The organism is Flavobacterium sp. (assembly GCF_050696275.1).
Taxonomy (GTDB): Bacteria; Bacteroidota; Bacteroidia; order Flavobacteriales; family Flavobacteriaceae; genus Flavobacterium.
The window spans coordinates 1-40,837 of the sequence record NZ_JBOGUT010000033.1; the positions used below are offsets into that span (position 1 = coordinate 1).

Here is a 40,837-nt window from a genome sequence, read left to right on the forward strand (position 1 = left end):
GGCGGATTTGCATTAAATAACTTAACTATTCCTGTGTTTTATAAACTGATTGATTTGAAAAATGAAATGGTGTTTTAAGATTTTCCTTTGTATTTGATAAAAAACTAAATTTATTCAAAGGAAAGCAGAGGTGAACTATTAAAATAACACTTTATGTTTTGTTTGAAGTGTCTTTTTTGTGTTTTTACCCATAACAATAAAAAAGCCCTTCCGGAATCCAGAAGGGCTTTTCACTTTATAATTAACCTGTTCAATTACTTCAGCAAATCCTGTAAGGGCTTCAGCTGTTCCATATTGATGTCTGATTTTTGGATTACATTCATCATTTCCATGATATAGGTCGGATTCATATCTTTCCCGATTACCCGCACGACTGCAAACCCGTTTTCTTCTTTGTTTCCGAAAATAACAAACTCTTCAATGTGCTCGTCTTCGCCAACAAAACTTATTTGAGCTCCGCCTTTTCCCGAGCCGAATTTCATCAATTGCTGGTACTTTTGATCTTTTAAAATCGCTGTCACCTTGTCTCTTTCGGTTTTGAATTCTGCTTTATTCTTATCGTTTACTTTAAAGCCTAAAATGTTTATCTTCTCGAAGGAGGCCAGCGCTTCTTTTTGGGACACACTTAGTTTCTCTTCTTTGATATTGAGCATTTTCGGGGTTAAATCGAGTGCAATAAAATCTTTGTTTTCGGTATTTTCCACAAAGTACTTCTGCAAACTTGGCTTTTGGTCGCAACTTGTTAAAAACAATGCCGCTGCCATTCCGATGTATAAGATGCGTTTCATGATTATTTGGACACTTTTTTAAGTTCATTGCCGCCTGGCAGTTTCATTTTCTCGGTCAAAGCCGAAATTTCATCCAAATCGAAGTTTCCTGTTAAGGACAACAATACGGTTTCATTGCCTTTTCCGTTTCCTTCGATAAACATCAGCAGTTCTTTTACCTGACTGCTTGTTGCGCCTGATTTCACGTATATTTTTACGTTTTTGCCTCCGTCATTGACTCTCATCAACTCTTCCAATGGATTGGATTTCAAATAATTGAGCACCGCAGCTTTCATCTCGGAAGCCGGTTTGGAATTACTCGTGGTAAATACTCTTAAGTTATCCAGTTTTTTAAGCAAGTTCATATAGGTTTGCGTGTCCTTATCGGTAGCATCCATTTTTACTTTACTCATTAATTCAAACATTTTCTTGTTTACAATTACAGTCGTTACATTCGGATCGCCATCAAACTTGTCAAATGTGGTTTGAGCCTGACTGAAAAATGGCAATAAGATAAATACAGCTAAAATGATTATTCGTTTCATGATTGTTGATTTTTAAAATTAAATTGATTTGTTTTTGACTTCTTTTATTGGAAGAAGTCCCGAAACCTCCTGTTCTTCTTTATTTTTTGAAGACTTTGCTTTTGGCGGCGTCGTATTCTTGGACATACATTACACTTTCCATGCCAATGTTTACATTTGCTGATAATAACGCCAATGCTTTCTGTGTTTCCTGCAATGCTTTTTCCGGGTCATCGTAGGTTCCCAAGTCTTCTTGGGTTACAGCCTGATTGGTATTTATTACAAAAAAAGTAACCATTCCAAACAAAACCACAACGGATGCAGCAACAGACAACCACCAAACTTTTCGTTTTTTAGTGTGATGTGGAATCTCCTGTGCAAATTCTTGTTTTTTTGCTTCGGTAAAGTAACCAAACATTGCTTTGTATTGCTCTAAATGTGGCGCCACATCCTGAGATGAAAAGTAGCTGCGCAACTCCTTTTCTTCAGCAATCGAGGTTTCTCCCTGAAAGTATTTTTCGATTAGTATTTCCATTTTATCTAATTCCATAATTATGGGTATTTGTCATTTTTTCTCGTATCGTTTTTCTGGCTCTGGAAAGGGCAACTCTTATAGCGGTTTCATTCATGTCTAGTATTTTGGCCATTTCTCCAAACTCATATTGTTCGATATCCCGCATCTGGATAATTAATTTTTGCTGTTCGGGCAAATCGTTGATCCATTTTTCTACCCAATACCAAGAATCACTATCTTCTATTTTTTGTTGCAATCCAGCTTCTTTTTCAGCATAATTATTATGCACAATTTGCAGGTTTGACGCTCTTTTTGACTTCAATTGATCCAAACAATAGTTCTTGGTTATGGTCATCGCATACGCTTCAAGACTTCCAAATTTTTCCAAAACATCATTTTTGTTCCAAAGCTTCACCAATACTTCCTGTGTAGCATCTTCCGCTTCTTCCGTACTTACCAATAACCTTTTGGCCAACCTGAATACTTTGTCCTTAAATGGTTTTATGCTATTTACAAATTCTAATTGGTTCATTGTAATGGTTGGTTATATAATCAAGACGAGCGACTTTATTTTTTGTTACAGTGCCAGTTCAAATTTAAATAAGATACCTATATATTTTTCACATTCAAGCATATAGATATCTTATTTTTTTATCCTAAAAACAGGCAAAGCAAAAAACAGTTGTATCGTATTGGAAAAACCAGCAGGGAACAACAAGGTTTTTAAAACATAAAATCCCGTCCTGACTTGCATCGGAACGGGATTCTAAAAATCAACTAAATTATGCTAGAACAAAAAATTAAATCCAATTTTGAAATTCCTGCCTCTGGTGCTGAAACCTCTAGTTTCCACAAAATCCTTATTCAAGATATTGTCTGCAGCAGCAAAAACATGCAATCTGTTTTTAATTAAATCATAACGGATATTGGCATTGACCAATTGATAATCCTTCAAAGTCTCACTCATTACTACTGGATCGAATGTTGGCGGAAGATATACTGTATATTCGAAAGGACGGTCAGAAACAAACTGGTAGGCTACATTGAATCCCAAACGTTCGGTTGCCTGAACATCAACAGAAGCATTTGCTTTGTGTTTAGGATTTAAAATTCTTGACTGTTTTGCAAGCTCTGTAAAAGTATAGTTTGCGTCAAACTTAATGCTTTTGCTTAATTGGTAAGAAAGCGCTGTTTCCAAACCTTTGGCATTATTAAGCCCGGTAACATTAAAATATTTATAGGTCATTAAATCAAAACCGATCGCTTCTTTTTCTTCTCTCTGGAAAGCAACGGCAGAAATTGTTAATTTTTCAGACAATAAATTAGTTTCGAAACCCGCTTCTATAGTAGCATCTTTTTCTGGAGTCAGTTCTAAATCGCCGTATGGAGAATACAATTGGTACAAACTTGGAGAAACAAAGGCCGTGCTGTAAGACGCTAATAATTTTAACGGAAGGTTCTCGAATTTATACGATGGATTTACGTTATAAACCAAATTGTTACCATATTTGCTGTGCATATTGTAACGAGCACCTACGTTAAGATTCAATCCAAAATCAGAATTATAGACTGCGGTCAAATACGGATCGATCATATTGAATTTAGCCAACTCTTTTTGAATAGTAGTGTATTGGCTTTCGTTTGACATTTCATGAAACTGGAATTGTGCCCCAGTTACGATAAATACTTCCGAAGTAATCTGGTATTTATTGAACACATCAGTGTTGATGCTTCTTGATTTGTAATTGGTTAGCGAACCATAGCTGAAAAAATCCCTGCTAATGACATTGGCCGATGAATTCATGACAAATTCGCCTTTGTTGTATTTGTATTTTGGGGAAAAGCCGACTCTGTATTGTTCTGAAAGCAAATAATTCTCCAAATCATCCGAGAAAGAACCGCCATCAAAATCATTTTTCATACGGTCATAATTCGCTGAAAAATCCAGTGAGAGTTTTTTGGTAGCTTTTACACCAAATTTCACCATGGCATTGACTCTTGAAAAATTGTCTGCCTCAAAATTATCTCCTTTTGCTTCTGAAATACCTGTAGATTCAGTGTTGTTTAAGGTGGCAAAATAATTAAATTTATTAATCGTACCGTTTACACCAAAGCCTTGGTTAAACTCTTGCGGCTCGTAATTATTGGTTTTTTCGGTAGTTTCCATACTACCAATATTCATGTAGGCATTCCCTGCAATATCTTTCTTTCCGGCTTTTTTCAATGTAATATTGATAACTCCTGTTGCGGCTCCTGTACCATATAAAGTACTGGAAGCGCCTTTCATAACCTCGATACTTTCGATTTGATCTACAGGCAATAAACGCAAATCATACGAAAGGTTGATACCAGAAGCATCAGTTACCGGAACTCCGTCAATCAGGATTAATACCTGATGGTTTCTACCGCCACGAAGATAAAGACCTAAATCTTTCCCGTTACGGCTTTGGTTTCCGTTGATTTCAACTCCCGCCACAGTACTTAAGACTGAAGCTACAGACTGTCCTTTTCTTTTTTGCAATTCTTCTGCAGAAATCTTAACAATCACCTTTCCTGATTTTTCCTTTGGCAAAGCAAATTTTGAATCGGAAATCACTACTTCATTTAATTTGTTGATGGAATCGTTTTCTTGCGCAAACACACCAATGGATGCCAATAGAAAAGCACCTACAACAGTAATTTTTTTGTTCATTTTTAATACAACATTTTTAATACTAAAAAGGGGAGAAAAGCATAGAATTTACCCATACCCAAACCTTTTTTCCCGAAAGTTTGATACTCTGATTGCGTTGGGCAGGTCTCCTGGCTTGCGTCTTGTTGTTTACCTTCCCATCCCGTTTTAAGCGGAACAGTGGTTTGTAGATAACAACAAGCTTCATAGCTTACAGTTGCGGGTACAGCTTAGGTTTTGAACCTAATTCCCTTTTAATGTGTTTTGCAAAAAAAGCAAAAATCACAACCTCAATGCGGGTGCAAATATACGTGCATAATTATAAATTATGCAAAATTTAGATTTAATTAGATTCTTTATTTAAGAAATAAACAGCAGTTCTTTTATTTAGCCACAAAAATCGTAAGTATTTTCCGTTGTTATATAGTGTTTTGCTTTTTCTGATTCGGATAAAAAGGAAATAGCGAATTACATCAGCACAGTTTTATAACTTGTCCGAATTCTACTTTATTGGTAAAAGCATCTTTTAAGGGAAGATTTGTCATTTGACACAGCATGCTCCTTATAACGCCTGCATGGGTGACAATGACAATGGGGCTGGTATTGTTAGCCTGAAGTTCTGTTTTCATAAAATCAAGGACTCTGTGGTGCAAGGCTATAAAGGATTCGCCGTTGGGTACAGCGACATTAACAAAGTCCTGCATCCAAGGGGTCAATACTTCTGGGGCAATGGCATCCCAAGGTTGAAGTTCCCAGTCTCCAAAATGCATTTCCATCAACCGGAGATCTGTTTTATAATTGGATTCCGATATATGATCTGCTAAAAGAGTGCAGCGTTGCAATGGGCTGGAATAGTATATCGCATGAGGCGGAAGCTGTGCTTTTACAGTATCAAACTGGGACAGGTAGTTTTCTTGCAGGCCAACATCAGACTGGCCGTAGCAAACTCCTTTTTCGCAGCTGGTTTCGGTATGGCGGACTAGATAAATTTCCATAACGCAATCACAGATAGATACCATACTACTTCGCAAACCTGCTGGGTCGCACCAAGACAATCGCCAGTATATCCGCCAATCCATTTTTGGAAATAACGGGCCAGAAAAAAACGGGTAATGAAAACCGGAATCAGAACGAACAGTAATTGCCATTGGAAATAAGACAAAACCACTAGCGGCAACAGACCGAAAAAAGCAGAACCCAAAACTTCCTTCCATGTGTAATTTTGAGCAATCGGTTTGCTTTTGCTGGTCGCATCTTCTCTGGCATATTCGTGCGTGAATACTATTGAAATGGCAGAGAGTCGGCTTACAGAATGAGCTGTGACCAACAATAAAAAATCTGTAAAATAGTTGTTCAGGTTTGGGATTTCGATACTTTTAAAAAGAAGATAAATCGCCAAAAGTTTTACTACTAAAAGTAATACCACGCCTATGGCTCCATAAGCTCCTATCGCGCTGTCTTTCATTATCATTAGGATTTTTTCCTTTGTCCAGCCTCCACCAAAACCATCACAGACATCAGCAAAGCCATCTTCATGAAAAGCCCCGGTGACCAATATAGAAACAATGACGGAAAACACAACTGCAATTTCGGGAGCTATTACATAATTAAAAATACAATAGGCAATAAATGCGGCACTGCCCACAATCCATCCGATGATAGGAAAATAACGGGAAGCTTTGTTTAGGTATTCAGGATCATGCCCAATGTTTGCAGGACAAGGAATCCGGGTGTAAAACATCAGTGCGGTAAAAAATATATGGAGTTCTCTTTTCATTTCGAATTTTATTTGTTGCTGACGCCGGCACTTTCAAAGCTTGCCATTTCATTTAAAAATACCAAAGCAGACTGGATAATAGGAAACACAATGGCACAGCCCGTTCCTTCGCCCAAACGCAGATCCAATTGCAGGATTGCCTTGGCTCCAAGATAATCGAGCAGTTTTTGATGTGCTTGTTCTGCAGAACAATGACTAAAAACGGCATTGTTTTTTAGGGCAGGATTTTTCATAAAAGCAATCAGATAGGCCACAGTTCCTATGAATCCATCGACGAGAATAAGCATGTTGTTATGATACCCTTCCAGCATTCCGGCAGCCATCTGGATAATTTCGAATCCTCCAAAATAGGCTAATTTGCTATCTAGATCTTCTTCTCCATTATAATCAGCAATCGCTTTTTGTAAAATTTCTTTTTTGAACTGCAATTTTTCATCATTGACTCCTGTTCCTTTTCCAACACAATCTTCAATAGGAAATCCGCACAAAACACTCATCAAAACAGAAGCTGTCGATGTATTGCCAATTCCCATTTCGCCGAAGCCTACGCAATTGCTTCCTGTTTTGGCTATGGCCGCTACGACTTCAGTTCCTTTGGAAAAACAAAGCTCGAGCTGGCTTTTGCTCATGGCCGGCCCTGTTAGAAACGATTGAGTTCCTTTGGCTGCTTTTGCAGAAATTAAATGGGCATTGGGCGGAAAATCATAATTGACACCCGCATCTACAATGGAAAGCCGGATATTATTTTGTTTGCAGAATACATTGATGGCTGCACCACCTTCAAGAAAATTAGTAACCATTTGCCGGGTTACATCTTGCGGATAAGCACTTACCCCGTGTTGTGCAATTCCATGGTCGGCGGCAAAAACAATAATATTAGGTTGTATAATTCTGGGGTGTAACGTTTGGAACAGCATCCCGATTTGTTTTGCCAAAGGTTCCAGGACTCCCAAAGCACCTGTTGGTTTTGTTTTGTGATCTATTTTATATTGTAATGCTTCACTGATTTTTTCTTCTTTGGAAATAAAATTACGGGTCGTAAAGTCATATTCTGAAATCGCTTCCGCAGAAAAACCATCGATTGTAGCAACCCATGGATTACTGGCTTTCTGTTTCCAATTCAGTTGCTGCAGCATGGGCTGGTTATCATAATCAGAGGCCGGTTTTCCGATACAGAAATAGCCCAAAGGCTCTATATTTTCGGGAAAACCTAATAATTTTTTAAAATCAAAATAATTCAAAATTGAAACCCATCCCATGGAATATCCTTGTTCCGTAAGGGACAGCCAGATATTTTGCGCAGCACAGACGGCACTGAATTTAATCGATTCGTTACTTCCCACCGTTCCAATGGTAAAATTATTGAGTACGGAACGGTCGTAGCAAATGACCAGTCCGAGCGGTGCATCTTCAATGGCTTCCAATTTCAAGCTTAAGTATTTTTCCTTTTGATCAGGATTGTCTGTTTGCCCTGCAGCTTTTCTGTCGTAATCGACAAATAACTGCTTGACTGCTTTTTTGATTTCATCCGATTGGATTAGGTAATACCGTGTGGCATCTGTTAAACCTACAGAGGGAGCCATATGCCCTGCTTGCAGTGCTTTTTCGATAACAGCATCCGGAACAGCATCCTTTGTGAAATGGCGCGTATCCCGGCGGGATCGTAATATATCATCTAAATAACTCATATAATTATTGCATCCTAATAAAGGTTATTGGGCATCTTCCCAAACTATAAAACAGTACTCATTATATGTTTTGGCTGTAAACTTAGGCAATTCGAGCGCAGAAGAAAATAACGGGCAATTGATGACCAAAGTATGGAATTCTCCATTTTCGCCACAAGGATCAATCCCTTTTTCTTCCAATTCTAAAGCCAATGTTTTTGTCATTATTTTCCCTAAATACGATTCTCCCATTTGAGTATTACAAGAAACAATCATAGTTTCTATCCCGTTTTCCATCATTTGGTTGACCAAAACAATCCGGTCCTGTTGCCATAAAGGTAAAATAGACTGCAGAGAAGCAGCGGCACAAACTTTATCTTCCCAATCTTTGTGTGGTTGTAAATCAATATCACCAAAGACTGCTGCATCCAAACTAAACTTAATTTTCAGGTTTTTTAAGGTCTGAATGAAATGCGCTTCGTAATCATTCCATGTGGCAGGAACGGCTTCTAGGGGCAATTGCATTTTTTGGGCTTGCTGCTGCAAAAGGGTTAATGGCAAACCATGCGATCGTGATATTTTGCCATTTTCATTCATCATATTGAGCAAAACTTTTGGGACAAAGCCTTCTTCGACAGCCTTCATCATCGCATAGCAGGAATCTTTTCCGCCACTCCAAGAAGTTACAAAATCCATGTTTAGCCTTTAATTGTTACTGGAATACCCGAAACCATCAGTACAACCTTATTGGCTTTTTTAGCCAAGTATTGATTCATCCATCCTTGCAATTCGGTAAACTTTCGGCCCATATGTGTTTCCGCATGAACACCCATCCCTATTTCGTTTGTAATGATGATAATGGTGGCGTCATCTTGGCTGGCAACTGCTTCAAATTCTGTTTTAGCCTGTTCTAGACATAATGCAACATCATATTCAGTATCTACAAAAAAATTTGTCAGCCAAAGCGTCACGCAATCTATGATAGCCACTTTTCCTGAAAAATTAATTTCGCTTACCTGCTTTTCTTTTTCAATATTGATCCATCTTGCGTCTCTTTCTTTTTGATGGCGGTCAATTCTTTTTTGGAAATCTCCATCCCATTTCCGTGCTGTTGCCACATACATCGGGTTTTCGGAAAGTTCCATGGCTAAATCCTGAGCATAACTGCTTTTCCCGGAGCGCTCACCTCCTGTAATTAAATAAATCATTATTTTACTTTATTAATACGGGCAATGCCTGCACCCATTTTTACAACAAAATCCTCTTTTTAGATGATACCAGGACTTGAAAACATAGTTCCCGTTCTCGATATAATAATCAATTCCTTCTACAAGATTGGTGGTCTTTGGAAGGTCTTTGGCTTTATTCTTCAGCGCTGTTTCCGGCGAAATAGTGGTTACATATTCATCAATTTTTACTTCACAGGCATTTTTAAAACACTTTGGGCAAAGGCAATCGATGACATCTGTCGGGGCGAAAATAGGCGGAAAATCATTGCACCAGCATTTTTTACCTTCCAAAGTATCACCGCAATCAAATGCACTCCCACAAGTAGAACAGCTTTTAACTTTTATGACATTCATTGCGTAAAGATAGTAGTATTTCCCATTTTTAGGAAGCAATAAAAGAAGTAAGAAATTTTCTAAAATTCTGCTACCTTTGCTCCTGTTGAAAATTTACACCGATGAAAACCTTCTTTTATAAAACCATTCTTTATACTCTTCTTATTGTATTTGCAGGCTGCAGAAAAAATGAAACAGCTGTATCTAAAACGATTGCAAAACAAAATGCTATTGAATATGCGAGCGGTTTATCCTTATACGCTTATGATGGTTATACCGTTGTCAAAGTAAGTAATGCCTGGCCCAATGCTGAAAAAGATTTCACCTATATTTTAAAAGAAAAAAACAGCTCGGTTCCAGATAGTTTGTCAAAATACACTGCTATTTCGGTTCCTTTACAATCTGTTGTGGTTACTTCAACAACAAATATCCCTTTTTTGGAAATGCTCGGAGTGGAGAATAAATTAACAGGATTCCCGCATACTGATTATATTTCTTCTGAAAAAACACGAAAGCTGATCGACAAGGGATTGGTTAAGAATGTTGGCCAAAATGAAAAGCTAAATATGGAGCAATTAATTGATATTGCACCGGAACTTATCGTAACTTTTGGTGTAGACAACAACAACCCGATGATTGACAATTTGCAGAAAAGCGGATTAAAAGTGATGATTCAGGGAGATTGGATGGAGCAATCACCACTTGGAAAAGCAGAATGGATCAAACTCTACGGGGCACTTTTCGGCAAAGAGAAAGAAGCAAAAATGCTCTTTGACAACATTGTAAAAGATTACAAAAATACTTTGCTGTCTGTTAAAAACTGTAAAGCTGAAACGTCTGTCCTTTATGGATCTATGTATCAAGACCAGTGGTTTGTGGCAAAAGGAAACAGTTGGGTTGCCCAATTTCTTAGAGACGCCAAATCAGATTATCTTTGGAAAGAAGTACAAGGAACAGGTAGTTTAGGGCTTTCTTTTGAAGACATTCTGGACAAGGCCAAAAACGCCGGATGCTGGATAGCAGCTGGATCTTACCAATCACTAACCGAATTAGAGAAGAGCAATCCCCATTACAACCAATTTGATGCCTTTAAAAAGAAAAATGTCTATACTTTTGAATCAAAACTAGGAGCAACCGGTGGGACAGTATATTATGAATTGGGGCCAAGCCGTCCTGATTTGGTATTGAAAGACTACATTAAAATCTTTCATCCGGAACTTTTGCCTGATTACAAATTAACTTTTGCCCAAAAACTGAATTAAATTGCCAAACAGCAACCGAAATAAGGTCCTTTTCCTGACGCTCTTTTTAGGTGTTCTACTTTTGTTTTTCATCAACATTAGCCTAGGATCTGTGACCATTCCTTTTAAAGATGTTTTCCATAGCTTGACAGGTGGAGAAGTATCCAAACAAACTTGGGAATATATCATTGTCAATTATAGGTTACCTAAAGCAATCACTGCTGTTTTAGCCGGAATGGGACTATCTATCAGCGGACTATTAATGCAAACATTGTTCCGAAATCCATTAGCAGGCCCTTATGTTTTAGGCTTAAGTTCTGGGTCAAGTCTAGGTGTTGCCTTTGTAATTCTGGGATCTTCTTTTTTGCCGCCCTTTTTGAGCATTGTATTATTATCTTCTTATGGGATTGTAATTGCATCCACTTTAGGCGGTTTTTTTGTCCTGCTGATGGTTTTAATCGTTTCGCAACGGCTAAAAGATACGATGGCCATATTAATTGTAGGTCTAATGTTTGGAAGCTTTACCAGTGCCGTAGTAGGTGTTCTGACCTATTTCAGTTCGGCTGAACAATTGCAGAAATTCACCTTTTGGTCGTTAGGCAATTTAGGAAATCTGTCCTGGACGTCTATAGTAATATTAACGGTTGCTGTAGGACTAGGGTTGATAATGGGCGTATTCAGCATTAAACCTTTAAATGCTTTGCTTTTAGGGGAAAATTATGCAAAAAGCCTTGGTATAAACTTCAGGAAAGCACGTTTTATCATCATTTTTGCGACCAGTATTTTAGCAGGAAGTATCACGGCATTTGCCGGCCCAATTGCCTTTGTTGGTTTGGCAGTTCCGCATATGGCAAAATTATTATTCCAGACCAGTAACCACTTCATTTTATATTGGAGTACATTACTCATCGGGGCTTCTATCATGTTGCTTTGTGATGTTATTTCACAAATGCCGGGAACCAGTGTTACTTTGCCAATAAACGCAATTACTTCTATCATTGGTGCTCCGGTTGTCATCTGGCTTTTAATCCGAAAACGAAATTACAGGTAAGATGGGCGATTCCAAAAATATAATATCCACATACAACTTGACCATTGGCTACAAAACCAAAAAATCGGCGGTGACTGTTGCTGAAAACCTTGATTTTAATTTCCAGGAAGGCAAACTTATCACTTTAATCGGTGCCAATGGCATAGGAAAATCAACTCTTTTACGAACGTTGACAGGCTTGCAAAAACCCCTCCTGGGCGAAGTATTCCTGAATGATAAAAACATCCAAACCTATTCTGCATCAGATTTAGCTCAAAATTTGAGCATGGTTTTAACCGAAAAACTGCCGCCAAGCAATTTATCTGTTTTTGAATTGGTCGCTTTGGGAAGACAGCCTTATACGAACTGGATTGGAAAATTATCTCCTTTGGATATCGAAAAAGTGATTCATGCCATCCAGCTTACAGAAATTGAGCATCTTTCAGAAAAAAAACACCATGAAATAAGTGACGGACAATTACAGAAAGTTTTAATAGCAAGAGCTTTGGCACAAGACACTCCTCTTATTATTCTTGACGAACCGACCACACATCTGGATTTGCTACATAAAGTTTCTCTCTTCAAATTACTCAAGAAACTAACTGAAGGAACCGGCAAATGCATCCTGTTTTCGACGCATGATATTGATTTGGCCATTCAATTAAGTGATGAAATGGTAGTCATGACCAAAGATGAAGTTGTGCAGGACCAACCTTGCAATTTAATTGAAAAAGGTGTTTTTAATTCTTTATTTCAGGATGAAAATATTGTTTTTGACAACCAAAAAGGGAAGTTTCTTTTCAAATAATTATTGTTCATTTCCGTTTTTGTGGCATTAATGCATTAATTTTATAAATCAAAACCTAATTTTATGAAAATGCGCATCACAACAATTTTATTGGCAATAGGGTTTGTTGCCCAAGCACAATTAAAACCAATTTCATATTCAGACGGAAATCAGAAACTGGAAGGTTTATTAGCGAGTCCTTCCAAAATAAATACGCAAAAATCCGGAGTTTTAATTCTGCCGGCTTGGATGGGAATTGAAACCAATGCTCGGGAAAATGCTGTAAATCTTGCTAAACTCGGTTACATCACTTTTGTAGCTGACATCTATGGTGTGGATAAACGACCAGCCAATGCAAAAGAAGCAGGACAATTAGCCGGGTATTTTAAAACCAATTATGCAGATTACCAAAAGAGAATCCAATTAGCTCTTGACCAATTAATTAAAGCGGGTGCCAATCCTGATAAAATTGCTATTATTGGTTATTGTTTTGGAGGAAGCGGAGCCATTGAAGCTGCCAGAGCCAACTTTAAAGTAAACGGAGTTGTATCATTTCATGGCGGTTTAAGCAGAGAGGCTTCCCGTACAATTGAACCGATAAAACCAAAAGTCCTTGTATTGCATGGTGCTGATGATTTTTATATTTCAGAAGCAGAAATCAAAGCTTTTCAGGACGAAATGCGAACTGCAAAAGCCGATTGGCAAATGGTATATTATGCCGATGCTGTACACGCATTTACGCATAAGGATGCTGGAAGCGACAAAAGTAAAGGAACCGCTTATAATGAAAAAGCAGCCAAACGCTCCTGGCAGGCAATGCTGGATTTTTTTAAAGAAATCTTTGCCGAATAATTACAAAAACCAAGGGAATTTTCTGTTTATTTTTTCGATAATCCACCAGAAAAGCACAGCTAAGACACTTATTAAAAAGTATTTAAGCACAACAAATTCAAATGTTTTTTGAGGTAAAAACTCGTATACCAACCGAATACAATAGGGATGACAAAGATAAATTCCCAGGGATAAACCAGAATTGACTTTTACATTAAGTAGGGCTTCCGATTCATTAACGGTGTAAAATAAAATCATACAAAAAGGAATCAGCAATACTAAAAAGTCCAATGCTTTCACTTTAAAAATAAAATAGCAATACGTTTCTATAAGCAATCCGATAAAAAGAGGCAGCAACATCCAGCTTGTTTTTGCCGCTAGGATTTTCCATTGTTCGTACAAAACTCCAATAAGCATCGCCGGAAAGGCAAAAAACAAGAAGTTCCGTGTTGTTCCCATATAGAAGTAAACCGCTGTTAATGTCGTAAAGGATTTCAGTACATTCGATTGGATGAGAATCTGGAAACTATAACCCAGAAATAACAGACTGAAAATCAGCATCCATTTTACTTTTAAGCTCCAGTTTCGGGTACAATAAAGCAACCCAACGGCCAAAACTGTAGCCAATAAATACCATAAATGCCAATACCCGAAAACCATTTTCAGGATGGCGTCAGATAACGAGAACCGTCCTAAATGATATTGTCTGATTAAATCAGGTAAATAAAGCAACTGCCAAACCACGTACAATAACAAAATTCGCTTTGCATATTTGAGCAGATACATTTTGTCTTCCAGTTTATTCCGAAGAAAATAACCTGAAATAATAAAAAATGCAGGTACGGCGATTCGGGTAATGCCATTGGCAATTTCGTAGGAAATGATGCCTTGAATACCTTCTAATTTAGCAACGGGAAAAATATGCAATGCTATGACCAGAAAGGCCATAAGGATTTTTAAAACATCTATATTGCTGTTCCTGACAGACATAAATTACTTGTTTTTCGGAATTAAATCTCTATTTCGATACGTTACTTCTGTATTGAATTCTTTTGAAATTTTATAAATCCGAAAGTAGGAAATAAAACAACAAAAGAAAATAATGTGGCCTTATAAATTTTGGTTACTGTCTATTTGCCTTCTGGCCTCACCTACTACAAAAGCTACCGAATTAGCAATATTATAACTTCTGATGAGCGATGACATTGGAATCGTCAGATGGTTTTCAAATAAACCTAATACTTCTGCACTCAATCCCACACTTTCTTTTCCGAAGACCAGCCAGTCTCCGTCCTGAAATTGTGCATCGTAGTATGATGTTGTTGCATGGGAACTCATTAGAAACACCCTCGATTTGTCTGGAATTTGGGCTATCCATTCTTCCAGATTCTGGTATTGATGCCAATCGAGATGTACCCAATAATCAAGTCCAGAACGCTTAAGGTTCTTATCATTGATTTCGAATCCAAACGGATGGATTAAATGCAATCTGTTTCCGGTTCCTACACACAAACGGCCTATATTTCCGGTGTTATTTGGAATTTCTGGTTGTACTAAAACAATATTAAGCATAGTAATTGATTGATTATTCGTTTATTTCGAAGGAAGTAACTTCCAGCACCTCGCCTGCTTTCAGGTTATGCAAATGTATATCTCCTACCCGGATTCTCACTAATCGTAACGTTGGAAATCCTACAGCCGCGGTCATTTTTCGGACTTGACGGAATTTGCCTTCGGTTAGTGTAACAGCCAGCCAGCTTGTAGCGCCGTGACGTTCGTCCCTGATTCTTCTCCCTTCACCAATACATTCCGGCAGTTCCTTTATGATTTGGGATTCGCAAGGTTTCGTGGTGTAGCGGATACCTTTAAATCCAATCTCTACTCCTTTTTTTAATTGTTCGACGGCTTCTTGGGTAATTGTGCCATCCACTTGAGCCAGGTATTCTTTTTCGATGGTTTTGCTGCGGACTATTTCGCTCATCATACCGTCAGTGGTCAGTAACAGTAGTCCTTCTGAGTCTTCATCCAATCGTCCTATAGCCATTGTCCCTTCCGGGAAATCATACAGCTCTCCCAATTTCTTCTTTGGACGTTTTTTTTCGTAAATAAACTGGCTTAGGTAGCCGTGTGGCTTATGCAGAATAAAATGGCGGTGGGATTTCATTGAACAAAAATACGAATTGATTTTGCAATTACTATTCCCTTTTTTATTTAGGTTTAACTTATCATTCCGGCAAGACAACGCAAATGACAACAAACTGATACGATAGATCTTTGCAAAAGTTCTTCTTGTACTTTGTCTTGACACAAAGTACCAAAAGTCAAGCCTACATAGCACAATCTTGAAAACTACCTCAGCATTGCGCTCTGTGTCCCGAGCCGCTCGTCGTACCTCCTCGTCTATGCGGAACACTGCCACTTCATGCTTCGTTGTTTTCTACGGATTATGCTATGAGGGCGGTTGGTTCTTCGGATGAAACTTTCGTTTGAAGAAGGAAATAGACAATTACAGAGCAAAATATTCGGTTACAGAAGCAAAATTTACTTTCACAGAAGTGCAATAGGCAATTACAGAAGGAAATATTTGATTACAGAAGAGAAATAAATTTTCACAGAAGTGCAATAGACAATTACAGAAGGAAATATTCGGTTACAGAAGCGAAATGTATTTTCACAGAAGTGCAATAGGCAATTACAGAAAGAAAAATTCAATTACAGAAGCGAAATGTATTTTCACAGAAGTGAAATAGACAATTACAGAAAGAAAAATTCAATTACAGAAGCGAAATGAATTTTCACAGAAGTGCAATAGGCAATTACAGAAGGAAATATTTGATTACAGAAGGAAAATGAATTTTCACAGAAGTGCAATAGGTAATCACAGAAGGAAATATTCGGTTACAGAAGCGAAATGAATTTTCACAGAAGTGCAATAAATTATTACATCAAAGGCACAAAAAATATCGAAAAGTATGCTTCTTTACTTCTTTCTTCTCTTCTACATTATCATCTTATTGTATTTATTGCGGTATTCGATAGGGGTAAGTCCTGTAATTTTTTTGAATGTGGTCCGAAAAGCTTTTGTATCTGTATAACCTACATCAAACATCACTTCGTTGATATTTTTACGGCTGGATTCGAAACTGCGTTTGGCGGCTTCCACTTTGACACGCTGGATATATTCCAAAATAGAATTATTTGTAGCTAGTTTGAATCTTCGTTCGAAACTGCGTCGTCCTACTGCCGCTATATCGGCCAATTCTTCTACCGTTATTTTTTCTTCAATATTGTTTTCGATATATTCCTGAATTTTTTTAACCGCCTCATCCGAATGTTCTTTTTGTCCTTTGAACATGGAAAAAGCCGATTGACTGTTGCGATCAATGTCGATAGCGAAATACTTGGATGCCAGAATAGCCGTTTCGCGGTCTGTATATTTTTCTACCAGATGAAGTAATAAATTCCAATACGAATTGGCTCCGCCGCTTGAATAAATCCGGTTTTCTTCGGTAACTATACTGCCGTCCTGGACGTTGACTTCGGGGAACATTTCTCTAAATTCATTGGTAAAACCCCAATGGGTAGAACACTTCTTTCCGTTAAGCAAACCGGTTGAGGCCAGTAAAAAAGCACCTACGCAGAGTGAGGCAACTTCAGTTCCTTTGTGGTATTGGCTGACAATCCAGGGTACGAATCCTTTATTAACTTCTATGGCTTCGGTCATATCACCAAACAAAGCAGGAATGAAAATTAAATCGGTTTCTTCGGTTTCATCAAGTAACAAATCAGGACGAACTGAATATTTGCCTTCGTTGAGATGAACCTCTTTTTTTAACCCTGCCAATTGCACGTTAAACAAAGGCTTTCTCCCTGAAACAGCCAAAAACTGATTCACTGCACTAAAGCAATACTGAGGGTCTGCGATAGCCTGCATCACCGCATTTTCAGGAACAAGGATAACTACATTTTTCATATACTGTATTCTCTAAACGAATAGGTAAAGTTAACACAAAAGCATTTGAATGACGATATAAAATTGTATTTCAGAACATTCTAGCAGTTAAATTTATTATTATTTAGTCATTTTTCGTCAGAATGAAAATAAAAGTTTATAAAAAAATACTTACACTTTAAAAAAATACGTAATTTACATCATAAATTAATTCCTGACTAATTAGCAAAGCAGATGACGGAACAAAAGACTATTGAAAAGCTAAAACTCCCTAATGTTTTTATTCTTTTGTTAATAATAATGTTTTCTTGTGCCCTGCTAATTTTTATTAATTTTTTTACCATTAAAATCCTGTCAGCCAGCAGAGCTTATGTTAATGGAGAATCTTTGTACTCAAAAGGGCAAAAAGACGGAGTCCGGCATCTTATCACTTATCTCTACACACAAGACGAAAAACAATGGGATTCATTTGAAGAAGAATTAAAAGTTCCTCAAGGAGATGGAGCCGCAAGAATTGGTCTTTTAAGCAATGCTGATACCGCTGTCATTAAAAATGGATTCAGAGCCGGTCGTAATAATGAAAAGGATTTAGACGATCTTATCTGGTTGTTTAAGAATTTTAAATCGGTGCCATTTTTAGCAAAAGCCATTAACGAATGGAAAATGGGTGATGATTTGATTAACCAATTATCTGCTATTGGCAATGAAGTCCATAAAACGGTTTCAAGCTCAAACTTAGAACTTAAAGACCGTCTTAAACTTCATTTACAGATTAGTGACCTTAGTGAGAGACTGACTATTAATGAAAGAAATTTTTTAAGCACGCTTGGAGACGGTACCCGAAAGATTAAAGATTACCTTATATATACCAACATTTTTTTTATCCTGATTATCATTAGCAGTGTTTCTACTTATTATTCGATGATGGTATACAGGCTTGTGAATTCAAAAATTGAAGTCGAGGTTAAAAATGAAAACCTGCTCATTGCCAACAAGGAGCTTGACAAGTTCGTATATAGCGCGTCACATGATTTGAGGTCTCCAATCACTTCTTTAAAAGGATTGATTGAAATAGCACAGCTGGAAGACGATTTAGGCCAGATTAAAACCTATTTGAATTTGATGTACCAAAGTCTCAGTAAACAAGATCAGTTCATTAGTGATATTATAGATTATTCAAAAAACAAAAGAAAAGAAGTAATCATCGAACCTGTCAGTTTAAAAAACATTATTGACGAGGCTATTGCACAGCACCAGCATATTAAAAATGCTAATAAAATTAATATTGACAAAGAGATATTAGTAGATCATATCCAAAGTGATAATCTAAGGCTTAAAATTACAATCAATAATTTATTATCAAATGCGATAAAGTATGCCGATGAAAGTAAAGATGAAATGTGCATCTGGATTAAAACGTTTTCTTTGGGAGAATTTTATAGAATAGAAATCTCTGACAACGGTATTGGCATTAAAGACGAATTTCAGAGCCATGTATTCGAAATGTTTTTTGTAACCAATAACAATAAAGGTTCCGGATTAGGGCTATACATAGTGAAAGAAGCCATTGAAAATATCAACGGAACCATCTCGGTAAATTCGGAAAGCGCCGTAGGAAGTAAATTTACAGTAACAATACCAAAACGATATGAAGCCTGATTATATTTTTTTACTTATAGATGACAATGCAATTGATCAGCTCGTTACAAAACAACTACTTAAAAAAGTATTGGATGTACCGGAAGTAAATATTGCTAATAACGGAAGAGAAGGGATTCAATGGATTACTGATTACAAAAAAGATCCGGATCACCCTTTAATCATTCTGCTGGATATTCAAATGCCCGAAATGAATGGCATCGAGTTTCTTCAGAAATACGAATCCTTATCGGAAGAATTAAAAAGCGGAAACAAAATCTTTATGCTTACTTCTTCATTGGATGCCGATGAAATCAAACGGATTAAAAACAATAAATATGTTACCGGTTTTTTAAACAAACCTTTCCCTGTAAACGACTTTGGAAAAATAATATACACGGATTTTTAATCCAAATCAATACCATTTCCTTACAAGCCTTAACTTGTAAAGCCTGTTTTTAAACTATTGTCGCAAATCACCTCTCGTTTGTCGTTTTTATACATTCTCGGTTGTAGAAATCTGCTGTAATTTTACCATATCAATAACAACCTAAATAATAACAAGTAATTAAAACACAATGGAAACAACAGAAAAAACAAAAATTACGGTAGCTGTAACAGTAAATACAACTGCAGAAAAAGCATGGAATCTTTGGACCAAACCTGAACACATTACCAATTGGAACACTGCTTCAGAAGACTGGCATACAACCAAAGCTGAAAACGACGTGCGCAATGGCGGTCTCTTTACCGTTCGAATGGAATCTAAAGATGGTAGTTTCGGGTTCGACTTTAGTGGAATATACGACGATATCAAAATCAATAAAAGTATCGAATATACTCTTGGAGATGGCCGAAAAGTTCAAATCACGTTTGAAACTGTTAATGACACAACCATTATCACTGAAATTTTCGAAGCTGAAGATACCAATTCTTTAGAAACGCAACAAACAGGCTGGCAAGCTATTATGGATAATTTCAAAAAATACGCAGAAGCGAATTAAAACAATCTTTAAAAATACTATACTATGAAATCACAGATTTTCATCAACCTTCCGGTAAAAGATCTTACAAAAGCAATGGATTTTTATACTAAAATAGGATTTACAAACAATCCGCAATTTACTGACGAAACCGCAGCCTGCATGTTTATCAGTGACGAAATTTTTGTAATGCTGCTCACCCATCCGAAGTTTAAAGAATTTATTAAAAAAGAAATTTCGGATACTGCTAAAACTACCGAAGTAATCAATTCACTCTCTGTAGGAAGTATTGCTAAAATGAATGAAATGGCCGACGCTGCTATTAACGCCGGTGCTCAGGAACCAACCGAACCTAAAGATTATGGATTCATGGAACAAAGAAGTTTCTCAGACCTTGACGGACATCACTGGGAAGTTTTTTACATGGATATGAGTAAATTTCCTCAATAAAAAAATCATGAAAAAGCCAATATATCCTTGTCTTTGGTTTGATGGACAAGCCAATGAAGCCGCTGTTTTTTACTGCTCTGTATTTAAAGAAGCAAAAATCACTGCAGAAAACCCGATGGTAACTACTTTTGAAGTAAAAGGGCAAAAATTCATGTGCTTAAATGGTGGCCCAATGTTCAAATTTAATGAAGCTGTTTCTTTTGTAGTCGATTGTGAAACACAAGAAGAAATAGATTACTACTGGAACAGACTAACTGAAGGCGGAGAAGAAAGCCAATGTGGTTGGCTTAAAGACAAGTTTGGTGTTTCCTGGCAGATTGTCCCAACCGTTTTAGAGCAATTATTGAGCGATCCAGATAAATCACAACGTGTCGTCGAAGCCTTTATGAAAATGAAAAAATTTGATATTGAAACATTAGTGAATGCTTAAATTTTCTTAAAAAAGGTAACCAAATGTCAGCAATCCATGCTTATTTAACTTTTAATGGTAACTGTCGTGAAGCCATGTTATTTTACCAAAAATGTTTGGGAGGCAAACTTGTCTTCCAAACTATTGGTAAATCCCCGCTATCGGATGAACTGCCCAGAGAGATGAAAGACACTATTTTGCATGCCACACTCATTAAAGATCAATTAGTTATCATGGCGACCGACATGGTTAGTTCCAACGGATTGACAAAAGGCAATTCAATATCACTGCTGTTGCATTGCAGTAGTGAAAAAGAAATAAAAGACCGGTACGCCAAGCTTTCCCAAAACGGACTTCAAAACCATCCATTGGAAAAAACATTTTGGGGATCTTTGTTTGGTGATATTACGGATCAATTTGGAAATCAGTGGCTGTTGCAATATCCTTTACAGGAAAAGGAATAACATTTGGTTTCTATTTGAATTTCCTCCTAAAAATAAAAATCCGCAGTTAGCGGATTTTACTTTATCTTATTATTGCCCTCCATAAACAGGCTTATCTTTGTACTGCAAAACATATCCTTTCCATGCCATTAGTTTATAATCTCCCGCAGCCCAATTTCCTTCACTTGTTTTACTTAATATAATATTTTTGGTTTCATTTGGTAAAAAAAGTTCCGCTTTCGCAGTGTCATCTGAAAACAATACATAAGCCTTCGGTTCCGTTGTTGCCATTCCATTTTTTAAAGGATTCAAAACAACTGAAACAGTCTTCACATATATACATTCTTTTTTCAGTTCCGAATACAGAAAACCAAAATCTGCAGGACAATCGGCTGAACCTTTGCATTCAACTTCAGACAACGGCATTGCTTTACTGAACTGAATTGCTTTACTGTTTTTAAATCTTGTTCCGTCAGAAGTCATTTCTCCATGTCCTTCAAATAATTGATTTCCTTGGATTAAAAAAGCCACTTTACGGATATTTTCCACACCTTCGGATTGAAATGTATAATCTGCTATAAGTGTGTCTCCTTTTAAAATGCCTTCAAAAGTACCGTTATTACTGTCTTTCTCATACAAATCATATTTCAGATACCCTTTGACACCATTGGAAACATTTGTAATTCTTAGCATAACCTTGCTATAATCGCCATTATAAGCATAACAATCCAGACCTAAAACCGATGCTGACTTTTCCTTTTCAAGCAATCCAGTTTCATTGATTTCCTTCTTCTTACAGCTTAAAATAGTAAATAGTATAAAAACGAGTACTATGTATTTCTTCATAATTTTGATATTTAATTAATCAATTTTTTTAAATACTATCAATAATCCGGAAGGATTGGACAGCCACAACCGATTGTCTTTAATTTTATAAGATGAAACACTTTGAAGTGCTTTTAAAAACTCTCCTTCTTTGTTCATGGACCCGCAAGCCATACGAGTAGTTACAATATGATCAAATCCCAACAGGTTTTTTTCGGAAAACAAACGACCATTCATTTGATTGCATCCGGCAAAACCCATGAAAGTATTTGCTGCTGCGTTAATTTCAATTAAAGGCAATTCCTTATTGAAATCCGATAGCTCAACTTTACGTCCGTTTAGTTGCTCCAATACCCAGATATCATGCAAACGATAATCAGTAATATAAGATCCACAGCCTTTTAAGACTGTAAAATCAGATTCCGTATTTCGTTTCAGTTCTACTGTGACAGCATATGGAAGCCATTCGCCTGACATTGAATTCTGGCATTTCATTTGTTGGATCTGAATCTGGAAGTCTGCATTTTCTGTAGTCACTCTGTACATTTTCACATTGGCATCCATAGCCTTACTGGGTACAACATGAGGAACTATTACTTTTTCGAAACCCGGTATCAAAGATTCAAATTGAATAGCTGCTTCCGAAATTTGTATGTTCCAAAACGGCTCATTACCATTTCCTTTAAAGTAAGGAGAAGTACTGGCTTCAATTCCGGCATCCTCTTTGTCTTCAGCTTTGGATTGTTCCTGCGTCGTTTTACAGGCCGTAAAAACCAAAAGCAACATTCCGAATACAATTTGTTTTTTCATAAATCTATTTTTATAAGTACAAATCACATGCAAAACACATGCCATAACACCTCGTAGTTTCTATCGAACCCTAAATTTCCGGATTGATATAGTAATCGATGGGTTTTGGGTTTTTCAAAATCACTGGCGTAGGCACTGTCTTTAACATTGCAAACTGAAATCCGCATTATCTCAAGGTATTTCCTCTCTATCAAATCCAGGATGTAATTGAGCGTAATTTACAAAGGTACAAGTCAGAAATAGCGCCAGAAACAACTTTCTTACCATGCTTTTAATTTACTTTTTTAAAGCGCATCATTGGTACATTATCAATCATTAGGTTGAGTTTATGCTCATTGTCAATACTGAATTTGTTTATTTTTTCCATCGTTTGTAAAAAAACATTTTCGCCACCGCCTTCACAATAACGCATGGTCATTGCCCCAGGCTGTTCGATTTTTATGGTGTTTCCATCAATTGTAAATGAGGTTCCGTAACCGTTACAGCTGGTAGTCCCATTGATTTTTTTTTCATTTTCTGTGAAAGTAATTTGTGGTTTATTTTCAGGAAACAAGCCTTCAAAAGCAATTCTTGGCCCCGAAATATATTCGAGTTCCCAAGTTGCACCATACAAATTTTTAGCTGCAGCAGTTTTTGAAGCCGTACAGCTATTTAAAACCATAAATAAAAAAACTGACAATAATAAAACATACTTTTTCATAGAAACACATTTTAGGATGACACAAATAGAATCACAAGTATCTCAAAATTACTTAAATATAAAGTTAAAACATAACTATTATATGTTATTTTTCTGACAATACGGGTAAAGACCTGATTCACTTCAGACAGAACTTGCTCCGCAGGCGTTAAAACTTACTTTGCAGGTTGAAGAACTTACAAAGCAGGTGCTTCAACTTACTTTGCAGGTTGGAGAACTTACAAAGCAGGTGCTAAAACTTACTTTGCAGGTTGGAAAACTTACAAAGCGGGTGCTAAAACTTATTTTGCAGGTGGGAGAACTTACAAAGCAGATGCTAGAAATTACTTTGCGGATGGGAGAATTTTACTTTTTTCTTGATAAAAAAGTAACAAAAAATCAAGCCTGCAAATTAAAAGCTTAAAAACTACCTTGAAACGCCGCTCCGCATCCCGAACCGCTCGTCGTGCCTCCTCGTCTATGCGGAACGCTGCCGCGTTGTTTCGGCGTTGTTTTTTATGCTTTTGATTTAAGGGCGGGGTGGTGCTTCGGATGAATGTTTATTTTTTTTACTCGTAATTCTTCTTCATGATTTTGTTGTAGTGATGAAGGAAGTATCGCTATAAAGGTTTTCTTTTTATTTAGTAGAGGAAGTAGATTGTGGAGAGGTTTCTTGTACTTTGTCTTGATACAAAGTACCAAAAATCAAGTCTTAAATCCTCGGCGGTCAGATACGCCTCACTTCCTAAAAGAAATGAACTCGCTTCGCTCAAACAGCATTTCTTTTTACGGAAATTTCGGCTTTCTGACTCTCGCCTGCGGATTTTAGGACAATGGTGCTTCGGATAGATGTTTTTGCTGTTAGAGAATTTATGCTCTTATTATTGTGTATATTTTCTTTTTTCTTCATAATTCTTCTTCGTGATTTTGTTGTAGTGATGAAGGAAGTATCTCTTAGGGGTTTCTTGTACTTTGTCTTGATACAAAGTACCAAAAATCAAGTCTTAAATCCTCGGCGGTCAGATACGCCTCACTTCCTAAAAGAAATGAACTCGCTTCGCTCAAACAGCATTTCTTTTTACGGAAATTTTGGCTTTCTGACTCTCGCCTGCGGATTTTAGGACAATGGTGCTTCGGATAGATGTTTTTGCTGTTAGAGAATTTATGCTCTTATTATTGTGTATATTTTCTTTCTTCTTTCTTCTGATTCCTGTACATCAGGTTTTCTTTTTATATTAGCTCCAAAATAACATTGCCTTTATCGCATTGACAAAGTGCCTCTCCGCTGAATAACTAAAATGAACAAAAAAAGACGATTTTTAACTTTTTTGGAACAACCCTATCCCTTTTATTATGAAGGCAAAAAACTGCTTGAAATAACGGGGATCATTTTTTCTATTTGCTTGCTTTTCAACTACATGCTCCAGCCTTTTGATGTAAACACTTCGGAACATAAAATGCCTTATTTCTGGATATGCATGATACACTCCGCTACACCAGTATTGCTATTGCTGTGTATTTCTTTTGTCTGGGGCCTGTTTCCGAAAGTAACCGAAGACTGGAAGATTCGAAAAGAATGCCTCTTTATTTTATTTCTGATACTTCTGACAGGAATTTGCCAGTTCCTGATCAGGGATATCATTTATGACAATCCACGAAATTGGTCCTGGGGCTATTTTACAGAAGAGGTCCTGAATTCATTTATCGCCGGTTTTTTCCTTGCACCTATAATAATATCCATCAACCTGAACAGGCAACAGTTGAAAAACCAACAGAAAGCAAACCGTATTTTGGAGGCTATGGCCGAAGTAAAAGAAATACAGTCCGGTGCTGAAGTCTGGATTGAAACAGAAGTAAAGTCGGAGAAATTCTCTTTTGACAGTACGAACTTCATTTATGCTAAAGCCGAAGGTAATTATGCTGAGATATACATTAAAGGAGAACAAGGCATTCATAAATTTACCAAGCGCATTGCTCTTAAGAATTTAGAGGCGCAATTGTGTGACTTCCCGTTCATCATTAAAACCCACAGGTCTATTTTACTGAACCGAAACTTTATCGGAAATGTTTCAGGAAACGCTCAAGGCTATAAAGTAACATTGAAAGATTGTCCGGATACTGTTCCTGTTTCCAGAAATTACATTCAATCCTTCGAATCTGAAACAATAATGCGATAAGCCAGCCCTTGCTGTCTATCCCAAAATGTTGCTCACCGTCCCAAAACAATGTCATTCGTCCCAAAATAGCGTCATTCAAAACAAGTATTTGCAGGCTTCTTTTTTTGCCCACACATTTGCAGAAAAATTAGAACAATGCGTAGATATGATTTAGACTGGCTGAGAGTAATCGTTTTCGGATTACTTATTTTTTATCATGTGGGAATGTTTTTTGTTGCTCCGGATTGGGGGTGGCATATCAAAAACAATGAAACCTATGAATGGATTAAATATCCCATGAAACTTTTAAACCAATGGCGACTGCCCATCCTTTTTGTTATTTCGGGAATGGGGACTTCTTATGCACTTTCCAAAAGAAGCGGATTACAGTTTGCTGCTGAAAGAGCGAAGCGATTACTTCTTCCGCTGATTTTCGGGATGCTGGTAATTGTACCTCCTCAGGTTTATATTGAAAAATTAGCAAAGGGAATAATTAAAGGCGGTTATTTCGACTTTTGGCCTGCCCAGGCATTTATAGGAGAATACCCGGTTGGGAACTTAAGCTGGCATCATTTATGGTTTTTGCCTTACCTGTTTCTTTTCTGTATAGTACTTCTTCCTGTTTTTATGTATTTGAAGAAACATCCGAACCATGTGCTTTTGAGAGCAACGGCAAAAATGTGTCAAACGAAACTGGGGCTGTATTGGTTTGTCCTTCCTTTGTACCTGCTTGAGGCTTTTGTAGAACCTTTCTTCGATATAACACACGCATTAGTTGGCGACTGGTTTGCGATTTCCAATTACATGACTTTGTTTTTTATTGGATTCCTGCTCATCTCGGTTAAGGACGTTTTCTGGAAGGCGACAGAAAGAAACAGGAACCTTTATTTGCAATGCGGAATCGTCGGTTTTACATTGTTTTTACTGATTACCTCGTTGTATGAGGATAGTTATCCAAGGCATTTTACCGAAGCCCTGATTACTGTTTTTACCTTCTGGTCCTGGATACTGGCTTTATTTGGGTATGCGTCCAAATACCTTAACAAACCGAGTAAAACACTCACTTATTGCAATCAGGCGGTGTATCCTTTTTATATTCTGCATCAAACCGTGACAGTGGTTCTGGGGTATTTTATAATGAACCTGCAATGGAGTTTCTTCTGTAAATTCGCCTTCCTTTCTCTTGGAACATTTTTAATCTCTTTGTTTATTTATGAGTTTATGATCCGAAGATGGGATGTTGTCAGACCGCTATTCGGATTACAGAACACAAAGGAGAAAAAGAATTTCAGTTTCATTCGAAGCACTTCTTTATAATTGATTACTTCTGTAAAAAGCAAGTTGGGGCAGTTACAATAATCTGCCCCAACTTGTTCTTTTATTTTACTGCTGTCATTTTATACGTTCCTTTCTCTTCCTCCTTTAAAAGCAGACTGAGAAACAAGCCGCATCCCGAAGGCTTTTCACACATTTGGACATCGTCAAAAACATAGGTCCAGTTCCCATTATGAAAGGTATAGGTCCATCCTCCCATAGTGCCCTGATTTTCTTCAATTCCGTTGTATAAAATCAAATCCGGCTGGTCTGACATCTGATGGCCTTTGCTCCAGGAAACATAGCGGATGCCTTTGCTGGTTCTGTCAATCCTGACGAGCAGCTTCTCTGAACGGCATATGTACAGGTTTTCTTCCCATTTTGCAATGCTCGGATGCACTTGGCTTTTCTTCTTTTTAATCAACTGTTCTTTGATGGCTGTCTCTTTTTCGGAACTGTAATTAAGCGTTATCATCTTACCATCTTCCCGAATCCAGATCTCTCCTGAAAAAGGCCCGCCGATTAATCCGTAAACTCCATTTCTTTCAAAAATATAGGATGCATTATATTTGAGCAGTTTTTTCTTGAAGGCAGCATCGAACAACACCGGAAAACCGGCAATGAATTCTTTGGCATTGGTAATATCCGGCAATGGATTATCTCTTTTTAAAGGATAGGAAACAAGAGCTGCTAATTCAGCTGCTTTATCCTCCTGTATCAATTTTACGATTTTTTTATAACTGTTCTTGATTTCTGTTGTAACCTGTGCCGAACCTGTTATGGACAACAGGAAAAACGGCAAGATATAGATTAGATTTCTCTTCATTCGGTAAAGATACTATTCTTTTAACGAAGCCATATCAATGACAAAACGGTAACGGACATCGCTTTTGAGCATTCTTTCATACGCTTCATTAATATCCTGCATCTTAATCATCTCTATTTCCGATACGATATTATGCTGTCCGCAGAAATCCAAAAGCTCCTGTGTTTCTGCAATACCTCCAATCACAGAACCCGCAACCGCTTTTCGGCCTAATATCATGGGAACGGTATGTAAAAAAGGTTCCAATCCTCCCAAGTACCCTACCAGCACCAACGTACCATTGACACTTAAAGTCCCTACATAAGGATTTACATCATGAACATAGGGAACAGTATCGATAATTAAATCGAATGTGCCTTTTACCGAGTTCATCTGATTGTCGTCTGTGGAAATTACAACAGCATCAGCTCCTAAGTCTAAAGCATCTTTGGTCTTATCCGGTGTTCTGGAAAAAAGGGTTACCTCGGCTCCTAACCCTTTGGCAAGCTTAATAGCCATATGCCCCAATCCGCCTAAACCGACCACAGCCACTTTGCTTCCTTTTCCTACCTTCCAATGGCGAAGCGGAGACCAGGTAGTTATTCCTGCACAAAGTAACGGTGCAGTAGCCGCCAAGTCCAGATTAGAAGGTACTTTGAGCACAAAATGTTCGTCGACTACTACCTTTTCGGAATAACCGCCAAAAGTCATTCCGCCCAAATGCTTGTCTTCCCCATTGTAGGTTCCTGTAAATCCGTTTAAGCAATACTGCTCAAGATCCTGCTTGCAGCTATCACAGGTACGACAGGAATCGACCAAACACCCTACGGCGGCGAAGTCTCCTACTTTGAGTTTGGTCACTCCGCTTCCTACCTGAGTCACCTTCCCTACTATTTCGTGTCCCGGAACAGCAGGATAGACCGTAAAGCCCCAATCATTTCTGGCAGTGTGCAAATCAGAATGGCAAACCCCGCAATACAGGATTTCAATTTCAATATCTTTTGGAGTAACCGATCTGCGTTCGATATTCATCTGTTTCAAAGAAGCATCCGGAGCATCAGTCCCAAATGCTTTGACATTTTTTGTTTCCATATTTTATATTGTTTACTTGTTAGGCATGAGCTGCTCCGGGAAAATAAGCCACGGGTATCTTGGCAACGACACTCCTCTCTTCTTTTCGGGTGGGCCACTTATTATTCCTATCAAATATACGAAAGAATGCGCATCTCTTTTACGCTACAACCTACTGCTTAACAGATAAATAACCTTACCATTTCTGTAAGCTGATAAACAGCCGAAAGCATAATCTGCAGGAAGCTCTAAAAAACAAGAACCGAAGAATGTAAAGAAAAACATGGCGCTGATTTTCTTCTTATATTAGCTAAACAATTGACAACTAACACATAACAAAAACCATGAAACCTCTTTATCAAGCAAGTAGCTTTTTACTCCTTTCTTTACTGATAGGCTGCACCGGAAAGACCAAAGACATTAACCAAGTACAAGACAAGCCTCAAAAAGTCCTTGTAGACGGTCCATGTGAAGATTGTACTCTAATTTATCAGGGGATGCCTGAGCACATAACCGCTATTGACACCAGTGCCGGCTGGAAAGAGCCTGGACAAAAACTAGTGGTAGAAGGAACCGTATGGAAACCAGACGGTAAAACCCCGGCACCAGGAGTGATTGTGTATTACTGGCAAACAGACCATACAGGCGAGTATACGAAAACGGCAGAGGAAAAAACTGTCCACGGTCATTTGCGAGGCTGGATGAAAAGTGACCTGAGCGGTAATTACAAGATTTATACTGTTAAGCCTGTTTCCTATCCCAGCAGTACAATACCGGCGCACATTCATTTTTTGATTAAAGAGCCGGATATTGCCAACGAATATTATATTGAAGACCTGTTGTTTGACGATGATCGGTTCTTGACCGAATCCGTTCGGGCAAAACTACAGCAAAGAGGTGGAAACGGTATAGGAAAAACCAGAACAGAAAACGGCATCACCTATATACGACGTGATATTATAGTAGGTCTGAACATCCCTAAATACCCCAAATAGCTAAATATCTGTTTTGTAAGTTCGCGAAAGTGTTTGATTATATTACGGTTTGAAAGGGTGCGGGATGACGGTGATTAGTGTGGAGTAGTGTTGAGAAGGAAATACATTGGCGTTATCTGTGATACTCTTTCTTTTTTGCAAGTGGAGATTACTATGGGTTGTAACAAATAGATTATAAAGTAGTCTTTAGATTCTGCCATTCATGCAATCCATAAAAAAAAATTCAAACAAACCAAGCGGAAAGTCTCCATTCGAGTACAACATTTTTTCCTTACATTTACACTACAATAAATACCAGAACCATGTCACAAACCCTTATCGTATTAGCCGCATTCCTTATTGCCCTTTTAATAGGGATTTACATTGGTAAAATGCTGTTTGCCGCCCAATCCAAATCAGCACAGTCGGGCTTGGAAGAACGCATTAACGGACTTATGGGTCAGATAACAGAACTCAAAGAACAAGCACTTGCAGAGCGCAGTAACTTCGAAAAACTGCAGTTGCTGTCCCAAGCCGAAAAAGAGTCCATCCGTACCGAAAAAGAAGCTCTTGCCATTCAGTTATCGAAAAAAGAAGTAGACTTCGAGAACCTTTGGGAACGCAATAAAGAGCAAAAAGAAGAAGTCAGCCAATTGCAGGAGAAATTCACCAAAGAATTCGAAAATCTTGCCAATAAAATTCTGGACGAGAAGACCAGCAAATTTACCGAACAGAACAAAGAAAACCTCAAGAACATTCTGAGTCCGCTACAGGATAAAATACAGTTATTCGAAAAGAAAGTCGAAGACACCCATAAGGAAAGCATTGATTACCACGCTGCTTTACGCCAGCAGATTGTGGGCTTACGAGAAATGAACGAGCAGATGAGCAAGGAAACCCTTAATTTGACCAAGGCATTGAAAGGAGACAGTAAGATGCAAGGAAACTGGGGAGAGCTGATTTTGGAGCGTGTATTAGAAAAGTCCGGCTTGGAAAAAGGAAGGGAATACGAAGTACAGCAAAGTTTTACCACCGAAGACGGATCCCGTGTGCAACCCGACGTAGTCATCAATTTGCCGGACGGTAAGAAAATGATTGTAGACTCGAAAGTATCACTTACCGCATACGAACGCTTTATCAACGAGGAAGATGAAGACCTGAAAGCCGGCTTCCTAAAAGAGCATGTGAACTCGATTAAGCGACATGTGGAGCAGCTGGGCAGCAAAAACTATCAGGATTTGTACCAGATAGAAAGCCCTGACTTTGTATTGTTGTTTATTCCGATGGAACCCGCCTTTGCTATTGCCCTGAACGAAGACAACAGCCTGTACAACAAAGCCTTTGAGAAGAATATTGTGATTGTTACTCCTTCGACACTTCTGGCAACGCTTCGTACTATTGACAGTATGTGGGCCAACCAGAAACAGCAGGAAAATGCCTTTGAGATAGCCCGTCAGGCAGGGGCGTTATACGACAAGTTTGAAGGATTCGTTTCCGACTTAATCAAGATCGGTAAAAAGATGGACGAAGCCAAAACAGAATACCAAGGTGCTATGAACAAACTGGTAGATGGAAAAGGAAACCTGATCACCAGTGTGGAAAAACTAAAAAAGATGGGAGCCAAAGCCAAGAAATCATTACCCGAAAATATCATCAGCAGAGCAGAAACGAGTGAAACAAACACACTAAACTAAGCATATTATGTTACGGAAATTTATTTTCATTGTCATTACCACCCTTGTTTTAGGCATTACAGGTTACTTTACCGTATTGTATTATGCCACCTATAGTGAAGGGGACCGGACAGGTGAACTCATCAAGTTTAGCAGTAAAGGGTATGTATTTAAAACTTTTGAAGGAGAAATTTCCCAGGGCATTTCGGGAGCGCAGATATTCCGTTTTTCGGTATTGGACAGCGATACTCAAGTAATTACAGATTTGAAAAAATACCAAGGGCAATACGTCAAGATCACTTATATCGAACGCTACAGGACTTTTCCATGGTGGGGCGATACCCGGTATTTTGTGACTCATGTACAACAAGAAAAATCACCCCATTTTGCCCGATAGCTATGGAAATAAAATTCAAAACCGTTAAATCCTCTAAAGTCACCATCTCCGAGTTGATGTTGCCTTCCCATTCTAATTTCAGCGGAAAAATCCATGGTGGTTATATCTTATCACTGTTGGACCAAATTGCCTTTGCCTGTGCTTCTAAATTTTCCGGGAACTATTGCGTTACAGCCTCAGTAGACACCGTAGATTTTCTAAACCCGATTGAAGTAGGCGAACTGGTGACCATGAAAGCCTCTGTGAATTATGTTGGCCGCAGCTCTATGATTGTTGGTATCCGTGTTGAAGCAGAACACATTCAGACGGGAAAGATAAAACATTGCAATTCAAGCTATTTTACCATGGTAGCCAAAGACAGTGAAGGAAAAAATGCCATAGTTCCGGGGCTTATTTTATCTAATTATGACGAAATACGCCGCTTTTATAACTGCGTCAAGATAATTGCTGTCAGAAAAGACAAAAAACATCATGAAGAAGCCTTTGACTATAAATCTGATGAAGCGCTGTCAAACCTCGCTAATCACAACGTTCAGGTAGAGATTTATTAAATATTTAACCTTAAAATTAAATATAGTTAACTAAATAGAGTATATTATAGATTTTTTCTTATTTTTGAATTCCCCAATTTATAAATATGAAAAAAAATTACGCTTATTTAATTTGTTTTTTACTTGCATCCCTTGTGTTTCTGTCATGTTCAGACGATGACGACCAATATGAAGTACCTCCTGTAGAAGTAAATCTGTCTAAGGTTCCTTATCAGAAATTATCTGATTATCATTTCTTTAAAGACGGAATGAAAGATCAGGATCCTGTTGACGGAGTACTGCCTTTTGAACCTGCCAGTTCATTATTTGCAGATTATGCCCATAAAAAACGATTTGTATGGATGCCTAAAGGGACACACGCAACGTACGTCAGCGATGATAATCCGTTGAACTTTCCTGTTGGTGCCGTGCTGATTAAGACATTCTATTACAACAATGTACAACCGTCAAATACCACAAAATTAATTGAAACCCGACTTCTTATCCGTCATGCAGCCGGATGGAAAGCGTACGATTATATCTGGAATGATGAGCAGACCGAAGCTACGTTAGAAACAACCGGAAACGGTGTCTTTATCCCTATTACCTGGACGGAGAACGGCGCTACTAAATCGATCAATTACAAAACACCTTCACAGACGGAGTGCCTTACCTGTCACAAGATAAATCCTACCCATACTGAGAATGGCGAAATAACAATCCCTATTGGAGTTAAGCCACAAAATCTGAATACGATGTACAACTATAGCGGTACTTCCAAAAACCAGATGGCCATGTGGAAAACTGCCGGTTATCTGGAAGGCAGTTCCCCGGCACCAGCGCATTCTACAGTTAACTGGGAAGACACCAGCAAATCATTGGAGTTAAGAGCACGGTCTTATATTGACGTCAATTGTGCTCATTGCCACAGAGAAGGAGGACATTGTGATTATGTAGCCATGCGTTTTAATTTCAGTAATACAGACTTGAGTACTTTTGGCGTTTGCATGACACCTTTATTTTCCATTGAGAATGGTCCTTTTGTAATTAACGGAGGAAATGCGGACAGGTCTGAAATGGTGATTAGAGTAGGTTCGAATGAAGGAGCTGTTATGATGCCTATTATAGGAAGGACTACAGTACACGATGAAGGTTTACAGCTTATTAAAGATTGGATTAACACACTACCCGCGAATTGTCATTAACCTAAACAATTAACAAAACAGACTATGAAAAAAATTACACTACTTGTTATTTTATGCTTTGGTTTTCACACATCCAATGCACAAAATACCTGTGCTACAGCACTACCCATTTCTGTCGGTACTTTTACTGCAGGAACAATTACCGGTTCACCTCCCCCAACATTATGTGCAGGGACAGGAAACGCAACAGCAGGACAATGGTATACCTACACCCCGACTCAAAATTATACGGTAACCATTACTACCGATTTAGTTGCAAACACTGGAAAAGACACCCGTTTTCATGTATACACAGGAAACTGCGCAGCATTAACCTGTTATTCAGGTGATGACGACAGCGGTATTATTGGAACTAACAGTTATTTATCTGTAGCTACCTTCAACGTTACAGGCGGAACTACATATTACATTGCCTTCGACAACAGATGGAGTTCCAGTGGATTTGATTGCCAGCTAATTGAGCAGCCTTTAGTTGTGCCACTTATTAGCTTTACTCCTCAAGCCATTCCAAGCAGTTCTACTATTTGCAGTGTTACGGATATGAATGGTGATTTTCTTGATGATATTGTAACAGTGCAAACCAATCAGATGACAGTGTTGACACAACAAGCGGCCGGAGGTTTTACTTCAGCCCTTTATGCCTTACCCGGACTAACTGCAAAACCGGATTGGAGTATTGCTTCAGGAGATTTTGATAAGAACGGATACAACGATGTGGTCTTTGGAAGCGGCAGCAGATTAACAGTCATAAGAGCGAATGCTACCGGAACCGGTTATACGGAAATCCCTTATCCTCAAGGAATTTTTACACAAAGAACTAATTTTATAGACATTAACAATGACGGTCATTTGGACTTATTTGCCTGTCATGATGTGGCGCAAAGTTATTCCTATAGAAATGACGGTACAGGCAACCTGGTGTTTGACACCACTTTTTTCCCAACATTAGCTGTTGGAGGGAACTATGCCTCTATCTGGTCAGACTATGACAATGACGGAGACATGGATATGTATTTAGCTAAATGCCGTGGCGGAGCACCGGTTGGAGATCCGCAAAGAATTAACCTTTTGTATAAAAACAACAGAGTAAGTGCTACTCCTTCTAATTCTTATACCGAATCAGGAGCTGCAGCCGGAGTAAACGACGGAGCCCAATCATGGTCGACAGCTATTGAGGATTTTGATAATGACGGTGATATGGATTTTCTTCTTTCTAACATTTCCGATACGAATAAGCTATACAAAAACAATGGAGACGGTACTTTTACAGATATCTACACTACAACGGGCATAGACGCTCAGGTAGGTTCTTGGGAATTACAGGCAGGTGATTTTAATAATGACGGCTGGATTGATTTCCTTTGGCAAAACAACAAGCAAATGTACCTTAATAACGGAAACATGACTTTTACCGGATTCACTTTGCCATTTAGCGAAGGCGGAATAGGCGATTTAAACCATGACGGTTTTCTGGATGTGCAATACGCAGGTACCGTTTATTACAATGTTCCTAATGCCAACCATTGGATTACGATAAACCTTCAGGGTGTACAGAGTAACCGAAACGGGATTGGAGCCAGAGTGGAAATTTACGGCGCTTGGGGAAAACAGATAAGAGAAATCAGAAGTGGTAACGGATTCAGCCACCAAAGCAGTTTGAATGCCCATTTTGGTATTGGAGCAGAAACAGCTATTACGAAAGTAATCATCAGATGGCCATCAGGAACTGTTGACACGATAGACAATCCTGCTTCGAATCAGGCTTTGCTTGTACTGGAAGGATCTACACTTGACGTAAAAAGTTTTGTTAATTCCGATTTTGCCGTATATCCTAATCCTGTAAAAGATATTTTGAATATCAAGGTTAAGAATGGTAATTCGATTCAAATGGTTCAGTTATTTGACCTGAACGGTAAGATGGTTCTGGATACTAAAGTAAAAGACGATGCTATTTCCGTTCATTCCTTAAGTAAAGGAACTTACCTTCTTTTATTGAGAGATGAAAACGGTAAAGATTACGCTCAGAAAATAATTAAAGAATAATACTTCTTTTATAAAAAAGAAAACCCGTCTTACAACAAGACGGGTTTTTTTATTGTCAGGATTGCGTTTAGAAAACACGCACTAAATTAAATCCGAAATAAATATCACCTTCTCCCCAGTCACCCGAAGTATTTCCTAAGAAACCTGCTTCGTGTATACCTTGTGAATTAGTAAAATGCATTTGAAAAACGTGCCCTCCGGTTTCAATATCGACACCCACAGACAGCGGATCCCTAAAAGGAGAAGTAGAAGACCTGTTCAAATGTGCCGCATAATCAAGGTTGATAGAAACCCTTTTGGAAATTTTATACCTTCCTCCCAGACCCAAAGCAACCTGGCTGTTGTCCTGATTATCATCGATTACAAAGTTCTCGTGAAAAAATGTCGGAGCAAACTCTAACGATAATTTCTCTGAAAACTTTCTGGAAACCAATAATTGGTTCACATAAATCAATCTGTTTTCGAATTTCATTTTCGGATAATTGGATTCCTTCAGCTGATTGTTGAAAGCAATGCTGTTAAACCCAGCAAGTGTAAAAGGAAAACCGTCCTGTTTTTGTGGCATAATTAAATATTTAGCCGAAAAATCATAAGCCTGTTCGCTCCTGCCGGCTGCCAAAGAAAACTTACTTGTGATACCATAAGCAAACTTGATCTGCGTTACAGCATTATCCAAACCGAAAAAGCCTTCGAAACCTTCTTTAACAGAAGCAAAACGATGCGCAACAACGAAATACAGCTCCTTTTTTCCCAGCATCTTTGTGGATTCAAGATTCACAATCTTCATAGCTTTAAAGGCCGAAACAACCTCTTTATTCGTATCGGTTGTATCAATTTGTGATAGTAAATCGTCTTGTGAAAGCACTATTTGAGACATCAAAATAGCTAAAAATGAGAAAATTATACGCATATGTTTGGTTTTACAGTTTAGATTATCCTAATTATTCGATGATGACACAATTGTCTAATTTACATTCTTCCAGTAATTCATCATAGCCGATGAAGCGCCCTTTTAAAGTGACCACTTCATTGACTTTAATGTCTTTAAAGTCATTCTTCTGGAAAGAAGAAAACAACTTTTCGTCGATAGTGATTGTATTTTGAGAAGTGTCAATCTGAGTTACTTTTCCTTTTATCTGAATGACTTTATCCAAGTACTTTTTATTGGCATTGCTTTCCTGTTGTTTGAACTCTCCCATTAACCCATATACGGAATTAACAGGGATAGCATTTTCATCTGCAAAATTCCTGTGCTCTTTATAAAGATAAGAATAACCCAGAAAACCCAGAACGACAACAGCAATTATAAAAATGATGAGCTTATTTTTCACTTTGGCACGATTTCTTACAAATTTAACAAAAAAACAAACCTAAATCATGCCTTTTTCGTAAATTTAACCAATAAACCTATTTTGAATATGAAAAAAAACATTTCAGCACTTGCTTTTATTCTACTGCTTATCACCACCTTCTCCTGCGCTAGTGACAGCGAATCCGATTTGACTATTCCTGCGCCTATCCTTGTTAAGTACAATACAGACGTTAGGCCTATCATTCAGGGAAACTGCATTCCATGTCATACCGACCCTCCGGTAAATGGCGCACCGATGAAGCTGACTACCTATGATGATGTAAAGTATGCCGTAAACAACCGCGGGCTTCTGGACAGGATCTCGAGACAACAGGGAGCACCCGGCATGATGCCTAATGGCGGAACCAGATTACCACAAAGCAAAATTGACATTATTATGAAATGGAAGGCGGACGGATTACTGGAATAATTTTTGATACTACTAAAGCGAATCACTTAAACCCTAATGAGATGAAGAATATAGCCTTTTTACTTATCAGTTTACTGAGTCTTACAACTGTCTTTGGACAAGACAAAGTGCTGACTAAAACCGGAAAAGTTACCTTTGAAGCTTCGGTACCATCATTTGAAGAAGTCAAAGCCAATCATAAAGCCGTAACCTGTATCCTGAATACTAAAACAGGAGAAATAGCTTCCCTGATATTAGTTAAAGGCTTTCAATTTAAGCTGGCTTTGATGGAAGAACATTTTAATGAAAATTATATTGAAAGCGATAAGTTCCCGAAAGCTACCTTTAAAGGAAAAATAGAAGACTTTGATTGGGATAAAATCACTTCACAGCCACAAGATTTTGTCATTAAGGGAAAAATTGAATTACACGGAAAATCAAAAGATATTGCCGTGAATTCAAAAATTAAAAAGACCGCTTCCGGTATTGAAATTACTTCCAGCTTCTCTCTGAATCCCGAAGACTTTGACATACAGATTCCGAGTTTGGTAAGAGCGAAAGTCGCTAAAAAAGTAGACGTGAAATTTGATTTTATACTTCAATAATCGCTTCTTCAAAAACTACTTCAGTAACTTCATTCAGCTTATTGATATGCAGGACCGTTCTCGAATTGTCTTTGCTGTTTTCGTACATCTGTACAAATTTGACTCCAAAAATCACCTCATCAAACGTATAGGAAGAACGGATGGCTACTGTGTTGCTGTACATTTCGTCGAAAGCCTTTAAATACATAATGATTTCCCCTTTATTATTTTTAAAATCTTCTCCGGTAAAGCCGTAAAGCGGACTTTCTTCCGTGATTGGATGTACCAATGTCCAGCTTAACGTCAGCGCGTTAATCTTATCATATTCTAAATCAAGAGAAAAAAACCGATTGACTTCCACCCCATTCTCTTTCACCTTCATACCCAGGGTTACTTTGGCTTCAGCATCAGTCAGGTTCGTATTTTTATAAGGAGCAATACGTATCATGAGTCCCTTTCCTTCCTGAAAAGGAGCAATAATGGCATTTTCAGAAAAAAGAATGTGCGCTTTAGGTTTACTGAATCTTCCGTAAAATAACCCCGTAGCAATGGCAAAACTTAATAATCCGAACAACGCTTCAACCGAAGCCACGAAACTAGCCCAAAACCCGGTAGGACTGATATGACCATAACCAACAGTAGTAAAAGTCTGAGCACTGAAGAAAAAAGCCTGCCCGAACTTATCTGCAAGCGAAGTCGCCACAATCCCATTAAGATGTTCTACTCCAATAAGACAGTAAACAACAGCAAAAAGGAAGTTAACAATGCCATAAAAAGCAAAGATAATAAACAAGAACTTGTAGCTGGAAATAGTAAGCATGGTGTGGTACCAGCTGATACTTTCAACAAATCCTATCCCTGATTTTCTGATGTTTGCCGTACCGTCTTTATTGATAAAACGACCTCCATAATTAGCTGCGTTTGAACCAAAACCAGTATTGGCATCTACTTTCAGTTTTTTACTCTTTTTCTTTAGAACAGACATATCACTCATTTAAATAATAACTGTAAATTTAGAAATTATTACCCATATTATTGACAAGCACTCTCTTTTTGCTTTAGCGAATACTGTCATTGAAGTGAATTTCAAACCAAAAAACATAAATAACTTAATTACAATAACTTATCTTTGATATCATCAAAACATTCTTTTTAAATTAAACTAAATCAGTATGAAATCAATTTACATGCTACTTGTTGGTATTTTCATATCAACGACTGTATTGGCACAAAATACTGCCCAAAAATTACTGGATGAAGGGAATGCATTATTCAGCCAGAAGAAATATCCTGAAGCCATCAAAAAATATGATGCCGCGCTTCAATCTGATCCTAAATCTGTTCCTGCATTATTTAAAAGATCGACGACCAAAGTAATTTTAAAAGATTACAATGGCGCTTTGGCAGATTTGGACAAAGCAGTACAATTAGATCCTAAAAACCCAGGAGTCTATCTGAATAGAGGAAATGTAAGGGGCAGCAGGAAAGAATATGAGCTTGCCATAAAAGACTATGATATGGCGCTGCAACTGGATCCAAAATCGGCTGTGGTTTATTATGAAAAAGGAGTGGCTGCTTTTTATTTGAAAAAATACGATGATGCTATCGCATTGTTTGGCAAATCGATTGAATTCCATAAAGAGAATGAGAAAAGTTATTATTTCAGAGGCAGAATATATGCTTCAAAAAAACAGCATGAAAAAGCGATTGCTGATTTCACCGAAGCCATTAAATTGAATACAAAATATGTAGATTTATACATGAGCCGTGGAGAATCTTACAGGTTAAGCGGAAAAATGGAATTAAGTATCAAGGATTTTCAGACTGCTATGCAAATGGATCCCGATAATTATCTGGCGGAAAACAACCTAGGTTACTTGTATACTGAAACTGGAGATCTTGATAAAGCTATCGCTGTTTTTAAAAAACTGATCGAGAAAAAGCCCAAAATAGGATACGCTTACAACAATCTGGGGTATCTGTTATTTAAAAAAGGAAAAGTTGCTGAAGGAAAGGAAATGATCTTGAAATCATTGGAACTGACCAATAATAATTCGTATGCCAATAAGAATCTGGCCGAAATTTACCTCTCGGAAAAAGACACTAAAAACGCCTGTCTTCAAATGGAAGAAGCTTTAAAAAAAGGGTACACAAAAGACTATGGCCCAGAAGTTGAAAAGTTAAAAGAGCAATATTGCAAATAAATACCGACTAACATTACTTTCATAACAACTAAAAACCTGAAAAATGAGCAACAGAGTAGTACATTTTGAAATTCCGTGTGACAATCCTGAAAAAACCATGGATTTCTTTAAGGAGGTGTTTGGCTGGAATTTTCAGCAATTTGGCACCGAAGACTATTGGTCTGTAATCACTGGCGACGATGCGTCTCCCGGTATAAACGGCGGACTGATGAAAAAGAAAGACCCAAGACAACCCGTAGTCAACTCCATTGAAGTACTAAACCTTGAAAAAGCGATAACAGCTATTGAAAAAGGCGGCGGAAAAATAGTAGTCCCGAAAATGGCCATTCCCACTGTAGGCTGGCTGGCTTATTTTACGGATCCTGACGGTAACATCCACGGAATATTTCAGAATGATTCAACTGCCACTATGTAAGAATAATTTATAAAAAAGCCCCAATCTGAATTAGACTGAACCCAAAAAGTTAGACAAATTTATAATTAATTTTGATAATAGTGAGCTCGATATTTTATCGGGCTCATTTTGTTTAAATTTGATTTGATTCTTTCATCATTATAATA

At 37.8% G+C, this 40,837-nt stretch carries 47 protein-coding genes and 1 riboswitch; of the genes, 23 read left to right on the forward strand and 24 right to left on the reverse strand.

All coding sequences use genetic code 11. The features are described 5' to 3' along the window. Positions 1-254 precede the first annotated feature (254 nt). The 11 genes from ACRDEC_RS14440 to ACRDEC_RS14490 all read right to left on the reverse strand — a co-directional run bounded on the left by ACRDEC_RS14440 (position 255) and on the right by ACRDEC_RS14490 (position 9,503). Positions 255-788 carry a DUF4252 domain-containing protein gene (locus ACRDEC_RS14440; protein ID WP_431499066.1) on the reverse strand — a complete coding sequence of 178 codons (534 nt, stop codon included), beginning with the start codon at positions 786-788 and terminating at the stop codon, positions 255-257. Positions 789-790: 2 nt separating this feature from the next. Then, a complete protein-coding gene (locus ACRDEC_RS14445) occupies positions 791-1,312 on the reverse strand; it encodes a DUF4252 domain-containing protein (RefSeq protein ID WP_431499067.1) in 522 nt (173 codons plus the stop codon). Between the two features lie 79 nt (positions 1,313-1,391). Then, entirely contained in the window at positions 1,392-1,841 is a 450-nt protein-coding gene (locus ACRDEC_RS14450; protein WP_431499068.1) for a hypothetical protein, read from the reverse strand. After that, the gene (locus ACRDEC_RS14455) at positions 1,828-2,337 is read right to left on the reverse strand and encodes an RNA polymerase sigma factor (RefSeq protein ID WP_431499069.1); all 510 of its coding nucleotides are present in this window, start codon (positions 2,335-2,337) and stop codon (positions 1,828-1,830) included. Before ACRDEC_RS14455 ends, ACRDEC_RS14450 begins: the two co-directional genes overlap by 14 nt. Before the next feature lie 255 nt (positions 2,338-2,592). Continuing rightward, positions 2,593-4,497 (reverse strand): TonB-dependent receptor plug domain-containing protein, encoded by a 1,905-nt coding sequence (locus tag ACRDEC_RS14460; RefSeq protein WP_431499070.1) that lies wholly within the window; start codon positions 4,495-4,497, stop codon positions 2,593-2,595. An 83-nt stretch (positions 4,498-4,580) separates the two neighbouring features. Continuing rightward, positions 4,581-4,785: riboswitch (cobalamin riboswitch) on the reverse strand. A gap of 164 nt (positions 4,786-4,949) precedes the next feature. Further along, the gene (gene cobC, locus ACRDEC_RS14465; RefSeq protein WP_431499071.1) at positions 4,950-5,471 is read right to left on the reverse strand and encodes an alpha-ribazole phosphatase; all 522 of its coding nucleotides are present in this window, start codon (positions 5,469-5,471) and stop codon (positions 4,950-4,952) included. Next, the gene (locus ACRDEC_RS14470; protein ID WP_431499072.1) at positions 5,456-6,253 is read right to left on the reverse strand and encodes an adenosylcobinamide-GDP ribazoletransferase; all 798 of its coding nucleotides are present in this window, start codon (positions 6,251-6,253) and stop codon (positions 5,456-5,458) included. The genes cobC and ACRDEC_RS14470 overlap by 16 nt, the downstream gene beginning before the upstream one ends. An 8-nt stretch (positions 6,254-6,261) precedes the next feature. Next, a complete protein-coding gene (gene cobT / locus ACRDEC_RS14475) occupies positions 6,262-7,941 on the reverse strand; it encodes a nicotinate-nucleotide--dimethylbenzimidazole phosphoribosyltransferase (RefSeq protein ID WP_431499073.1) in 1,680 nt (559 codons plus the stop codon). Between the two features lie 24 nt (positions 7,942-7,965). After that, positions 7,966-8,616: a diphthine--ammonia ligase gene (locus ACRDEC_RS14480; RefSeq protein ID WP_431499074.1), complete on the reverse strand. Its 651-nt coding sequence runs from the start codon at positions 8,614-8,616 to the stop codon at positions 7,966-7,968. A gap of 2 nt (positions 8,617-8,618) precedes the next feature. Further along, entirely contained in the window at positions 8,619-9,128 is a 510-nt protein-coding gene (locus ACRDEC_RS14485) for a bifunctional adenosylcobinamide kinase/adenosylcobinamide-phosphate guanylyltransferase (protein ID WP_431499075.1), read from the reverse strand. Between the two features lie 12 nt (positions 9,129-9,140). Then, entirely contained in the window at positions 9,141-9,503 is a 363-nt protein-coding gene (locus ACRDEC_RS14490) for a DUF5522 domain-containing protein (RefSeq protein WP_431499076.1), read from the reverse strand. A 101-nt stretch (positions 9,504-9,604) separates the two neighbouring features. Here ACRDEC_RS14490 and ACRDEC_RS14495 point away from each other — a divergent pair, with 101 nt between their 5' ends. The 4 genes from ACRDEC_RS14495 (at position 9,605) to ACRDEC_RS14510 (ending at position 13,392) form a co-directional block, all read left to right on the forward strand. Further along, a complete protein-coding gene (locus tag ACRDEC_RS14495) occupies positions 9,605-10,744 on the forward strand; it encodes an ABC transporter substrate-binding protein (RefSeq protein WP_431499077.1) in 1,140 nt (379 codons plus the stop codon). A 1-nt stretch (position 10,745) separates the two neighbouring features. Next, positions 10,746-11,774, forward strand: coding sequence for an iron chelate uptake ABC transporter family permease subunit (locus ACRDEC_RS14500; protein ID WP_431499078.1), 1,029 nt, complete (start codon positions 10,746-10,748; stop codon positions 11,772-11,774). A 1-nt stretch (position 11,775) separates the two neighbouring features. Then, positions 11,776-12,561, forward strand: a complete 786-nt coding sequence (locus ACRDEC_RS14505) for an ABC transporter ATP-binding protein (RefSeq protein ID WP_431499079.1) — start codon at positions 11,776-11,778, stop codon at positions 12,559-12,561. Between the two features lie 63 nt (positions 12,562-12,624). After that, positions 12,625-13,392, forward strand: coding sequence for a dienelactone hydrolase family protein (locus ACRDEC_RS14510; RefSeq protein ID WP_431499080.1), 768 nt, complete (start codon positions 12,625-12,627; stop codon positions 13,390-13,392). On the opposite strand, the gene ACRDEC_RS14515 is transcribed toward ACRDEC_RS14510, so the two are convergent. The 4 genes from ACRDEC_RS14515 to ACRDEC_RS14530 all read right to left on the reverse strand — a co-directional run bounded on the left by ACRDEC_RS14515 (position 13,393) and on the right by ACRDEC_RS14530 (position 17,344). Continuing rightward, a complete protein-coding gene (locus ACRDEC_RS14515; RefSeq protein WP_431499081.1) occupies positions 13,393-14,361 on the reverse strand; it encodes an acyltransferase family protein in 969 nt (322 codons plus the stop codon). Positions 14,362-14,481: 120 nt separating this feature from the next. Beyond that, positions 14,482-14,943: a tRNA (cytidine(34)-2'-O)-methyltransferase gene (locus ACRDEC_RS14520; protein ID WP_431499082.1), complete on the reverse strand. Its 462-nt coding sequence runs from the start codon at positions 14,941-14,943 to the stop codon at positions 14,482-14,484. A gap of 13 nt (positions 14,944-14,956) precedes the next feature. Continuing rightward, complete coding sequence (locus ACRDEC_RS14525) at positions 14,957-15,535, reverse strand: pseudouridine synthase (RefSeq protein ID WP_431499083.1); 579 nt, start codon at positions 15,533-15,535, stop codon at positions 14,957-14,959. Between the two features lie 834 nt (positions 15,536-16,369). Further along, positions 16,370-17,344: a GlxA family transcriptional regulator gene (locus ACRDEC_RS14530; protein WP_431499084.1), complete on the reverse strand. Its 975-nt coding sequence runs from the start codon at positions 17,342-17,344 to the stop codon at positions 16,370-16,372. A gap of 213 nt (positions 17,345-17,557) precedes the next feature. Here ACRDEC_RS14530 and ACRDEC_RS14535 point away from each other — a divergent pair, with 213 nt between their 5' ends. From ACRDEC_RS14535 to ACRDEC_RS14560, 6 genes are all read left to right on the forward strand, one after another. Then, the gene (locus ACRDEC_RS14535) at positions 17,558-18,982 is read left to right on the forward strand and encodes a sensor histidine kinase (RefSeq protein WP_431499085.1); all 1,425 of its coding nucleotides are present in this window, start codon (positions 17,558-17,560) and stop codon (positions 18,980-18,982) included. Continuing rightward, complete coding sequence (locus ACRDEC_RS14540; RefSeq protein ID WP_431499086.1) at positions 18,972-19,370, forward strand: response regulator; 399 nt, start codon at positions 18,972-18,974, stop codon at positions 19,368-19,370. Before ACRDEC_RS14535 ends, ACRDEC_RS14540 begins: the two co-directional genes overlap by 11 nt. A gap of 169 nt (positions 19,371-19,539) precedes the next feature. Next, the gene (locus tag ACRDEC_RS14545; RefSeq protein ID WP_431499087.1) at positions 19,540-19,965 is read left to right on the forward strand and encodes an SRPBCC domain-containing protein; all 426 of its coding nucleotides are present in this window, start codon (positions 19,540-19,542) and stop codon (positions 19,963-19,965) included. Between the two features lie 24 nt (positions 19,966-19,989). Next, positions 19,990-20,394 carry a VOC family protein gene (locus ACRDEC_RS14550; protein ID WP_431499088.1) on the forward strand — a complete coding sequence of 135 codons (405 nt, stop codon included), beginning with the start codon at positions 19,990-19,992 and terminating at the stop codon, positions 20,392-20,394. 7 nt (positions 20,395-20,401) lie between these two features. Then, entirely contained in the window at positions 20,402-20,824 is a 423-nt protein-coding gene (locus ACRDEC_RS14555; RefSeq protein ID WP_431499089.1) for a VOC family protein, read from the forward strand. 23 nt (positions 20,825-20,847) lie between these two features. Further along, the gene (locus ACRDEC_RS14560; protein ID WP_431499090.1) at positions 20,848-21,267 is read left to right on the forward strand and encodes a VOC family protein; all 420 of its coding nucleotides are present in this window, start codon (positions 20,848-20,850) and stop codon (positions 21,265-21,267) included. Positions 21,268-21,336: 69 nt separating this feature from the next. On the opposite strand, the gene ACRDEC_RS14565 is transcribed toward ACRDEC_RS14560, so the two are convergent. The 3 genes from ACRDEC_RS14565 to ACRDEC_RS14575 all read right to left on the reverse strand — a co-directional run bounded on the left by ACRDEC_RS14565 (position 21,337) and on the right by ACRDEC_RS14575 (position 23,581). After that, the gene (locus ACRDEC_RS14565) at positions 21,337-22,092 is read right to left on the reverse strand and encodes a hypothetical protein (RefSeq protein WP_431499091.1); all 756 of its coding nucleotides are present in this window, start codon (positions 22,090-22,092) and stop codon (positions 21,337-21,339) included. A 15-nt stretch (positions 22,093-22,107) separates the two neighbouring features. Continuing rightward, positions 22,108-22,881, reverse strand: coding sequence for an META domain-containing protein (locus ACRDEC_RS14570; protein ID WP_431499092.1), 774 nt, complete (start codon positions 22,879-22,881; stop codon positions 22,108-22,110). A 271-nt stretch (positions 22,882-23,152) separates the two neighbouring features. Further along, entirely contained in the window at positions 23,153-23,581 is a 429-nt protein-coding gene (locus ACRDEC_RS14575; protein WP_431499093.1) for an META domain-containing protein, read from the reverse strand. A 160-nt stretch (positions 23,582-23,741) separates the two neighbouring features. On the opposite strand from ACRDEC_RS14575, the gene ACRDEC_RS14580 reads away from it, so the two are divergent. From ACRDEC_RS14580 to ACRDEC_RS14590, 3 genes are all read left to right on the forward strand, one after another. Further along, on the forward strand, positions 23,742-23,984 hold the full coding sequence (locus tag ACRDEC_RS14580) for a hypothetical protein (RefSeq protein WP_431499094.1): 243 nt from the start codon (positions 23,742-23,744) through the stop codon (positions 23,982-23,984). Positions 23,985-24,858: 874 nt separating this feature from the next. Beyond that, positions 24,859-25,737 (forward strand): LytTR family transcriptional regulator DNA-binding domain-containing protein, encoded by an 879-nt coding sequence (locus ACRDEC_RS14585; protein ID WP_431499095.1) that lies wholly within the window; start codon positions 24,859-24,861, stop codon positions 25,735-25,737. Between the two features lie 135 nt (positions 25,738-25,872). Further along, positions 25,873-27,033: an acyltransferase family protein gene (locus ACRDEC_RS14590; protein WP_431499096.1), complete on the forward strand. Its 1,161-nt coding sequence runs from the start codon at positions 25,873-25,875 to the stop codon at positions 27,031-27,033. Between the two features lie 61 nt (positions 27,034-27,094). Here ACRDEC_RS14590 and ACRDEC_RS14595 read toward each other — a convergent pair whose 3' ends face one another. Both ACRDEC_RS14595 and ACRDEC_RS14600 read right to left on the reverse strand, forming a co-directional pair. Beyond that, a complete protein-coding gene (locus ACRDEC_RS14595; protein ID WP_431499097.1) occupies positions 27,095-27,856 on the reverse strand; it encodes a hypothetical protein in 762 nt (253 codons plus the stop codon). 12 nt (positions 27,857-27,868) lie between these two features. After that, positions 27,869-28,927, reverse strand: coding sequence for an NAD(P)-dependent alcohol dehydrogenase (locus tag ACRDEC_RS14600; RefSeq protein ID WP_431499098.1), 1,059 nt, complete (start codon positions 28,925-28,927; stop codon positions 27,869-27,871). Between the two features lie 323 nt (positions 28,928-29,250). Here ACRDEC_RS14600 and ACRDEC_RS14605 point away from each other — a divergent pair, with 323 nt between their 5' ends. The 6 genes from ACRDEC_RS14605 to ACRDEC_RS14630 all read left to right on the forward strand — a co-directional run bounded on the left by ACRDEC_RS14605 (position 29,251) and on the right by ACRDEC_RS14630 (position 35,728). Continuing rightward, positions 29,251-29,901: an intradiol ring-cleavage dioxygenase gene (locus tag ACRDEC_RS14605; RefSeq protein WP_431499099.1), complete on the forward strand. Its 651-nt coding sequence runs from the start codon at positions 29,251-29,253 to the stop codon at positions 29,899-29,901. Positions 29,902-30,203: 302 nt separating this feature from the next. Continuing rightward, complete coding sequence (rmuC, locus tag ACRDEC_RS14610) at positions 30,204-31,574, forward strand: DNA recombination protein RmuC (protein ID WP_431499100.1); 1,371 nt, start codon at positions 30,204-30,206, stop codon at positions 31,572-31,574. A gap of 7 nt (positions 31,575-31,581) precedes the next feature. Then, the gene (locus tag ACRDEC_RS14615) at positions 31,582-31,950 is read left to right on the forward strand and encodes a 6-phosphogluconate dehydrogenase (protein WP_431499101.1); all 369 of its coding nucleotides are present in this window, start codon (positions 31,582-31,584) and stop codon (positions 31,948-31,950) included. 2 nt (positions 31,951-31,952) lie between these two features. Continuing rightward, entirely contained in the window at positions 31,953-32,501 is a 549-nt protein-coding gene (locus tag ACRDEC_RS14620) for an acyl-CoA thioesterase (RefSeq protein ID WP_431499102.1), read from the forward strand. Positions 32,502-32,587: 86 nt separating this feature from the next. Further along, entirely contained in the window at positions 32,588-33,685 is a 1,098-nt protein-coding gene (locus ACRDEC_RS14625; RefSeq protein WP_431499103.1) for a hypothetical protein, read from the forward strand. Between the two features lie 24 nt (positions 33,686-33,709). Then, the gene (locus ACRDEC_RS14630; protein ID WP_431499104.1) at positions 33,710-35,728 is read left to right on the forward strand and encodes an FG-GAP-like repeat-containing protein; all 2,019 of its coding nucleotides are present in this window, start codon (positions 33,710-33,712) and stop codon (positions 35,726-35,728) included. Positions 35,729-35,795: 67 nt separating this feature from the next. Here ACRDEC_RS14630 and ACRDEC_RS14635 read toward each other — a convergent pair whose 3' ends face one another. Continuing rightward, positions 35,796-36,638: a DUF5777 family beta-barrel protein gene (locus tag ACRDEC_RS14635; protein WP_431499105.1), complete on the reverse strand. Its 843-nt coding sequence runs from the start codon at positions 36,636-36,638 to the stop codon at positions 35,796-35,798. Positions 36,639-36,669: 31 nt separating this feature from the next. After that, the gene (locus tag ACRDEC_RS14640; RefSeq protein WP_431499106.1) at positions 36,670-37,059 is read right to left on the reverse strand and encodes an OB-fold protein; all 390 of its coding nucleotides are present in this window, start codon (positions 37,057-37,059) and stop codon (positions 36,670-36,672) included. Positions 37,060-37,146: 87 nt separating this feature from the next. Between ACRDEC_RS14640 and ACRDEC_RS14645 the strand changes: the two genes are divergently transcribed. Together ACRDEC_RS14645 and ACRDEC_RS14650 are read left to right on the forward strand one after the other, a co-directional pair. Then, positions 37,147-37,509: a hypothetical protein gene (locus tag ACRDEC_RS14645; RefSeq protein WP_431499107.1), complete on the forward strand. Its 363-nt coding sequence runs from the start codon at positions 37,147-37,149 to the stop codon at positions 37,507-37,509. A gap of 41 nt (positions 37,510-37,550) precedes the next feature. After that, a complete protein-coding gene (locus tag ACRDEC_RS14650) occupies positions 37,551-38,093 on the forward strand; it encodes a YceI family protein (protein ID WP_431499108.1) in 543 nt (180 codons plus the stop codon). Here ACRDEC_RS14650 and ACRDEC_RS14655 read toward each other — a convergent pair. Continuing rightward, entirely contained in the window at positions 38,080-39,057 is a 978-nt protein-coding gene (locus ACRDEC_RS14655) for an ion channel (protein ID WP_431499109.1), read from the reverse strand. The genes ACRDEC_RS14650 and ACRDEC_RS14655 overlap by 14 nt on opposite strands. A gap of 187 nt (positions 39,058-39,244) precedes the next feature. On the opposite strand from ACRDEC_RS14655, the gene ACRDEC_RS14660 reads away from it, so the two are divergent. Both ACRDEC_RS14660 and ACRDEC_RS14665 read left to right on the forward strand, forming a co-directional pair. Next, positions 39,245-40,276 carry a tetratricopeptide repeat protein gene (locus tag ACRDEC_RS14660; protein WP_431499110.1) on the forward strand — a complete coding sequence of 344 codons (1,032 nt, stop codon included), beginning with the start codon at positions 39,245-39,247 and terminating at the stop codon, positions 40,274-40,276. 43 nt (positions 40,277-40,319) lie between these two features. Then, positions 40,320-40,691 (forward strand): VOC family protein, encoded by a 372-nt coding sequence (locus ACRDEC_RS14665; RefSeq protein WP_431499111.1) that lies wholly within the window; start codon positions 40,320-40,322, stop codon positions 40,689-40,691. Positions 40,692-40,756: 65 nt separating this feature from the next. Here ACRDEC_RS14665 and ACRDEC_RS14670 read toward each other — a convergent pair. After that, on the reverse strand, positions 40,757-40,837 hold an 81-nt coding region (locus ACRDEC_RS14670; protein WP_431497621.1), incomplete at its 5' end, for an IS3 family transposase.

Bases quoted from the DNA above. Each gene is read 5' to 3' on its own strand.
- ACRDEC_RS14555 (WP_431499089.1), top strand. From the start codon at position 20,402: ATGAAAAAGCCAATATATCCTTGTCTTTGGTTTGATGGACAAGCCAAT.
- ACRDEC_RS14600 (WP_431499098.1), bottom strand. From the start codon at position 28,927: ATGGAAACAAAAAATGTCAAAGCATTTGGGACTGATGCTCCGGATGCT.
- ACRDEC_RS14665 (WP_431499111.1), top strand. From the start codon at position 40,320: ATGAGCAACAGAGTAGTACATTTTGAAATTCCGTGTGACAATCCTGAA.
- ACRDEC_RS14585 (WP_431499095.1), top strand. From the start codon at position 24,859: ATGAACAAAAAAAGACGATTTTTAACTTTTTTGGAACAACCCTATCCC.
- ACRDEC_RS14480 (WP_431499074.1), bottom strand. From the start codon at position 8,616: ATGGATTTTGTAACTTCTTGGAGTGGCGGAAAAGATTCCTGCTATGCG.
- rmuC (WP_431499100.1), top strand. From the start codon at position 30,204: ATGTCACAAACCCTTATCGTATTAGCCGCATTCCTTATTGCCCTTTTA.
- ACRDEC_RS14505 (WP_431499079.1), top strand. From the start codon at position 11,776: ATGGGCGATTCCAAAAATATAATATCCACATACAACTTGACCATTGGC.
- ACRDEC_RS14615 (WP_431499101.1), top strand. From the start codon at position 31,582: ATGTTACGGAAATTTATTTTCATTGTCATTACCACCCTTGTTTTAGGC.
- ACRDEC_RS14650 (WP_431499108.1), top strand. From the start codon at position 37,551: ATGAAGAATATAGCCTTTTTACTTATCAGTTTACTGAGTCTTACAACT.
- ACRDEC_RS14460 (WP_431499070.1), bottom strand. From the start codon at position 4,497: ATGAACAAAAAAATTACTGTTGTAGGTGCTTTTCTATTGGCATCCATT.
- ACRDEC_RS14515 (WP_431499081.1), bottom strand. From the start codon at position 14,361: ATGTCTGTCAGGAACAGCAATATAGATGTTTTAAAAATCCTTATGGCC.
- ACRDEC_RS14485 (WP_431499075.1), bottom strand. From the start codon at position 9,128: ATGATTTATTTAATTACAGGAGGTGAGCGCTCCGGGAAAAGCAGTTAT.
- ACRDEC_RS14470 (WP_431499072.1), bottom strand. From the start codon at position 6,253: ATGAAAAGAGAACTCCATATATTTTTTACCGCACTGATGTTTTACACC.
- ACRDEC_RS14575 (WP_431499093.1), bottom strand. From the start codon at position 23,581: ATGAAAAAGTATGTTTTATTATTGTCAGTTTTTTTATTTATGGTTTTA.
- ACRDEC_RS14525 (WP_431499083.1), bottom strand. From the start codon at position 15,535: ATGAAATCCCACCGCCATTTTATTCTGCATAAGCCACACGGCTACCTA.
- ACRDEC_RS14655 (WP_431499109.1), bottom strand. From the start codon at position 39,057: ATGTCTGTTCTAAAGAAAAAGAGTAAAAAACTGAAAGTAGATGCCAAT.
- ACRDEC_RS14645 (WP_431499107.1), top strand. From the start codon at position 37,147: ATGAAAAAAAACATTTCAGCACTTGCTTTTATTCTACTGCTTATCACC.
- ACRDEC_RS14560 (WP_431499090.1), top strand. From the start codon at position 20,848: ATGTCAGCAATCCATGCTTATTTAACTTTTAATGGTAACTGTCGTGAA.
- ACRDEC_RS14565 (WP_431499091.1), bottom strand. From the start codon at position 22,092: ATGAAGAAATACATAGTACTCGTTTTTATACTATTTACTATTTTAAGC.
- ACRDEC_RS14620 (WP_431499102.1), top strand. From the start codon at position 31,953: ATGGAAATAAAATTCAAAACCGTTAAATCCTCTAAAGTCACCATCTCC.
- cobT (WP_431499073.1), bottom strand. From the start codon at position 7,941: ATGAGTTATTTAGATGATATATTACGATCCCGCCGGGATACGCGCCAT.
- ACRDEC_RS14550 (WP_431499088.1), top strand. From the start codon at position 19,990: ATGAAATCACAGATTTTCATCAACCTTCCGGTAAAAGATCTTACAAAA.
- ACRDEC_RS14495 (WP_431499077.1), top strand. From the start codon at position 9,605: ATGAAAACCTTCTTTTATAAAACCATTCTTTATACTCTTCTTATTGTA.
- ACRDEC_RS14545 (WP_431499087.1), top strand. From the start codon at position 19,540: ATGGAAACAACAGAAAAAACAAAAATTACGGTAGCTGTAACAGTAAAT.
- ACRDEC_RS14625 (WP_431499103.1), top strand. From the start codon at position 32,588: ATGAAAAAAAATTACGCTTATTTAATTTGTTTTTTACTTGCATCCCTT.
- ACRDEC_RS14510 (WP_431499080.1), top strand. From the start codon at position 12,625: ATGAAAATGCGCATCACAACAATTTTATTGGCAATAGGGTTTGTTGCC.
- ACRDEC_RS14450 (WP_431499068.1), bottom strand. From the start codon at position 1,841: ATGGAATTAGATAAAATGGAAATACTAATCGAAAAATACTTTCAGGGA.
- ACRDEC_RS14440 (WP_431499066.1), bottom strand. From the start codon at position 788: ATGAAACGCATCTTATACATCGGAATGGCAGCGGCATTGTTTTTAACA.
- ACRDEC_RS14630 (WP_431499104.1), top strand. From the start codon at position 33,710: ATGAAAAAAATTACACTACTTGTTATTTTATGCTTTGGTTTTCACACA.
- ACRDEC_RS14605 (WP_431499099.1), top strand. From the start codon at position 29,251: ATGAAACCTCTTTATCAAGCAAGTAGCTTTTTACTCCTTTCTTTACTG.
- ACRDEC_RS14455 (WP_431499069.1), bottom strand. From the start codon at position 2,337: ATGAACCAATTAGAATTTGTAAATAGCATAAAACCATTTAAGGACAAA.
- ACRDEC_RS14490 (WP_431499076.1), bottom strand. From the start codon at position 9,503: ATGAATGTCATAAAAGTTAAAAGCTGTTCTACTTGTGGGAGTGCATTT.
- ACRDEC_RS14660 (WP_431499110.1), top strand. From the start codon at position 39,245: ATGAAATCAATTTACATGCTACTTGTTGGTATTTTCATATCAACGACT.
- cobC (WP_431499071.1), bottom strand. From the start codon at position 5,471: ATGGAAATTTATCTAGTCCGCCATACCGAAACCAGCTGCGAAAAAGGA.
- ACRDEC_RS14570 (WP_431499092.1), bottom strand. From the start codon at position 22,881: ATGAAAAAACAAATTGTATTCGGAATGTTGCTTTTGGTTTTTACGGCC.
- ACRDEC_RS14590 (WP_431499096.1), top strand. From the start codon at position 25,873: ATGCGTAGATATGATTTAGACTGGCTGAGAGTAATCGTTTTCGGATTA.
- ACRDEC_RS14595 (WP_431499097.1), bottom strand. From the start codon at position 27,856: ATGAAGAGAAATCTAATCTATATCTTGCCGTTTTTCCTGTTGTCCATA.
- ACRDEC_RS14445 (WP_431499067.1), bottom strand. From the start codon at position 1,312: ATGAAACGAATAATCATTTTAGCTGTATTTATCTTATTGCCATTTTTC.
- ACRDEC_RS14520 (WP_431499082.1), bottom strand. From the start codon at position 14,943: ATGCTTAATATTGTTTTAGTACAACCAGAAATTCCAAATAACACCGGA.
- ACRDEC_RS14535 (WP_431499085.1), top strand. From the start codon at position 17,558: ATGACGGAACAAAAGACTATTGAAAAGCTAAAACTCCCTAATGTTTTT.
- ACRDEC_RS14540 (WP_431499086.1), top strand. From the start codon at position 18,972: ATGAAGCCTGATTATATTTTTTTACTTATAGATGACAATGCAATTGAT.
- ACRDEC_RS14635 (WP_431499105.1), bottom strand. From the start codon at position 36,638: ATGCGTATAATTTTCTCATTTTTAGCTATTTTGATGTCTCAAATAGTG.
- ACRDEC_RS14530 (WP_431499084.1), bottom strand. From the start codon at position 17,344: ATGAAAAATGTAGTTATCCTTGTTCCTGAAAATGCGGTGATGCAGGCT.